This is a genomic window from Aliinostoc maniaoense, assembly GCF_058172895.1.
Map to the genome: position 1 here is coordinate 4,439,087 of NZ_CP187952.1, position 57,671 is coordinate 4,496,757.

The 57,671-nt window shown below is 40.3% G+C and carries 54 protein-coding genes (2 of these 54 running past the window's edge); 23 read left to right on the plus strand and 31 right to left on the minus strand.

Annotation, left to right across the window (positions count from 1 at the left end):
* A protein-coding gene (locus ACPZ3T_RS19165; protein ID WP_490277281.1) for a hybrid sensor histidine kinase/response regulator crosses the window boundary here: on the minus strand, window positions 1-1,911 show its 5' portion. The gene continues 525 nt to the left of window position 1, outside the view; 1,911 of the gene's 2,436 nt are visible here — the first part of the coding sequence; it begins with the start codon at window positions 1,909-1,911; its stop codon lies beyond the left edge, outside the window.
* Between the two features lie 247 nt (window positions 1,912-2,158).
* On the opposite strand from ACPZ3T_RS19165, the gene ACPZ3T_RS19170 reads away from it, so the two are divergent.
* Window positions 2,159-2,734, plus strand: a complete 576-nt coding sequence (locus ACPZ3T_RS19170; RefSeq protein WP_490271051.1) for a TIGR04376 family protein — start codon at window positions 2,159-2,161, stop codon at window positions 2,732-2,734.
* A 59-nt stretch (window positions 2,735-2,793) separates the two neighbouring features.
* Here ACPZ3T_RS19170 and hetL read toward each other — a convergent pair whose 3' ends face one another.
* The 3 genes from hetL to ACPZ3T_RS19185 form a co-directional block, all read right to left on the minus strand.
* Window positions 2,794-3,507, minus strand: a complete 714-nt coding sequence (gene hetL, locus ACPZ3T_RS19175; protein WP_490271052.1) for a heterocyst differentiation pentapeptide repeat protein HetL — start codon at window positions 3,505-3,507, stop codon at window positions 2,794-2,796.
* 326 nt (window positions 3,508-3,833) lie between these two features.
* Window positions 3,834-4,346, minus strand: a complete 513-nt coding sequence (locus ACPZ3T_RS19180) for a ferritin-like domain-containing protein (protein WP_490271053.1) — start codon at window positions 4,344-4,346, stop codon at window positions 3,834-3,836.
* 38 nt (window positions 4,347-4,384) lie between these two features.
* A complete protein-coding gene (locus ACPZ3T_RS19185) occupies window positions 4,385-5,698 on the minus strand; it encodes an NAD(P)/FAD-dependent oxidoreductase (protein ID WP_490271054.1) in 1,314 nt (437 codons plus the stop codon).
* Between the two features lie 309 nt (window positions 5,699-6,007).
* Between ACPZ3T_RS19185 and petC the strand changes: the two genes are divergently transcribed.
* Both petC and ACPZ3T_RS19195 read left to right on the plus strand, forming a co-directional pair.
* Window positions 6,008-6,544, plus strand: coding sequence for a cytochrome b6-f complex iron-sulfur subunit (gene petC / locus ACPZ3T_RS19190; protein ID WP_490271055.1), 537 nt, complete (start codon window positions 6,008-6,010; stop codon window positions 6,542-6,544).
* Between the two features lie 70 nt (window positions 6,545-6,614).
* Window positions 6,615-7,622 (plus strand): NAD(P)/FAD-dependent oxidoreductase, encoded by a 1,008-nt coding sequence (locus tag ACPZ3T_RS19195; protein WP_490271056.1) that lies wholly within the window; start codon window positions 6,615-6,617, stop codon window positions 7,620-7,622.
* Here ACPZ3T_RS19195 and ACPZ3T_RS19200 read toward each other — a convergent pair.
* Window positions 7,576-8,655, minus strand: a complete 1,080-nt coding sequence (locus ACPZ3T_RS19200; RefSeq protein WP_490271057.1) for an NAD(P)H-dependent flavin oxidoreductase — start codon at window positions 8,653-8,655, stop codon at window positions 7,576-7,578. The two genes, ACPZ3T_RS19195 and ACPZ3T_RS19200, sit on opposite strands and share 47 nt — an antisense overlap.
* Window positions 8,656-9,265: 610 nt before the next feature.
* Here ACPZ3T_RS19200 and psbA point away from each other — a divergent pair.
* Window positions 9,266-10,348, plus strand: a complete 1,083-nt coding sequence (gene psbA, locus ACPZ3T_RS19205) for a photosystem II q(b) protein (RefSeq protein WP_490271058.1) — start codon at window positions 9,266-9,268, stop codon at window positions 10,346-10,348.
* A 197-nt stretch (window positions 10,349-10,545) separates the two neighbouring features.
* Here the strand turns inward: psbA and ACPZ3T_RS19210 are convergent, their stop codons facing one another.
* The 7 genes from ACPZ3T_RS19210 to ACPZ3T_RS19240 all read right to left on the minus strand — a co-directional run bounded on the left by ACPZ3T_RS19210 (window position 10,546) and on the right by ACPZ3T_RS19240 (window position 14,810).
* Window positions 10,546-11,310, minus strand: coding sequence for a HEAT repeat domain-containing protein (locus tag ACPZ3T_RS19210; RefSeq protein WP_490271059.1), 765 nt, complete (start codon window positions 11,308-11,310; stop codon window positions 10,546-10,548).
* A 162-nt stretch (window positions 11,311-11,472) separates the two neighbouring features.
* On the minus strand, window positions 11,473-11,961 hold the full coding sequence (locus ACPZ3T_RS19215; RefSeq protein WP_490271060.1) for a GNAT family N-acetyltransferase: 489 nt from the start codon (window positions 11,959-11,961) through the stop codon (window positions 11,473-11,475).
* Complete coding sequence (locus ACPZ3T_RS19220; RefSeq protein WP_490271061.1) at window positions 11,951-12,184, minus strand: hypothetical protein; 234 nt, start codon at window positions 12,182-12,184, stop codon at window positions 11,951-11,953. Before ACPZ3T_RS19220 ends, ACPZ3T_RS19215 begins: the two co-directional genes overlap by 11 nt.
* Before the next feature lie 2 nt (window positions 12,185-12,186).
* Window positions 12,187-12,348, minus strand: coding sequence for a DUF8624 family small hydrophobic protein (locus tag ACPZ3T_RS19225; protein WP_490271062.1), 162 nt, complete (start codon window positions 12,346-12,348; stop codon window positions 12,187-12,189).
* A 213-nt stretch (window positions 12,349-12,561) separates the two neighbouring features.
* A complete protein-coding gene (locus tag ACPZ3T_RS19230; RefSeq protein WP_490271063.1) occupies window positions 12,562-12,981 on the minus strand; it encodes an ABC transporter permease in 420 nt (139 codons plus the stop codon).
* Window positions 12,966-14,258 (minus strand): AmpG family muropeptide MFS transporter, encoded by a 1,293-nt coding sequence (locus ACPZ3T_RS19235; protein WP_490271064.1) that lies wholly within the window; start codon window positions 14,256-14,258, stop codon window positions 12,966-12,968. Before ACPZ3T_RS19235 ends, ACPZ3T_RS19230 begins: the two co-directional genes overlap by 16 nt.
* 183 nt (window positions 14,259-14,441) lie before the next feature.
* A complete protein-coding gene (locus ACPZ3T_RS19240) occupies window positions 14,442-14,810 on the minus strand; it encodes a hypothetical protein (RefSeq protein ID WP_490271065.1) in 369 nt (122 codons plus the stop codon).
* Between the two features lie 1,009 nt (window positions 14,811-15,819).
* On the opposite strand from ACPZ3T_RS19240, the gene ACPZ3T_RS19245 reads away from it, so the two are divergent.
* A complete protein-coding gene (locus ACPZ3T_RS19245) occupies window positions 15,820-16,296 on the plus strand; it encodes a TspO/MBR family protein (protein WP_490271066.1) in 477 nt (158 codons plus the stop codon).
* 303 nt (window positions 16,297-16,599) lie between these two features.
* Complete coding sequence (locus ACPZ3T_RS19250) at window positions 16,600-17,727, plus strand: site-2 protease family protein (RefSeq protein ID WP_490271067.1); 1,128 nt, start codon at window positions 16,600-16,602, stop codon at window positions 17,725-17,727.
* A gap of 41 nt (window positions 17,728-17,768) precedes the next feature.
* Here ACPZ3T_RS19250 and ACPZ3T_RS19255 read toward each other — a convergent pair whose 3' ends face one another.
* Entirely contained in the window at window positions 17,769-18,161 is a 393-nt protein-coding gene (locus ACPZ3T_RS19255) for a hypothetical protein (protein ID WP_490271068.1), read from the minus strand.
* A 798-nt stretch (window positions 18,162-18,959) separates the two neighbouring features.
* Here ACPZ3T_RS19255 and ACPZ3T_RS19260 point away from each other — a divergent pair.
* The 4 genes from ACPZ3T_RS19260 to ACPZ3T_RS19275 all read left to right on the plus strand — a co-directional run bounded on the left by ACPZ3T_RS19260 (window position 18,960) and on the right by ACPZ3T_RS19275 (window position 23,268).
* Window positions 18,960-19,742 (plus strand): superoxide dismutase, encoded by a 783-nt coding sequence (locus tag ACPZ3T_RS19260; protein WP_490271069.1) that lies wholly within the window; start codon window positions 18,960-18,962, stop codon window positions 19,740-19,742.
* A gap of 324 nt (window positions 19,743-20,066) precedes the next feature.
* The gene (locus ACPZ3T_RS19265) at window positions 20,067-20,504 is read left to right on the plus strand and encodes a hypothetical protein (RefSeq protein ID WP_490271070.1); all 438 of its coding nucleotides are present in this window, start codon (window positions 20,067-20,069) and stop codon (window positions 20,502-20,504) included.
* A 718-nt stretch (window positions 20,505-21,222) separates the two neighbouring features.
* A complete protein-coding gene (locus ACPZ3T_RS19270; protein ID WP_490271071.1) occupies window positions 21,223-22,584 on the plus strand; it encodes an APC family permease in 1,362 nt (453 codons plus the stop codon).
* 36 nt (window positions 22,585-22,620) lie between these two features.
* Window positions 22,621-23,268, plus strand: coding sequence for a class I SAM-dependent methyltransferase (locus ACPZ3T_RS19275; protein WP_490271072.1), 648 nt, complete (start codon window positions 22,621-22,623; stop codon window positions 23,266-23,268).
* Window positions 23,269-23,491: 223 nt separating this feature from the next.
* Here the strand turns inward: ACPZ3T_RS19275 and ACPZ3T_RS19280 are convergent, their stop codons facing one another.
* Window positions 23,492-23,632, minus strand: a complete 141-nt coding sequence (locus ACPZ3T_RS19280; RefSeq protein ID WP_490271073.1) for a DUF6290 family protein — start codon at window positions 23,630-23,632, stop codon at window positions 23,492-23,494.
* Between the two features lie 70 nt (window positions 23,633-23,702).
* Here ACPZ3T_RS19280 and ACPZ3T_RS19285 point away from each other — a divergent pair, with 70 nt between their 5' ends.
* From ACPZ3T_RS19285 to ACPZ3T_RS19295, 3 genes are all read left to right on the plus strand, one after another.
* Window positions 23,703-25,028: an RNA-guided endonuclease InsQ/TnpB family protein gene (locus ACPZ3T_RS19285; protein WP_490271074.1), complete on the plus strand. Its 1,326-nt coding sequence runs from the start codon at window positions 23,703-23,705 to the stop codon at window positions 25,026-25,028.
* Between the two features lie 271 nt (window positions 25,029-25,299).
* Window positions 25,300-26,706 carry a glycoside hydrolase 100 family protein gene (locus ACPZ3T_RS19290; RefSeq protein ID WP_490271075.1) on the plus strand — a complete coding sequence of 469 codons (1,407 nt, stop codon included), beginning with the start codon at window positions 25,300-25,302 and terminating at the stop codon, window positions 26,704-26,706.
* The gene (locus ACPZ3T_RS19295) at window positions 26,694-26,951 is read left to right on the plus strand and encodes a hypothetical protein (RefSeq protein WP_490271076.1); all 258 of its coding nucleotides are present in this window, start codon (window positions 26,694-26,696) and stop codon (window positions 26,949-26,951) included. The genes ACPZ3T_RS19290 and ACPZ3T_RS19295 overlap by 13 nt, the downstream gene beginning before the upstream one ends.
* Here the strand turns inward: ACPZ3T_RS19295 and ACPZ3T_RS19300 are convergent.
* Window positions 26,901-28,073, minus strand: a complete 1,173-nt coding sequence (locus tag ACPZ3T_RS19300) for a phosphoserine transaminase (RefSeq protein WP_490271077.1) — start codon at window positions 28,071-28,073, stop codon at window positions 26,901-26,903. The two genes, ACPZ3T_RS19295 and ACPZ3T_RS19300, sit on opposite strands and share 51 nt — an antisense overlap.
* Before the next feature lie 154 nt (window positions 28,074-28,227).
* Here ACPZ3T_RS19300 and ACPZ3T_RS19305 point away from each other — a divergent pair, with 154 nt between their 5' ends.
* Window positions 28,228-28,527: an antibiotic biosynthesis monooxygenase gene (locus ACPZ3T_RS19305; protein WP_490271078.1), complete on the plus strand. Its 300-nt coding sequence runs from the start codon at window positions 28,228-28,230 to the stop codon at window positions 28,525-28,527.
* 58 nt (window positions 28,528-28,585) lie between these two features.
* On the opposite strand, the gene ACPZ3T_RS19310 is transcribed toward ACPZ3T_RS19305, so the two are convergent.
* The 4 genes from ACPZ3T_RS19310 to ACPZ3T_RS19325 form a co-directional block, all read right to left on the minus strand.
* Window positions 28,586-29,209, minus strand: a complete 624-nt coding sequence (locus ACPZ3T_RS19310; RefSeq protein WP_490277282.1) for a hypothetical protein — start codon at window positions 29,207-29,209, stop codon at window positions 28,586-28,588.
* Window positions 29,210-29,253: 44 nt separating this feature from the next.
* Entirely contained in the window at window positions 29,254-30,279 is a 1,026-nt protein-coding gene (locus ACPZ3T_RS19315; protein ID WP_490271079.1) for a glucokinase, read from the minus strand.
* Between the two features lie 128 nt (window positions 30,280-30,407).
* Complete coding sequence (locus tag ACPZ3T_RS19320; RefSeq protein ID WP_490271080.1) at window positions 30,408-31,055, minus strand: histidine phosphatase family protein; 648 nt, start codon at window positions 31,053-31,055, stop codon at window positions 30,408-30,410.
* A gap of 167 nt (window positions 31,056-31,222) precedes the next feature.
* On the minus strand, window positions 31,223-32,614 hold the full coding sequence (locus ACPZ3T_RS19325) for a protein kinase domain-containing protein (protein WP_490271081.1): 1,392 nt from the start codon (window positions 32,612-32,614) through the stop codon (window positions 31,223-31,225).
* A gap of 241 nt (window positions 32,615-32,855) precedes the next feature.
* Between ACPZ3T_RS19325 and ACPZ3T_RS19330 the strand changes: the two genes are divergently transcribed.
* A complete protein-coding gene (locus ACPZ3T_RS19330) occupies window positions 32,856-34,067 on the plus strand; it encodes a glycosyltransferase family 2 protein (RefSeq protein WP_490271082.1) in 1,212 nt (403 codons plus the stop codon).
* Between the two features lie 343 nt (window positions 34,068-34,410).
* On the opposite strand, the gene trmB is transcribed toward ACPZ3T_RS19330, so the two are convergent.
* Window positions 34,411-35,058: a tRNA (guanosine(46)-N7)-methyltransferase TrmB gene (gene trmB / locus ACPZ3T_RS19335; RefSeq protein ID WP_490271083.1), complete on the minus strand. Its 648-nt coding sequence runs from the start codon at window positions 35,056-35,058 to the stop codon at window positions 34,411-34,413.
* A 246-nt stretch (window positions 35,059-35,304) separates the two neighbouring features.
* Here trmB and ACPZ3T_RS19340 point away from each other — a divergent pair, with 246 nt between their 5' ends.
* Complete coding sequence (locus ACPZ3T_RS19340) at window positions 35,305-36,432, plus strand: metallophosphoesterase family protein (protein ID WP_490271084.1); 1,128 nt, start codon at window positions 35,305-35,307, stop codon at window positions 36,430-36,432.
* Between the two features lie 3 nt (window positions 36,433-36,435).
* Here ACPZ3T_RS19340 and ACPZ3T_RS19345 read toward each other — a convergent pair whose 3' ends face one another.
* Complete coding sequence (locus ACPZ3T_RS19345; protein ID WP_490271085.1) at window positions 36,436-37,671, minus strand: FIST signal transduction protein; 1,236 nt, start codon at window positions 37,669-37,671, stop codon at window positions 36,436-36,438.
* A gap of 475 nt (window positions 37,672-38,146) precedes the next feature.
* Between ACPZ3T_RS19345 and ACPZ3T_RS19350 the strand changes: the two genes are divergently transcribed.
* The 6 genes from ACPZ3T_RS19350 (at window position 38,147) to guaA (ending at window position 43,055) form a co-directional block, all read left to right on the plus strand.
* Window positions 38,147-38,383 (plus strand): Calvin cycle protein CP12, encoded by a 237-nt coding sequence (locus tag ACPZ3T_RS19350; RefSeq protein ID WP_490271086.1) that lies wholly within the window; start codon window positions 38,147-38,149, stop codon window positions 38,381-38,383.
* A gap of 430 nt (window positions 38,384-38,813) precedes the next feature.
* Window positions 38,814-39,410, plus strand: a complete 597-nt coding sequence (locus tag ACPZ3T_RS19355) for a DUF3177 family protein (RefSeq protein WP_490271087.1) — start codon at window positions 38,814-38,816, stop codon at window positions 39,408-39,410.
* A gap of 68 nt (window positions 39,411-39,478) precedes the next feature.
* A complete protein-coding gene (locus tag ACPZ3T_RS19360; protein WP_490271088.1) occupies window positions 39,479-39,775 on the plus strand; it encodes a DUF7734 family protein in 297 nt (98 codons plus the stop codon).
* Window positions 39,733-39,879: a hypothetical protein gene (locus ACPZ3T_RS19365; protein ID WP_490271089.1), complete on the plus strand. Its 147-nt coding sequence runs from the start codon at window positions 39,733-39,735 to the stop codon at window positions 39,877-39,879. Before ACPZ3T_RS19360 ends, ACPZ3T_RS19365 begins: the two co-directional genes overlap by 43 nt.
* A gap of 221 nt (window positions 39,880-40,100) precedes the next feature.
* A complete protein-coding gene (cbiD, locus tag ACPZ3T_RS19370; protein WP_490271090.1) occupies window positions 40,101-41,216 on the plus strand; it encodes a cobalt-precorrin-5B (C(1))-methyltransferase CbiD in 1,116 nt (371 codons plus the stop codon).
* 216 nt (window positions 41,217-41,432) lie between these two features.
* Window positions 41,433-43,055 (plus strand): glutamine-hydrolyzing GMP synthase, encoded by a 1,623-nt coding sequence (guaA, locus tag ACPZ3T_RS19375; RefSeq protein WP_490271091.1) that lies wholly within the window; start codon window positions 41,433-41,435, stop codon window positions 43,053-43,055.
* Between the two features lie 370 nt (window positions 43,056-43,425).
* Here the strand turns inward: guaA and ACPZ3T_RS19380 are convergent, their stop codons facing one another.
* The 9 genes from ACPZ3T_RS19380 to ACPZ3T_RS19420 all read right to left on the minus strand — a co-directional run bounded on the left by ACPZ3T_RS19380 (window position 43,426) and on the right by ACPZ3T_RS19420 (window position 56,415).
* Window positions 43,426-44,835: a sensor histidine kinase gene (locus ACPZ3T_RS19380; RefSeq protein WP_490271092.1), complete on the minus strand. Its 1,410-nt coding sequence runs from the start codon at window positions 44,833-44,835 to the stop codon at window positions 43,426-43,428.
* Between the two features lie 298 nt (window positions 44,836-45,133).
* Window positions 45,134-47,071: a sensor histidine kinase gene (locus ACPZ3T_RS19385; protein WP_490271093.1), complete on the minus strand. Its 1,938-nt coding sequence runs from the start codon at window positions 47,069-47,071 to the stop codon at window positions 45,134-45,136.
* A 2-nt stretch (window positions 47,072-47,073) separates the two neighbouring features.
* The gene (locus tag ACPZ3T_RS19390) at window positions 47,074-47,529 is read right to left on the minus strand and encodes a response regulator (RefSeq protein ID WP_490271094.1); all 456 of its coding nucleotides are present in this window, start codon (window positions 47,527-47,529) and stop codon (window positions 47,074-47,076) included.
* Between the two features lie 306 nt (window positions 47,530-47,835).
* Window positions 47,836-49,119, minus strand: a complete 1,284-nt coding sequence (gene iscB / locus ACPZ3T_RS19395) for an RNA-guided endonuclease IscB (RefSeq protein WP_490271095.1) — start codon at window positions 49,117-49,119, stop codon at window positions 47,836-47,838.
* Between the two features lie 280 nt (window positions 49,120-49,399).
* The gene (locus ACPZ3T_RS19400) at window positions 49,400-51,658 is read right to left on the minus strand and encodes an ATP-binding protein (RefSeq protein ID WP_490271096.1); all 2,259 of its coding nucleotides are present in this window, start codon (window positions 51,656-51,658) and stop codon (window positions 49,400-49,402) included.
* Between the two features lie 280 nt (window positions 51,659-51,938).
* Complete coding sequence (gene cdf31, locus ACPZ3T_RS19405) at window positions 51,939-52,841, minus strand: CDF family zinc efflux transporter Cdf31 (protein ID WP_490271097.1); 903 nt, start codon at window positions 52,839-52,841, stop codon at window positions 51,939-51,941.
* A gap of 541 nt (window positions 52,842-53,382) precedes the next feature.
* Window positions 53,383-53,913, minus strand: coding sequence for an adenylyl-sulfate kinase (gene cysC, locus ACPZ3T_RS19410; RefSeq protein ID WP_490271098.1), 531 nt, complete (start codon window positions 53,911-53,913; stop codon window positions 53,383-53,385).
* A gap of 18 nt (window positions 53,914-53,931) precedes the next feature.
* Window positions 53,932-56,184 (minus strand): tetratricopeptide repeat protein, encoded by a 2,253-nt coding sequence (locus ACPZ3T_RS19415; RefSeq protein ID WP_490271099.1) that lies wholly within the window; start codon window positions 56,182-56,184, stop codon window positions 53,932-53,934.
* A gap of 51 nt (window positions 56,185-56,235) precedes the next feature.
* Window positions 56,236-56,415 carry a hypothetical protein gene (locus ACPZ3T_RS19420; RefSeq protein WP_490271100.1) on the minus strand — a complete coding sequence of 60 codons (180 nt, stop codon included), beginning with the start codon at window positions 56,413-56,415 and terminating at the stop codon, window positions 56,236-56,238.
* A 139-nt stretch (window positions 56,416-56,554) separates the two neighbouring features.
* On the opposite strand from ACPZ3T_RS19420, the gene ACPZ3T_RS19425 reads away from it, so the two are divergent.
* On the plus strand, window positions 56,555-57,232 hold the full coding sequence (locus ACPZ3T_RS19425) for a class I SAM-dependent methyltransferase (RefSeq protein ID WP_490271101.1): 678 nt from the start codon (window positions 56,555-56,557) through the stop codon (window positions 57,230-57,232).
* Window positions 57,233-57,323: 91 nt separating this feature from the next.
* On the opposite strand, the gene ACPZ3T_RS19430 is transcribed toward ACPZ3T_RS19425, so the two are convergent.
* Window positions 57,324-57,671: the 3' portion of a RidA family protein gene (locus ACPZ3T_RS19430; RefSeq protein ID WP_490271102.1), read on the minus strand. Its footprint extends 105 nt past the window's final position; 348 of the gene's 453 nt are visible here — the last part of the coding sequence; its start codon lies beyond the right edge, outside the window; it ends in the stop codon at window positions 57,324-57,326.

Below are 57,671 nucleotides of genomic sequence, written 5' to 3' on the forward strand. Positions count from 1 at the left end.
AGCGATCGCTTGTTCTAAACCATCTTGACCATTGACAGCTGCCATGATTTCAAAACCCAATGGTTGCAATAAATCATTCAATACTGTACGATTTTCCCAGCGATCGTCTACTATCAGAATTGTGCGGGGATTTCCCTCAAAACCAATGATTTTTCTGGCTGAGGTAGTCATCATTGACTGTAACCATTCATTGGTAGCCACCATCTCCAATTCAAACCAAAAAGTGCTACCTTTTCCTACCTGACTTGTAACATTGATATCACTCCCCATCATCTGCACTAACTGACGAGTAATAGCTAAACCCAGCCCAGTCCCTTCCGTCTGACGATTTTTTTCACCTACCTGTTCAAAAGGTAAGAAAATTTTGCTTAATTCTGCGTCAGTGATGCCAATACCTGTATCTTGTATAGAGTAACGAATACGGTGTTTAACTTGTTTTTGACTAGATAATTTCTCAATTGTCTCAACTTTCAGCTTAACTTGACCATGATCAGTAAATTTAATCGCATTACCTAGTAAATTTAACAGCACTTGACGTAACCTTTTGGCATCAATATGCAACCCTGTAGGTAAATCTCTGGCAGGTTCATAGACAAACAAAATATCTTTTTGTGCAGCACGAATTTGGCAAATTTCGGCAATACCTTGCATAAAAGACGGAAAATGCACATCTTCATCATGCAGTTCTAGTTTCTTGGCTTCTATTTTGGCAAGATCCAAGATGTCATTAATTAAGGTCAAAAGGTGTGAACCACATTGTTCAATAATATTGATATGATGTTGTTCTTGCTCAGGTAACTTTGAGGAGCGTTGCAAGATTTGCGCGCAACCCAAAATGCCATTTAAAGGCGTTCTCAGTTCATGACTCATGTTAGCTAAAAATTCGCTTTTAGCATGGTTAGCTAAATCAGCCGCCTCTTTAGACTTTTTCAGTTGTGCCTGTTCAAAAGCTTGTACTCGCCACAAAACAGTAATCATCGTGATAGTTAATCCCCCAACAATCAACGCAATTAAATCTAGAAATTGCAGCCGAGACTCAATATTTTCGCGGGGAATCACCAAAGCCACAGACCAATTAGCAGCCTTTAATGGTATATAAGCAATATATTTTTGTTTACCGTCAATTGTCATTAACTCAATTCCCTGCTGTTTGTTAACCATGTGCTGGGCGATCGCTTGTAAACTATGGTCATTAATTTTCAGCAGACTGGGGGCAGGTTTTTCGATAGTTGACATTAAAGTCGAGTCAGGATGAACAATCGCCTCCCCTTGGGAATTGAGAGCAAAAGCGTAGCTATTTTTACCGTAGGTGAGAGAATTGATCACCTTTGTAATATGATCAACTTTGACGCTACCGTGAAACACTCCTATTGGTGAGTTAGAAGTTGATAAAATCGGAGTAGCGATCGCAATCAAAGGTATTCCTGTAGAACGGCTAATAAAAGGATCAGAAATACTACTTTTTCCTGCTATTCCTTTTTGAAAGTATTCTCTATCCTTCACATTTTTGTTTGAGCGTCCTGACTTTGTAGTGTAGTAAGAACCATCCGCAATCGACATTTGGAATAAGAAAAATTCTTTGATTCTCTCAACTTCAGTCTTTAAATAAGGTTCTGCTACAGCCCAATTTAAGGAGCGTACAGTTGAAGTATTGGCTAAAGTTTTTACCTCGACTTTGCGAACACTTAACCACGCCTCTATTTCATCAACTCCTGTTTGTACTTCCAGAAAAGCATTTCGTCGTATATCTGCTAGTGCCATATTACGGGCAGCTAAATAGCTACAATAAGCAGAAATACTGACAATCAGAGTTGTACCGCCAAGAATAAATCGAATGAGAAAATTCCGTGATGAGTGCTGCCTAGGATGAGATTTTAGTGAAATTGAGTCATTGCTTGCCAAAGGTTTCATACCTGTGAAAATCAGCATAAGTAGAAAGCTATACTTAGATTTCCCAATTAGCCTTTGATAATCACAGGGGGCAGGAGGGAGGAGGCAGGGGGCAGGGGAGGAAAACTTATGACTTAGCATTCAGCACCCACCAAAGCTTGCGGTGCGTTACGGCTTACGCCTAACACACCCTACTGGACTTAGCACTCAGCTGCTTGGATAATTACTACAATAAAATCATCACTTACCCAACTCTGGAGTTTTGACAGTGGGCTTATTTGACGATTTTAGTCGGTTTCTGGAAAACCGTTTAGAGGAGTTCTTGCGTAATAATCCGCATTTGGAATTAGAGGCGTTGTTAGAACAACTGCGACAGCAAGAGGAAGATACATTAAAATTAATTGCAGATTTACAATTACAAGAAAAGCGATCGCAAGAAGATATTCTCTCGACTGCCCAAGAAATTCAACGTTGGCATATCCGCGTACAGAAAGCCAAAAACGCTGGTAGACAAGATTTAGCGGCGGCGGCGCAAGACAGAGAAGCAGCTTTACTGCGTGAAGGAAATCAGCTTTGGGGACATATGCAAGGTGTGAAAGAACGCATCGCCCAATCTCAAGAACTTTTACATAAAATCCAAGTAAGGCGACAGGAAGTCAAAACCAAAGCCGCAGAAGCACAAAGTGAACGCGTTAAAGCCCAAACTCAACAACGTATAGAAACTAACGGTTGGTGGAATACCGCTAGCACCTCTAGCAGTGGATTTGATGATTTAGAGGAACAGTTTCGACGTTTGGAAACTCAAGACGAGTTAGAACAAATGAAACGGAATATGGGAAAATAATCGGCATCTCCATCAATTTTCTTAGGGTAGAGCGATCGCCTGGCTACAAAACAGAATCCTTACTCATGAATTGTACCATCCGGCATGATTGCTCCCTCTAAATCAGCATTGGTGAGAATTGCCCCTGTTAAATCTGCACCTTGCAAATTTGCTTTTCGCAGAATCGCATTCTCAAGATTGGCATAACTCAAATCTGCACCTTGTAAACTAACCTGAGTTAAATCTGTTGGTAAGTTACCCCACTGAATTGTTTTACCCAAATTAGCCCGACATAATTTGGCTTGATCTAAGTTGGCATGATGCAAGGAAGCTGCTCTCAAGTCAGCGTAACTCAAATCTGCCCCAGTCAAAACCGCATATCCCAAATCTGTACGCTGGTTAGAACTAGGGCGGAAATCTGCTTGAAATAGCAAAGAACGGGATAAGTTTGCACCATGCAAATTCGCACCACACAAACTTGATTTAATTAAGTTGGTTTCTTCTAAACGTGTTTTGACTAATTTCGCACCGGTTAAATCTGCTTCTCGGAGAACTGCACGAAATAAGTCAGCTTCACTCAAATCTATGCCCCAAAGAATCGATTCACTCAAGTCTGTTTCCCGTAAACAAGCTTGGCTGAGATTAGTTTTGCCAAGTCGTGTCTGACGTAAATCACCATAGCTAAAATCTACACCTGTCAGGTTAGCGTTTGTTAATTCTGCTTCTTGTAAGTTAACTCGCGGAAAATTCCGTTCTCCAGCAGCATATTTTTTGAGAATCTGATTCAAATCCATAATTAATTCAAAATTAAAAGTTCAAAAACAGACGTTAAGTAAAACAGGGTAAATAATTAAAGGTTTGTAGTGAGAACTTTAGTTCTCTCTACGTTCTCTACGTTCGCGGAGCGTGTCGTAGACAGAGGCTACGCCAACGCGTAGCGTCCCGCAGGGAACAGAAAAGGACTAAAGTCCTTACTACGAACTGAATCCTCGTTTTTTTACATTACTTAACAGTAAACCATTAGCAGTCAACAACCTTCAAGAATGACTATATAATTTCAAAGCGTAATAGCTTAATATTGTCGTTCTTTCCCAATTCCCAATTCCCAATTCCCCATTCCCTAATAACGACTAACGCAACGTTGAAAAGCAGGGAGATGGTGATTTTGCGAAACATGGCGAAGTTGAGTAAAAGCAATCCGTAGATCCGATTCTTGCACAAATTCTAAAAAACGGTCATACATTTCGACATTAGCGATTTCTGATTCTACTCCCGCTTGACAGGCAGCTTTGAGAGTGTCGGGGGTTTGGACATTGCCCATAAAATTATCAGCAGGAATGGGCAATCCGTATTTACTAAATAGATGATTCCATAAAGAAACGTGTCTATCTTCGGCGTGAACAATGTTGCTAAATGGACGCACTTCACCAAATTTCTTGATGACTGCGGTGTAAAAAGCACGGGCATGATATTCATCGTTGATGGCATCAATCATTGCCTGTTGGGTTTGGGTATTCAACTCCGTACTAGGATTGTAAGCCGCAGTTGGGTTAGTCGTAGTATTGGCGATCGCTACACCACACAAACCACGTTTAGCCATTTGATGATGTCGGCGGTGTCTTTGACAATTCATATTTCTTCCTCATTTTTTAGCCAGTCAAAATTGGCTATTCAATTTTTATTTAAAGAAATCTCTGGGCTAATTTCTCTACTACTCTGTACTGGGAGAGGCGCAACTAAGGATAATCCCAATAATTTCAACGCTAATCTTTCAAACCAAGGTACAGCAGCCCCGAAGCGCATTTTAGCCAGAAAATATCTCTCAAACGCAGCTTTTGCCCAACTTACCCAAGCACCACTCAACGCTACAGCCCGCCGACGTTTACCTGTGACTGCATCAGGTAGCACAGGGTTAGCGAGAAATAAAATTCCTGAATCACCAAAGTCAGCAAAGCAAATGGCATCCAGGGTTGGGGTGACTGGCTGGGCAGAATGTACTCCCAATTCAATAGCAATATTATGTGCCACTGCCATACCCATTGCTTCCGTCATCTGTCCAGTTTTGGGTACTCCCAAGGGGATAGGTGTTACTTCTGGTGGTTTAATTTGTACCACAACTCCCACGGCGTAAATTGAGGAATATTCAGGATGTCTGTATGTCGGTAATACAGGAATGAAGCCATCTTGATTACCTAAGCCTGGTACTTGACGCACAAAGCGTGGCCCTCTAAAGGGTGGCAGTAGCATTGAGTAAGCAAATGGCAATACTCTGCCATTTCTCAGATAAATCTCATTTGGCTCAATCGCTGTGATTGCTGCATTTTCAATAACTTCTACATTCCGTTCTGCCATGAATTTTTTCACTAACTCAGCAGAATTAGCCATCCCACCAATACCCAAGTGTCCGGCGTAGGGTTCTGGTGTCACAAAAGTAATTGATACCTGCTCCCGTAATCCCTGTTTCCTGAGAACGTAGTCTGCCAATAGGGTAAACTCGTAGGCAGGGCCTAAACAACTCGTTTTTGGTAATGCCCCTACTACTAATTGCCCTGGTGCAAGGAGAAACTTTTGCCAAGCTTTCTCGGCAATTAAAGCGTGATGCGGATTACATACTGATTGCGTATATCCATCGGGTCCTAAACCAGCGATCGCATCTAATGCCAGTTCTGCACCTGTGGCAATAATCAAGTAATCGTAAGTAATACTTTCCTCTCCAAACGTGATCTTTTGATCGTGAGGATTCAAGTGATCTACTCGTCCTTGTATCCAATTAATCCCCCTTTGCTTGAGCCGTTCTTGCAAGCTTACCTGAATGGACTCTAAAGAAGTTAAGCCCATTGCTACCCAAGGCAAGGAAGGAATAAATGTGAAGTAAGGGGTTTCTGAAATGACGGTAACTTGATGTTGTTTGGGGAGGATATGCCGTAATTCATAAGCGGTGGGTAAACCGCCCAACCCTGCACCGACGATGACGATATGAGCCATTGCAGGAAATCTCCGAAATATTGGATTGTGGATTTGGGGATGAATTGAGAGATAAGCAAGTTTGTAGTAAGGACTTTAGTCCTGATTTTTCTAAGGACTAAAGTCCTTACTACGAACCGTTAAAACTAACTTGATAGACCAATAGATTGATTCCTATTATTATTATTTTTCAAACATCAGAACTCTTGTATTACTTTTAATTAAGATACTGACTGCACAAAAGGGTGTAGAAAAAATAAATCTCCTTAAAAATTTATATAACTATATAGTAGTATAATAGATAAAGATTAGTAAAGAGTGAGAAAGTTTATGGATGATAGCTTAAGTCTCCCCAACCCTTCCATGTCTAGACGGCAACTGCTGAATTTCTTCACTGGAGCTATTGTTGCAGCTACCGCTAGTGCAGCTTTATATCCGGCGAGTAAGTTTTTCATACCTCCATCTGAAAGCACTGATGCAGGCGGTAGTATTCTCGCTAAAGATATACTTGGTCATCCCATCCCAGCCAGCCAAATTTTAGCCCAACCACCAGAAACACGGGCTTTAATCGCTGGATTGGCTGGTGAGCCTACCTATTTAACTGTTAGGGAAGATGGCACTCTTGAGCCTGTGGGTATTGTTAATAACTGTACTCATTTGGGTTGTACTTTCCCTTGGAATCCGGTTGATCAACAGTTCCAATGTCCTTGTCACGGTTCACGCTATGATGCCCAAGGTTCTGTAGAACGGGGGCCTGCTAACCGTCCTCTGAAGTTGGTTCATGTCCAAGTTAAGGATGATTATGTTTGGATTTCGCCTTGGCAAGAGACAGATCCTCGGACTGGTGAAAAACCTTGGTGGGTTTAAAAACGCGGAGGGGCGCGGAGGTAGGCGCGGAGGGGCGCGGAGAGTTTTTTTAAGAGGAATTGGTGAGAATATGCAGTTATCAAAAGGTAATGTTTCGGAACGTTTGGATCATGTTTATGATGCAATTATTGTTGGTGGTGGTGCTGGGGGGCTGTCGGCTGGGATTTATTTGCAGAGGTATCGGTTGTCTAGTCTAATTATTGACAAGGGTAAGGCTCGTTCTTTCTGGATGCAGGAGTTACATAATTATCTGGGTTTGCCTCCTGATACTCCTGGGCGTGTTTTGTTGCAGCAGGGTAAGAAGCATTATGATTCTCTGGATGGGGATTTTTTGAATGCTTATGTTGAGGAGGTGGTGGACGAGGGTGATACTTTTGCGGTGCGGGTGAAAGTTGGTCGTCAAAATAGTATTTACTCTGTTTTGCGTTCTAAGTATTTGATTGCGGCTAGTGGCATTATTGACCATCTGCCACCTTTGGAAAATATGCAGAATGTGTTTGAATACGCTGGCTATAATTTGCACGTTTGTATGGTCTGTGATGGCTATGAAATGGCTGATAAGCAATGCGGGTTTTTTGCGGGGAGTGAAGCCAGTATTGAGGAAATGGTGTTTAATCTCAGTTGGTTTACGCCCTACATTACTATCTTCACTCACGGGTTATTTACTGTGAGTGCAGAATTACGTTCTAAATTGCAACAGTATGGTTATCGCTTGGTGGAAACACCTATTAAGCAATTTTTGGGTAAAAACCATCACATGACAGGTGTGGAATTGGTTGATGGTACGGTGGTTGAGTTGGAAACTGGTTTAATTTCAATGGGTTCGCGCTATCACAATACTTATCTAGAAAAGTTTAATTTGGAGCGCAAAGGAGGATATTTAATTACAGATCAAATGGGTAGAACTTCTCACCCGCGCATTTTTGCGATTGGAGACTTGAAGGTAGGTTTAAATCAAGTGGTGATTGCGGCGGGTGATGGCGCATTGGCTGCAACGCAGATTTGGCGGGAAATTCGCCGTGCTGTCGGTGCTAGACCTTGGCTGTCAAATCTGCCATCAGCTCTGACACAGAAATGATACGCTGATTTTGAGTCACGTTTGCACCAGAAAAAATTAACCCATTTTCTACGTCGCCACGGGCTGCTTGAGAGAGGGCATTCAGTAGACAATAGGTTTTACCTTTGTCTCGAAATAGACAGACTTCTAAGCAATTGGCAATACATCGCCGCTCTTGTAATGATTCTGCCATGATTTCTTCTGCAAAGGAATTACGTAAAGCTCGACTGGGTTTACCTACGGGGCTGGGTACGGTGACTATGTCTTCTGGATGCGCTTGCAAATGGCGTTCTTTATAATTTTGATGGGCATCACATTCAATGGTGGTGATGAAGCGTGTACCCATTTGTACGCCGTCCGCTCCCATTGCTAACATTTGATCTATGTCGGTGCGATCGCTAACTCCACCGGTGACAATTAACGGTATCCTCACACCCATTTTCTCAGTTAAATATTCTCGCACTTGCGAAATCACCCACGCGATCGAAAACCCTGGAACATTAATTTGTTCACATTGGGTAAAATGTCCCCCTACCTTCTGGCAATTTTCTAAAATCAAGGCATCGGGTAAGCGATTATATCGACTTTTCCATGTCTGACAAAGATACTCTGCTGAGTCTGCATTGGCGACGGTCGGTACTAGTGCCACATCTGGATAATCGGCGGTATACTCTGGTAAAGCTAAGGGTAATGCTCCCCCTGTAACAATCAGATTTGCTCCCTCGGCGGCTGCGGTTTTCGCTAACCCTGGGTAATCTTTAGTACCTACCAGAATATTGACACCAATTACCCCATCGGGGCTAATACTCCTGGCTTTGGATAATTCATCACTTAAAGCTAGGCGATTGGCTGTAAAAAAACTACTCTTTTGACGGGGATTAAAGTACGGAGAATCTAAACCAATTCCCAAAGACGCAATCATCCCCACACCTCCAGCATTGGCAACTGCTCCCGCTAATTTCGCGCCAGATACCCGCACCGCCATTGCAGCTTGCACAATGGGATAGCGGGCAATATGTTTACCAATCCGCAAGGGATGGAGGATCTGGGTCATGACAGATTTACTCACTTATTAACTAAATAACCGAAAAGTAATTTTACCATTTCAGTGTGTCTTTTTAGGGGTGTAGGGGTGTGGGGGTGTGGGGTGTAGACTCTGAAGCCTAGATGAAGTCAAGATTTTCGTTACAGCAGTATTAATTTCAATTAACCACTTGACAACTTTACTACTATACAGTTATATAATATTCATATACGACGGATACACCGATTTGTTGAAAGATACAGATGCTCTCCTGAATAACTCGGACTGCATCTGACTTTCTTAAATTACGTAGACACTACTCTCTCTTAATACCAATTCTGCAAAATTCATTAACACATATCTTGCACCTCCGTTAAAAACCGGGTTTCTTGCAAATCCCTCAGCTTAAAACCTTAATCTTTCGTTCAGAAACCCGGTTTTTTAGGGCTTGTTGAGAATGGTGCAAGATATCAGATTAACAAAGCTCAACTTTGAAACCTTTGTTAAATCAGGATTTCTTAATTTTGAATTTTGAATTTTGAATTTGTATGACCCCTCTGGTCAAACCGCTACGTAATTACTAATTGGTGTTTCCCTGTCACTCAAAATTCATCATTACCATTCGCACTCATTACCAAATATGACAACACTACTCAAAGAGCGTAGTAGCTCTAATTTATGGGATAGATTCAGCAACTGGATTACCAGTACAGACAATCGGATGTATGTTGGCTGGTTTGGCGTAATCCTGATTCCCACTGCCTTAACTGCGGCAATTGTGTTTATTTTGGCGTTTATTGCTGCGCCTCCTGTGGATGTAGATGGTATCCGCGAACCTGTTTCTGGTTCACTGCTTTACGGCAATAACATCATGACTGCTACTGTAGTTCCGACTTCGGCGGCGATTGGTTTGCACCTTTACCCCATCTGGGAAGCTGCTTCTTTGGATGAGTGGCTATATAACGGTGGCCCTTATCAAATGATTGTGTTGCACTTCTTGTTGGCTATCTATGCTTATATGGGTCGTCAGTGGGAATTAAGCTACCGTTTAGGGATGCGTCCTTGGATTCCTGTAGCGTTTTCTGCTCCCGTTGCGGCTGCAACAGCTGTTTTGTTGATTTATCCCATTGGGCAAGGTAGTTTTTCCGATGGCATGATGTTGGGTGTTTCCGGTACATTCAACTTCATGATTGTGTTTTCACCAGAACACAACATCCTCATGCACCCCTTCCATATGATTGGTGTCGCTGGGGTGTTTGGTGGGGCTTTATTCTCGGCAATGCACGGTTCTTTGGTGACTTCTACCCTCGTTCGGGAAACTTCAGAAGCTGAATCAGCGAATATTGGTTATAAGTTTGGTCAAGAAGAAGAAACCTACAATATCGTAGCGGCACATGGTTACTTTGGACGGTTAATTTTCCAATATGCCAGCTTTAATAACTCACGTTCTTTGCACTTCTTCCTTGCTGCTTGGCCTGTAATTGGGATTTGGTTTGCGGCTTTGGGTATCAGCACCATGTCATTTAACTTGAATGGATTCAACTTCAATAACTCGATTTTGGATCATGAAGGACGGACAATTGATACCTGGGCAGATTTATTAAACAGAGCCAATTTAGGGATTGAAGTGATGCACGAGCGTAATGCTCATAACTTCCCTCTAGACTTAGCATCTGGTGAAGCTCAACCCATTGCCCTTGCTGCTCCTTCAATTGCAAGTTAGTTGCTGCGTTGGTACTGCTCATACATTAGCACCCTAGAATTAGGGTGCTTTTTTAACAGTTATCAGTTATCAGTCAAGAGTGATGTGTTTATCGTTGGGTTTAACAGTGAACAGTTATCAGTTTTTTTTTGATAACTGTTCACCCAACACCCAGCACTGATTTAAAGGGGGCGGGGGTTGTGTGACCTAGGCTGGAGCTAAAACCATCCTTCTTGTTCTAAGGTTTCAATTAGCTGTAAGCCACGGGGATCACCTACACCTAATAGTGAGGCTTTAGCATCTTCCCTTACTCCTAAGTCTTTGTCTTCGGCAAAGGACTGAATTAAGGCATCGATCGCAGCAGCATAAACTACATTAGAGGGTAGTTCTTTACACAGTTGCCCGATAGCCCAAGCACTGTTGCTTCTGACTGCTGCTACTGGATCTTGAAATAAGGATTCAATTAGGGGAGGTATTGCCCCAATAATGGCTTCATAACTGACATCTGCCATTTGTGCTAAGGCACTAGCCGACCACAATCGCACTGCCGAAATCTCGGTTTTTAGGGCATCTGCAAGGGGTGCTAAACAACGGCGATCGCGGCAATTCCCTAAAGCCCATACTACACCTTTACGTACATAGCCGTTCCAGTCTCGATTTAGCTGATTAATTAAGGGTTCAACTGCATCGGTACTCGGATTACGCCCAATCCCATAGGCTGCACTCACCCGAACTAAGGGACAGGTATCAGTCAACAAGTCTATTAACAGGGGAGTCGCTCTGGAGTCTTCTATATCACAAAAAGCGCGGGCTGCCAACATCTTTTGTTGAGGTTGGGAACTTTGCAGCAGTGCTAACATCTCGTCTGGGTCAGGTTTTGGCAATTCTGACTCAGCCGTGATGGGTTCTAGTTTATCTAAGGGACTTTCTAAATCCTCCTCGATATCGAGTTCGAGTATGCTTAGGTCTTCTTCGTCATACATATACTTTTATGCTTTGGGGTGATCTGTATATATCCCCCGGTTCTAATTTATTAAAACTTTATTTTTATCGGTTAAATCATTGTACACTGTCTGATCCATCTCATTGCAGGGAATTGGGAATTGGGCATGGGGCATGGGGCATTGGCAGGGAAAAAGTAATGATTATTGACTATCTAGTTGCTTGAGCATCCAGAGGGATTGGGTTTGATAACCTAGCTGATGATAGAGATTGAGGGCAGGTTGGTTGGTTTGAAATACTTGTAATCCAATTTGGCGATCGCCTCTTTGAATTGCCCAATTTTCTAGATAGCGCATTAAGGCTGTAGCAATGCCCCGCCGCCGATGTTCTGGGAGGACGTAAAGTAAAAAAATGTGGGGATGGCGTGTGCCAGTAACTTGATCTATGGCATTACCTACCCAAAGACAGGCGACGGGAGAGGGGGGAGTTTGGACGCTCTCACTTCCACAATCCACCCACCACAAGGGGGTATCTTTGGAGAAGTATTGCTCAACGGTTCGAGCTAAGTGGGCAAAATCCTGTTGTGGATATAGGTCTTGGTAAGTGCGCTGCATGAATTTGACTAGCAGCGATCGCTCTAAGGTAGAGCCACGACGAAGATAATAGCCGGGTATTAATAATTCAAAATTCAAAATTCAAAATTAAGGAATTTTGGGGCATGGGGCATGGGGCATTGGGCATTGGGCATGGGGCATGGGGCATGGGGCATTGGGCATTGGGCATTGGGCATTGGGGTATAGGGGTAAATATTTCTACCTTGTCTACCTTGTCTACCTTGTCTCCCTTGTCTACCTTGTCTACCTTGTCTACCTTGTCTCCCCCTGCCCCCTGCCCCCTCCAACCTACTTGTATCAAACTTAAAGTGAAACGGTATGACCTATAACCATGCCCACTTCTTCAATTGGTGCTGGGGCTGCCATGTCGGAGGGTAAAAATATGCGTGCGCTGACTGCTACTAGGGCGATGATGAATACTAATACTACTAGTAGGGGGGCAATGTATTGACGAAAGATAGCCATATTTTTGTGTGCGATCGCTTGCGGGTGGGAAATCTAATTAAAGATTTGTGAATTTTACTTGACTTAATTTTAGCGGGTTTTGGTTCTTGGGGAAAAGGAGGGGGAATTTTTTAACGCAGAGGAACGCGGTGAACCAGCGTTGTAGGAGGGTTTCCCTCCGTAGACGACTGGTGAACCCAAAGGGAGGTTTACGCAAAGGAACGCGGAGAGTTGTTAGCGGGTGTCTCGGTCTAGGTCGTCTAGGACTCTCTCGCAATACCAATTTTCTGGCATTCCGGGATAGTTTTCTTTGGCTTGGTCAATTAATCTGTCGGCGGCGGCGGCATCACCAGATAATTTAGAAATGAGTTTGTTTTTGAGATAGTTTTGGCTCTCAAATGTGGGTTCACTGATGCTCTGGTTGATTGGTTCGGAGGATCTTTGTGGTAATGTTTGGGTTTGTCCTCGTTTCAATTGCCAGAACAATACGTAATAGAGTGTGCCAAAAATTAAAATTAAGCTGATTGTTCCGAAAAAGGTGAGGATGTTAAATGTTAGATAACCTAAAACTAATTGTGAAAGCACATAGCCAAGTAATAACCCGGTTAGTAAAAGAATAAATGTGCCGATAATAATTACTATTTGGTTTCCCATAAGTCCTCGTCTTCTGGCTCAATTCCTGGTCTGTTTACTGCCACTGGTTTTTGGTTCCAGGGGGCAAAAAATGGTAATAAAAGCAATCCTGGGACTGCGGCTATAATACTAATCACGAAAAATAAAGGCCAACCCGTACTTTTTGCGAGGCTGCCGGCGGGTGCAACTAAAATATCACGGCTAACTGCCATAAAACTGGAAAGTAAAGCATACTGGGTAGCAGAAAAACGTTGGTTACATAAACTCATTAAAAAGCCAACAAAGGCCGCTGTTCCTAAACCAGCACAAAAGTTTTCAATGTTAATAGTTAACACTAGCATTTGGTAATTTCTACCGACTTGAGCTAGTAATAAGTAAGCTAAGTTACTAACAGCTTGTAGTCCACCAAATAGCCACAGTGAGCGATTGAGTCCGATTTTACTGAGAATGACTCCCCCTGTTAATGTGCCAACAATGGTAGCGATTAATCCCATTCCACCCTGAATTGCACCAATATCGGTTTGAGTGAATCCAGTTTGTAGCAGGAAAGGTGTAGACATATTGTTGACAAAGGAATCGCCTAGTTTATAGAGGACGATGAACAATAAAGTCAAAATGGCATAAACTACCCCTTGGCGTTGAAAAAATTCCCCAAAGGGTAAAATAACGGCGGCGGCTAGAGATTCTGGGGGTCGTGTTTCTTTGGGTTCTGGTGCAAATAATGTGCCGACGATGCCAATTGCCATAGCGGCAGCCATGAATAAGTAAACTGATGACCAGGGTATATTATCGGCTAGGATTAATGCTAGAGAGCCTGTGAGCAGTAAGGCGATGCGATAGCCTAGAACGAAAACGGCTGCACCCGCACCTAATTCTAATTCTTCTAAAACATCGGTGCGGTAAGCGTCGGCGGCAATGTCTTGGGTAGCACTGAAAAATGCGATCGCCACTGCATTAATCGCTAAAAGTTGTAGTGCTTGTTTGGGTTGTTGCAAGGCCATACAGGCGATCGCAATCAATAATCCTATTTGCAGGGTGATTAACCAGCCGCGCCTTCTACCTAAAAATGGGAGATTAAACCAGTCTAACAACGGCGACCAGAGAAATTTTAAGGAATAGGGTAAGCCGACTAAGCTAAATAAGCCAATAGCTGTTAAATCGACCTTTTCCACCGTCATCCAAGCTTGCAAGGTCTTACTAGTCAAGAATAATGGTAAACCCGATGAAAAACCAAGGAGTATTAACGCCGCCATTTTTCGGCTACCAAAAACTTGCAGCAGCGATCGCACTGGATTCATATATCTATTTTTATTTGTGAGTTGGAGTTATCTTGCCATAGTTGTTGTATGATTACACGCCATATATAAAAATTTGCCAAAAACCTTTATAGATAAACTTCTTTGTTATATTTAAATTGCCTAAATTTAAATCCCGACTGCTATAAAAAGTCGGGAATCTGGGTGATAAATTTTACTGTATTCTTAGCTTGAGGTAGTAGTCAAAACCACCTTTTGACGCATAGCACGTTTGCGATCGCTCTTTCGCGTACCTCCAGCCATTTGATACTCATGGCTATTGTTACCGAACTTATAAGCAACACCACGCAAAATGCTCTCAGAATAGTCTGCTAAATCTTGTTCATATTCAACTATCTGAGTTAATAAAACATCAATATTAGAAAGAGTGGTATTGTACGCTTCCAGAGATTTTCTGAGGCGTTCAATTTTTTTGGTATAATCTTGAACCGTTAACCCTTCTCCTACATCTAGAGTTGGACTAATAGATTTAATGCTTGCTAGACGTATCTCAGCTTTATCTAGCATACGTGAATTGCGTTTTTGTCTTGCCATAATTAATACTCAAACTTCTAGTTTGCCCTAACTCTATAGTGGACAATTGTTTAAGGCGTTGTCATACGTAAAATTGTTGATTTTTGTAAAAAAATTTAAAGATTCAGGAATTTACAGTAGTGATTATTTATCTGACTTTGCACGTTATGTGGAAAAGTTAACATGAAACCTAACCCCCAACCCCTTCTCTACAAGGGAAGGGGAGCAAGAATCAAAGTAGAGACGTTGCATGCAACGTCTCTACAGTTGCAGGCTACGGTGTACACACATCTTTGTACTGAGTGCAAAATGTGGCTTGATCCCCCCTAGCCCCCCTTAAAAAAGGGGGGAACTAGAATCAAAAGGGTCAAAGTCCACGCCACTTGCTACAAGTCGGCAGAGCCGCCCAACGCAGTGGCTCCCCTTTTTAAGGGGGATTTAGGGGGATCGAATGACTTGTGTGTACACGGTAGACAGTTGCAGGGGAGAGGTACTCTACGAGAAGAGCTTCGCTCTATGGAGAGGGGTTATCCCGATCCCGTGAAAAGTCAGATTATTGATAACTTGCACATCGAGTGAAGTTCTTAACGTTAAAGCGGAAGTTGCTACAGAGTGCGCGAAACACGGAAACGTGAAGACAAAAGTTACTTTCGGGAAAGCAAAAGTTACTTTCGGGAAAGCAGAAGTTACTTTCGGGAAAGCAGAAGTTACTTCCGGGAAAGCAGAAGTTACTTCCGGGAAGGCAAAAGTTACTTCCGGGAAAGCAAAATTTATACCATATCTAGCATAGAATCCTGATGCGCTTAGATTATCACAGGAACTATCAGTTATTAATTGTTTTAACTGTTTTGTAACTTTGCTAACTAAAAAACCGGGTTTCTGAACGAAAGATTATGGTTTATAAGCTGATTTGCAAGAAACCCCGTTTTTAACCTGAACGAAAGATTATGGTTTATAAGAAACCCGGTTTTTCAATCCGTCAAACCCACGTTAAACTACAAATATCAGCCCACTCTGACGGGAAACCATTGTGAAAGCTAGATGGATTATTACAGCAGTTTCAGCCGCATTGTTTTTTGGTGGTAGCCTGTTTACCTCACTGCGTGACCCTTGGTTTCAAAACTTACAACGCCCCAACTGGTTGACGTTTGAATTTATCATCCCGTTTGTTTGGACTTTGATTTGGGCTTGTCTCACCATTTCAGCCATTATTGTGTGGGAGAAAAAAACTAGACAAGGTTCTCGACCTTGGTTTTTAATGGTTGTTTATAGTGCGATCGCTCTCCTCACTTCCACCTACAGTCCCGTTGTCGTAGAACTGCGAAGCCTCACAGGCGGAATCATTCTCGGTGGACTAGCTACGCTCTTAGTTTATATTTTGGCTTTTGTTGTCAGGCCAATTTCTCAAACAGCATCTTGGCTATTTCTTCCCTACGCACTTTGGGGGCCATTCGGGACATATTTAACTTGGTTATTATTACAACTCAATCCCAGTGTAGGGTTATAAGTCGTAATTAAGATGGGGAATGGGGCATGGGGCTAATCAATTCAAAATTCAAAATTCAAAATACCCTGCGGGAAGGCTTGCGCCTACAAAATTCAAAATTCAAGAGTTTTTCTGCCCCTGCTCCCCTGCCCCTTGTCTCCCTTGTCTCCCTTGTCTCCCTTGTCTCCCCTTGCCCCCTACACCCCTACACAGCTTGCTCAATTGCTACAATTCTTTCCTGAGATACAAATCCCTCTATCGTTTGCTAGAGGCAGCAATCATCATGATTATCTAAGCTTTTGGTGATTTCAACAAAAGCAAGTTATGCAAGGTTTTCGCTTAGGTTCTATCTTCGGTTTTGAAATCCGAATAGATTTATCTTGGTTATTAATTTTCTTTCTTGTCCTGTGGACTTTAGGCGCAGGTTTATTTCCCACCAATTATCCCGGACTTGATAATGCTACTTATTTTGGCATGGGCATAGTAGCAACATTACTGTTCTTTGCATCATTACTAGCTCATGAGCTTTCCCATTCTTTTGTAGCTAGGTCAAAAGGCATTCCAGTGGAGGGTATTACGCTATTTATTTTTGGTGGCGTTTCCCGCACTCGTATGGATGCAGAACACCCAGGAGATGAATTTCAAATAGCTGTCATTGGCCCTGTTACCAGTTTAATACTATCCGCCGTATTTGGTTTGGTTTGGTATATCGGCCGCAATGCTGGCTGGAGTGTGGTAGTTAATGGTGTCACTTCTTACTTAGCATCTATTAATCTAGCCTTGGCTATTTTTAATATGTTACCGGGGTTTCCTTTAGATGGTGGTCGTGTCTTTCGTTCGCTGGTGTGGAAATATACTGGCAATCTGAAAAAAGCCACACAAATTGCTTCTACTGGCGGTAAATGGCTGGGTTATTTACTAATTGCCCTCGGTTTATTGCAGACATTTGGCGGTGCTGTTCTAGGTGGACTTTGGCTAGTTTTGATTGGTTGGTTTCTTTTTACTGCGGCTGAAGCTAGTTATGAGGAAATCTTGCTGCGTACCAGTTTACAAGGAGTGCGAGCGCGGGAAGTGATGACACCCTATCCCGAAACCGTAGACGCACAGTTAACACTCCAAGAACTAGTAGATAAATATTTTCTCAGTCGCCGTTATCAATCTTTTCCAGTTATGGAAGACAATAAACCAATCGGCATGATTACTTTAAATCAAGTTAAAGATATACCGCGAGAAGAATGGATGTATCGCACTGTTAAAGAAACCATGATTCCTACACAACAGGGTGTAACTACACGTCCAGAAGAACAAATGTCTGAGGTACTCGAAAAAATGCAAACTTCAGGAGTGCGACGAGTTCTAGTCACTCAAGATGGTTTACTCACAGGCATTATCACCGCCAATGATATCGCCAATTGGCTACAGCGACGACGAGAATTTGGTAAAGTCGCTTAATTTAACTAACATTTATCGGTTTATGCACTATAAATCAGCTATTAGTGAAACAGATTTTTAGCCGAAAACTTATTCTCTTTTTCAGGTGCATAATCTGAACAATCTTTAGCATCCTCTGTCATCACAACTGAAGGATTGACAGCACATTTTAAAAAATGGTTGCTAGCATAAAATTTGCATTTCTTACAAGGTAGTTGATGTGATGCTTTAACTGAGGTAATTATCTTATCTTCTAACACACTCCGAATTTTTCGCAGAATTATAAAGAAAATCACCCAGCTAAAAATTAAACCAATAGGGGTTAAAGATATAGCTATCTCAGGAATATCTATATTATTAGTGGGTGATTGCTTAGTTTTAAGTTCACTCCGAGTTGCTTGAGCAACATTCTGATGATGTCTTAATTCTTTTGAAAATAATTCATTAGTAAACATATTACATATCCTTGGCGATATATATCGAGTAATCTGATATTTTTACCAGTTTATTTATCATTTTCTGACAGATATACTTGATATTTCAGCTATGAATCAGGTTTAAAAATAAAATCTAAAAGTCTAAAAATCTAAAGTCAATATCTACCGAAATTGAAATAACTGCTTGAAGATCAATCACTCAATTATATGTTTAACAAAAGAAAATTTCTGCTGTCTCTGCCAATAGTTTTGCTTGGATTTTTTTTGTGGTATATCTAAAGGAATATATTAAAGACTTAATTTTTGTCAACATAGTTTTATGCTAAAATTTTGTAACACAAGCAAGCAAATATCATCTTCAAATAGCAATAAATATTTCCTTTATAAACAAAATTACCGATTTATATTATTAATAATTAGATGTTTTGAGAATTGATTGTTGACGTTATTTAAGTCAGCGTATAGAAAGCAGAAAACAAGGCATGAAGGAGATAATTATCGTCTTTGCTCTGAAAATTGGATAATTCAATTTTTGGAATTATCGAAATATATTTACTTGACTAAAACGCCAAAAAGCTTTAAGTAAAACGACTTGAAAAAAGCAGATTATGTGAAGTAATGTAAAAAGATTAGCATCTAGTTCGTAGTAAGGACTTTAGTCCTCTAATAAGGACTGAAGTCCTTACTACAAACCTTGAATTATTTACACCATTCTACTTATAGCTGTGGAAGTGATTAATTTCAGCTAGACAAAATACGGTAATTTATTGATTAGTCTTGATTTCATTTGCGAGATAAATTTTGAGGTAATAATTTATGTTTCGGTTTTTGCAAAAGACATTTGCTTTGTTGTTGACAGTAATTTTGCTCGTTGCTTGTGGAACAATGCCAATAGCTGAGTCACAGTCTCTCAATACAACCAAAGCTGTTACTAAGTCCTCTTTGCCTGTTGCTTACCCAGATAAAGAGTTAAGTGCTTCTCCTGCCAAATTACCTCCATTACCTTACGATTACACAGCTTTGAGTCAAGCCATTGACGGAGAAACTATGAAACTGCACCATGATGCTCATCATGCTAGCTATGTTAATAACCTCAATGATGCGCTCAAGAAGTACCCCGATTTGCAAAAGAAAAGTGTAGAAGCTTTACTAAGAGATTTGGACAGTGTACCGGAAGATATCCGCACCAAAGTGCGAAATAACGGCGGCGGACATTTAAATCACACTATTTTCTGGCAAATTATGAGTCCTGAGGGTGGTGGGCAACCAACAGGGAAACTAGCGGAAGAAATTAACCAAACTTTTGGCAGTTTCGATGCTTTTAAACAGCAATTTAACGCCGCCGGTGCTAGTCGTTTTGGTAGTGGTTGGGTTTGGTTAGTGCGTAACCCCCAAGGGCAACTGCAAATTACAACTACTCCTAATCAAGATAGTCCCATTATGGAAGGGTTATATCCAATTATGGGGAATGATGTTTGGGAACACGCCTATTATTTGAGATATCGCAACCGTCGTGGGGAGTATTTAAACAATTGGTGGAATGTAGTGAATTGGGAAGAAATTAACAAGCGCGCCGCAGTTAGGGAAAAGCAAAGCTAAATATTCAGTACTGGCGTGGCAAGGCTAAAATAGTGCATTAGAGGTAGGTTTGGTTGAGGAACGAAACCCAACATAAATATCAAAAACTTAACATAGATGCTGGTGTTGGGTTTCCTCGCGTCAACCCAACCTACAATTTTTTTGCAAAATTTTAGGCTTGTCAGTCCACTACAAATTTCAGGTTTGCACTGGTTTTTTATTTGGCTCAAAAGTATCAAAAATTAATATAAATATAATTAAGTTTTGCTTGATAAGTGCATATTTTTATGAAAAATTTGTTAAATCTAAGTTTGTATCTTCAAACTTATATAAACTGATAAATTTATGCAAAAAATCAATTTAGCATCTAATCCTAAGACTCCCTTTTTGGCTCTAATATTGCTGTGGCTAGCTTATGCCTTTTTAGGATGGTATCTGGCGGCGCATCATATTATCTGGTTAGTGGGAGGTTTTGTAGCTTTAATGGCGATCGCAGTAGTCCGTAAAAGTATATCTTGGTTAGAGGGCTTAGTCTCCTTCGGTTCTCAACTGTTAGTTGTGATCTTAGTCTTAAGTATGTCAATTGCCTTAGTTGCTACTTGGTCATTATTGTTTAGTCTTTTTCTCATCCCTGTAGCTAGCACACTTTTAGCTGATTTAGAAATGCGGTTTGCGGGATTTAATAAGATAGATTCTTTTTGGATTTTAACTATGTTAGCTACTGCTGGGCTAGTAGTTGGTGAAGTTGTAGATATTTTATTTTTACCTAGTATGAGATTGTGAACAACTCCAACTAACGAAACTGTTATATAGCACGCGTATTTTATTTTTGAAATATAGGTAGGGGAGGCAAATTCTAGTGTGGCTTTTCCTCCTGCAATATTACCGTTGTTTTAGCAGAGAGAGTACGGCACTTTTTGTTAAAGCTTTGGGTGCGTTACGGCTTACGCCTAAAACACCCTACATATACTACTAAATATACTACATATACTGACAGGGCTTGTATTAAAGTCGCGTTTTTGTCTCTTACTTAGATTGCCTGTTTTGTCAATCATTCTCTAAGTTGTGATCAATCTTACCAGTGATAGAAGCTTTTTTGAGCCGGTTTTTATACGCTTGAAACGACGGAAACTGATGTAAATATAAAAAATGGAAAAGATTTGCTTAGAGGATGATCCAAAATAATTAGAACTACTCCTCACAACTTTATTTTGTCTTTGTCATTTTTAAGTCATATTTTTGACTCAAAATTTAATATATGGGACAGATAAATCATCTATTTTTTGCCGACACAAAATAGATGAGTTCTTTGTCTTACTTACTTACGAGTCACTCAAAAAACTTGTAGTGTAACGTCGTGATTAATTGAAAAATTACCAATTTAGTAATTGAATACTCATGTTTGTAAATCCCTAAAGATTAACCAAAAAGACTTTTAACTAAAACAGAGTCAGAAATTTTTTACTGATACTCTGAAGCCTGAAGTGAGTAAGGAGCAAATGTGAGTAAACCTACAGAAAACATTGTCCTCAACCAAGGACAGGTGAGAAATGTAGCAACACCGAGGCAGTTGTTAAAATTACCAGATGCCGTGGCTTTAATTGTAGGCATTGTCATTGGTGCAGGCATTTTTCAAACTCCAGCTTTAGTGGCGAGTCAAGCCGGAAATGATATTACTGTACTGATGTTGTGGCTAGCTGGTGGTTTGGTATCTGTAATTGGTGCATTGTGCTATGCAGAGTTGGCAACAACCTATCCTGATATTGGTGGGGTGTACTTTTATCTTAAACGTGCATTTGGGGGAGCGATCGCCTTTTTATTTGCCTGGGCGCGGCTAACAGTCATTCAAACTGGTTCTATTACTCTATTAGCCTTCGTATTTGGTGATTATGCCTCGCAATTATGGCGATTAGGTTCATTTTCTACTTCTGTGTATGCCGCCGGGGTAATTACTCTCTTAACAGCCTTGAATCTTTTTGGTTTAAGACAAGGTAAGTGGACACAAAACTTACTATCTCTAGCAAAAGTTTTAGGTTTGTTACTAGTAGTGATGTTTGGGTTGCGTGCCACAGGTAATTCTGTAGTCACACCAGAGCCTACTTCATCAGGTAATTGGGGACTAGCAATGGTATTTGTGTTGCTGTCTTATGGCGGTTGGAACGAAGCCGCTTACATTGCCGCAGAAATTCAAAATCGACAGCGTAATATATTGCGATCGCTACTGTGGAGTATTAGCATTATCACCGCCATTTACTTATTAATCAACTGGGCTTATCTCCAAGGATTAGGATTAGCCAACATGGCGCAATCACAAGCAGTAGCCGCAGATTTAATGCGCTCTGTTGCCGGCGAACCTGGAGCATTATTTATTAGCTTTTTAATTGCAATTTCTACTTTAGGGGCAATTAATGCCACAATTTTTACAGGCGCGCGGACTAATTACGCCCTTGGTAAAGATTTTGCTTTGTTTGGTTTTATGGGACGTTGGCAACCAAACCCCAGCACACCTAGTTCTGCATTGTTGGTACAAGCAGCAATGGCATTAGGACTCGTTATCTTAGGCACATTCACCCGCAAAGGGTTTGAAACAATGGTGGATTATACTGCCCCTGTATTTTGGTTCTTTTTCTTACTTTCTGGCATATCTTTGATTGTCCTCAGAACTAAAGACTCAAACATTACACGCCCATTTCCTGTGCCATTGTATCCACTCACACCCATACTCTTTTGTATGGTTTGTGGCTACTTGCTCTACTCCAGCTTAGTTTACACCAACATCGGCGCAATGGCTGGTGTAGGAGTAGTAGCGACAGGTATTCCCTTTTTGCTTTGGAATCGCTATCAGCAATCAGTTAACAGTTAACTGTTAACAATCAACAATTTAATTGGAGGATATGTAATGAAGTTGCCAAAAATTCTACTGCTCTTAGTCACAGGATTTGGTATTACTAATTTAAGTCTTGCGGGATGCACAAATCAATCATCCAATTTAGAAGCACAAACACAGCCTTCTGTCTCAACATTAACAGGTCAAACTGAAACACTAGCTCCCACAAAACCCCAAGAACGCCCTGCGGATGTTCCCTATGTACCAACACCACAACCTGTAGTAGACGCTATGTTAGAAGTAGCAAAAGTCAATAAAGATGATGTGCTTTATGACTTGGGTAGTGGTGACGGTAGAATTGTGAATACAGCAGCGCAAAAGTACGGTACGAGAGGCATTGGTATAGATATTAGTCCAGAACGCATTCAAGAAGCTAACGTCAATGCTCAACAAGCTGGCGTTACTGAGCGGGTCAAATTTATTCAGCAAGACTTATTTAACACTGATTTAAGTGATGCTACAGTAGTTACACTGTACCTGTTACCTGACATCAATCTAAAGCTACGTCCTAAGCTCTTTAAAGAACTCAAGCCTGGTACTAGAGTGGTATCCCATGCCTTTGATATGGGTGACTGGCAGCCTGAAAAAACATTACAAGTAGATGGTAGAACTATTTACTATTGGGTGATTCCACAACAAATACCAGCTAATTTGCGTTGATTTAGAAGGGTGTAGGGGGTGGGGTGTAGGGTGTAGTGACCCACCTTTAACGACACGCGAAAGTCCCCACCTTCTGGTGCGGACGCTACGCGAACAGCGTACTCGCAAGGTGGGGATGAATAGCGGTTGATGACGATTGCATCTATGACCAAAATCAATCCTCTTGGTTGATAAGGGAATGGATGTATGATAGCGAAGCGTTAGCGAGGCACGAGCGTCGGAATCAACAATCTTTTGCCGGTAGAGATTTGATGTAGTCCTGAATTATTTCTGACATTGATACACCCATATACTTGGCATATTTTTCTATTTTTTCTTTCTCTTTTTTAGTCAATCTTACAATAACTTTTTCTGTTCTAGCCATATTTACCCGATTGTGTGTTACTCTTATTGTATACACAATTAGGTAAACATAAAAGGAGGGAATAAAATCAGTGGCTACAAGACGGATGACTTTCCGGTTATACCCAAATAAGCGAATAGAGCAGTCCTTGCGGTATCACCGAAAGCTTCACAAGGACTTGTACAACTGTGCTATATACAATAGATTTACTCAATATCAAAAATTCAATCACTCTGTTAGTTATTTCGAGCAACAGAATTGTTTACCTGCTTTCAAGGAAGTTTGGACAGAGTACAAACAAATCAATTCCCAAGCTTTACAAGCAACCTTGAAGCGTGTTGATTTTGCCTTTGAACGCTGGTTTAAAGGATTAGGTAAACGTCCTAGATACAAGTCAATTCGACATTATTCAGGTTGGACTTATCCAGCAAAAAGCGGATATTCAGTAGAATCAAATGGTGAAAATGGTTATATTACCTTAGCTAAAATTGGTCGTATTCAGATGCGTGGGTTCGCTAAGTATTGGGGAACTCCAACTACTTGCACAATTGTTTATCGTAATGGTAAATGGTACGCATCTATTACGGTTGATGTTTTAGACCAAGTTCTTAAACCAGATGTTTTACCAACTGGTGCTGTTGGGATAGATTTAGGATGTAAGTCAGCTTTATCAATTACTGATGGTGAGAATCATCAACATATTGAAGCACCAAAATTTTTGAGAAATGCTGAACATCTAATAAAAAAAGCTTCTAAAGATAAAAGGCGAAAACAAGCACCAAATAGAAAGAAAAAAGTTCAAGCTTCTAGAAGATGGAAGAAAGCCCAAAGTAAGGTTAGTAAACTAACTTGTAAAGTTGCTAACCAACGTCAAAATTGGGTTCATCAGGTGACAGCAGAAATAATCAGCAGTAATAGCTTCGTTGCCACTGAAAAACTAGAAGTCAAGAATATGTCTAGTAATGCAAAGAAAGGCAAGCGCAAAAAGCAAAAAGCAGGTTTGAACAAGTCAATACTTGACGTGGGTTTTGGAATGCTACGTAGTACCATCAAGTACAAAGTAGAACAAATTGGTGGTGTGTTTGTTGAAGTTCCAACCAAGAAAGTAAAGCCTAGTCAAACCTGCCCCAAATGCGGACATCAGCACAAAAAGACTCTTGATATTAGAGTGCATAATTGTGCTGTTTGCGGATATCAGCAAGATCGTGATATTGCTGCTGCTGAGGTTATGCTTTACTATGCTCAAGGTAATCTACCGGGGTTTGGAACGAACCTCGCAGTCGCAGAGTCGCCTAGCTCTACCGCATCCCCCAGTCAGCGCAAGCAAGCTGGAAGTATGCGGCAACTGGGGGCAAAGAAGCGACAAAAATTCAACTCTACTGGGGTGGATGTAGAAACTCACCCCTCAACGAAGTAGGGGTGAGTAGTTCATAAGCATAACTTTTGGCAAAATCCCAAATTGGTATGATAGGGTAAAAAGAGGGAAACTCCTAACTAAAAGCGTAAATTCAGAGATTAGTCAGGCAAAAAGTCCTAGAAGCCATCTTTTTACCCCCTGTTAGTACTTTGGAAGAAATAGCAGCAGTTTCTTGAGCTTCATCTGATTTGCTTTCATCTTTGCTCAATTGGAGAGTTGATTTGCTGTGCTTTCCACGATGGATTCGAGAGTAGTAACAGAATTAAGTCCTATGAAAACTCGCACAATCAATCACAAATATCTCCAGCAAATAGAAGCTTGGCAACTCCTCGAAAAATCAATCATTTATTACCAAGGGAAACCCATTGGTACTGTAGCAGCTCAAGATCCTCAATCCCATGCACTTAACTATGACCAATGTTTCCTGAGAGATTTTATTCCCTCGGCTTTGGTATTTCTCATGGAGGGTAAAGCAGAAATCGTCCGTAACTTTTTAGTGGAAACACTAAAATTACAAAGCCATGAGAAGCAAATGGATTGCTTTCAACCTGGTTCGGGGTTGATGCCTGCCAGTTTTAAAGTAGAATGCAATGGCAGTGAGGAATATTTAGTTGCTGACTTTGGAGAACAAGCGATCGCACGCGTTCCTCCGGTAGACTCTTGTTTGTGGTGGATTCTGCTCCTACGTGCCTATGAAAAAGCCACAGGAGACATAGAATTAGCCCGTCAGCCACAATTTCAAGCTGGAATCAAGTTAATTTTGGATCTTTGTCTGGTACATCGCTTTGCCATGTACCCCACCATGTTAGTTCCCGACGGCGCATTTATGATTGACCGCCGGATGGGAGTTTACGAACACCCCTTAGAAATTCAGGTGTTATTCTACGCAGCCATGCGAGCATCTCGTGAATTACTCTTACCAGATGGAGATGGCGGACGCTATCTCGATAAAATTAATACCAGATTGGGGGCTTTGCACTATCACATCTGCAATTATTACTGGTTAGACCTGAAAAGGTTAAGAGAAATTTACCGTTACAAAGGAGATGAATTTGGCAAAGAAGTCGCTAATAAGTTCAATATTTACTCAGAATCAATTCCTAATTGGGTCATTGAGTGGCTACCACAAAATAGCGGCTATTTAGCTGGGAATTTGGGGCCGGGAAGGATGGATTTTCGCTTCTTCGCCCTCGGTAATTTGATGGCAATTTTAACGTCCTTATCCAGCGAAAAAGAATCTCAAAGCATCATGAATTTATTTGTGCATCGCTGGCAAGACTTGATTGGCTATATGCCTGTAAAAATTTGCTATCCAGCCATAGAAGGGTTAGAGTGGCGCATTGTTACAGGGTGTGACCCTAAAAATATTCCTTGGTCTTATCATAACGGTGGTCATTGGCCGGTGTTATTGTGGATATTTACAGCTGCGGCGATCAAAACCGGTAGAATAGAACTTGCCCAAGAAGCAATTGCGATCGCCGAAACTCGTTTAACCCAGGATCAATACCCCGAATACTACGACGGTAACAACGGTCGTTTAATCGGCAAAGAAGCCAGAATCAATCAAACCTGGACTATGGCCGGACTATTAGCCGCAAAGCAGTTTTTAGCTAACCCAGACTTTTTACAACTAGTTAGTTTTGCTGAAAGTTTTGAAGGCTTTGGTTGCAACCTTTAGGGGGGCAGGGGTGCAGGGGGCAGGGGGCAGGGTGCAGGGGGAGACAAGGGAGACAAGAGAGACAAGGGGGACAAGGAGAGAAGTCTGAGCGGAGGTTTCCTCCGATCAGAACTTCGGGGAGACAAGGGAGAAATATTTACCTCAATGCCCGATGCCCGATGCCCGATGCCCCATGCCCAATGCCCCATGCCCCATTATGCTACCGCCGCAAACTCGCTTTTGACACTAGCATATGCCCAATCTAACCAAGGAAGTAAAAGTTCAATATCTGTAGTTTCTACCGTAGCTCCTCCCCAAATTCTTAATCCGGGAGGGGCAGCGCGATAGGGGGCAATATCGTAAGCTACTTGTTCTTTTTCTAAAAGTTTCGCCATTTTTTTGGCGAATTTGGCTTGGTCTTCTGGGCTGAGGCTAGCAAACCCAGCATCGACGATTTTTAAGCAAATGGAAGTACAAGAACGAGTTTCTGGCTTTTCTGCTAGGAAATCAGCCCAATTGCTTTGCTCAACCCATTTGCTGATAGCTGCTAAGTTGGCTTCACTACGATTAATTAAACCAGACAGTCCGCCGATACTTTCTGCCCAAATTAAAGCATCTAGGGCATCTTCTACACACAACATTGATGGTGTATTGATGGTATCTCCTTTAAAAATGCCTTCAATCAACTTACCTTTTTGTGATAGGCGGAAAATTTTTGGTATAGGCCAAGTTGGTTGATAAGTTTCCAGTCTTTCTACAGCACGGGGTGAGAGAACAATTACACCATGTTGTGCTTCCCCTCCTAAAACTTTCTGCCAAGAATAAGTCAGCACATCGATTTTTTCCCAAGGTATATCCATCGCAAATACCGCAGATGTGGCATCACAAATGGTTAATCCTTCCCGGTCATCTTTAATCCAATCACCATTGGGAACTCTCACCCCGGATGTTGTGCCATTCCACAAAAACACAACATCATGGCTAAAATCAACTTCTTCTAAATTGGGTAAGCTGCCATAGGGTGCTTTCATTAAGCGGACATCGGGCAGTTTCAACTCATCTACGACATCTTTGACCCATTCTTGACCAAAACTTTCCCAGGCCAGAATGTCAAGGGGTCTTTGTCCGAGTAATGACCATAACGCCATCTCTACTGCACCAGTATCGGAAGCGGGAACAATACCCAAGCGATAATCAGCAGGAAGACCGAGAATTTGTTTGGAACGTTCAATTACTTCTGCTAATTTGGCTTTGCCATCTTCCGACCTGTGGGAACGACCTAAACAAGCATTTTGCAAATTAGTCACAGACCAGCCGGGATGCTTGGCACAGGGGCCGGAGGAAAAATTAGGATTTTGGGGTTTGATTAGAGTAGGTTGCTCTGACATGGTTGCAGTAGGTGGTATTCAGTAGCTAATAATCATGTAGATACTACATTACCGGATATCTGGGGTGTTGTTGCAAACTTGGTGTTGAGTGTTGACTTTTGTTAGGTTTCTACCAACAGACAAATAGTTAATATTAAAAGTTAACAATAAAAGTATGGTGGCTGAGATGATTAGCGTACTCGCCAAAGTGTCTGTCGAAAACCTAGAAAAATTTGTGGGTGTGTTCTCTACTCGTGGGGCTGATATCCGCAAACAGTACGGCAGTCTGAGTGCAGAAGTATTTAAATCTGTGGAAGCAGAAAATACTGTCTGGGTCTTATTTCAATGGATGAGTCAGGAGAATTTTCAACAGTTCTTAAATGATCCTGTAGTCCAGGAAACAATGAAATCCAGTGGCACAATAGGTCAGCCGGAGTTTATTTTTCTGAATCAAATTGGTCTATTTTCCGCTTAATAGCAATCAGCCCAAAATTTAACTTTTGGGCTGATATTGTCAGATATTATTGATCGTTTCACTTTTTGAGAACTATCTGGAAGGAATTTAAATATCCTGTAATCGTTCTAGCTAAGTTTTGCTGCTGTTTTTTAGTAGTTATTGCTGTTACTTGATACAAACGTCCTTCAGCGACATAGATTCTGGTTCTGGTGATTTTGCCGCCCATGTTAATGTAAGCAAATTCTTTGCCTGGATGACCATTGGAACTGCGAATATTGCGCTGACTAATTAAGTTACTTTTAGTTGTTTTTAACGCCATTGCCTGGGCGTTATTTAATATTACTTGGGGGTTGGTCATTTTGGCGTAACTATGGGGAAATTCGTTATAAACCACGAGATAAACTACTTCTTGCTTGGGTGGCTGGGCAGAAAATATCTCTAGTTCAATTTCTCCCATGTAGGTTTTTTGAATTTGGGATTCCCTTTTAGGTATCCCTGGCATTAATACGGTAAAACCTCCGTCTGGGGCTGTGAATAACTTCCATTGGGGTTGTACTGGCTGATCAACGGGTGGTTTTTTTGGCGACACGGAAGTTTTAGCGGGGACATTCCGAGGTTTGGGTTGACTTGCTTGCACAATCAACCCTCCGCTAGAAATTAAGGTGGCGGCGATTAAGGGGAACAAAACTTTAGGTGTCATAGTTTTGGCATCCGTAGATGCTGATAACACTGATGATGCTGCTGTTATAACCTAGCAGCACACAAAGCCGCACCAATTAATCCGACTTGTTGATTGAGAATAATATGCACCGGGATTTCTTCTAGTAAGGGGCGCATTCTGCCTTTTTGGGTGAAGTTCAACAAAAAGTTACTCTTTTGGATCAAACTCAAGATTTTGGGGGCAATGCCACCAGCAATATATAAGCCGCCGTAGGGTAAGAGTTTGAGGGCAAGATTTCCAGCTTCTGCACCGTAAGCATCGATAAACATTTGTAAAGTTTGTTGAGAGAGGCGATCGCTTCCTGCTACTCCAGCTTTACCAATAGCTGCCCCTGGATCAACGCTTTTTTCTGATTGTCCGGCTTCTTGTTCCCAAGTGCGGACAATTTGGGCGATTTCTGGAGATTCGCTGGCGTGTGTGCGATCGCGCAAAAATTGGTAAATGGCCACAATCCCTTGGCCAGAAACTACCCGTTCTACAGACACACGCTGAATATCATGTTTATCTAGGAGATATTTCAATAATTGAAACTCTAACTCGTTGCGGGGAGCAAAATCAGCGTGTCCTCCTTCCGAGGGAAAAACTTGATAGTAATTACCCTGTTTAATTAAAAATCCTTGTCCTAAGCCAGTACCAGCCCCAATAATCGCAATCGGTGCTTCATTTTGGTGTTTACCGACTTGCAACGTCAACAAGTCTTGTTTCGTTAAACCAAAAATGCCATAACCAACCGCCGCAAAGTCATTAATCAAGGAAATTAGGGGAATACCCAATTCTTGCGCTAGGCGATCGCTTGCTAAAAACCAAGTTAAATTCGTGAGTTTGGCTGTATTATTGACCACTGGGCCAGCGATCGCAAAACACGCTTTTTCCGGTGTCCCTGCGTTGGCTTTGAGTAAAAATTGCTGCACCATCGGCACTAAATCAGGAAAATCTCCACTCTGGTAACTTTCCTCATCAATAGTCTGTAATACCGATGATTCCCCTATTTCCACCAACCGCAAAATAGTCTTTGTACCACCAATATCTCCTGCTAGTAACAACGTCATAAAAATTATCTGTAAGTGAGTTTTGAATTGTGAGTGCTGAGTAATGAGTAATGAGTAATGAGTAATAGTCATTCTCCCTTCCAATGCCCAATGCCCCATGCCCAATGCCCAATCCCCAATGCCCAATTTCAAGCAAAACGAATAACTTCCTCTACCTGAGTTAAATGGGTGGTGTCTCCCTTGAGTTCTAGTAACCATTCTGCTTCTGTGCGGACGACTTTTACTAAAGAACATAAGGAAGCTTTAACTTCGGTTTTGGCAATGTCTCCGACTAAACCCATTGCGCCCCCTAGTACAGAAGCCCCATGTGCTACTAGCAAAATATCATGGGGGAAGTATTCTGATGCCAAACATCTAGCAGTTTGTCCTGAGCGTGCGCGTACCTGTTCATGAGTTTCAGGATATTTGGCAGCAATTTGGGCTGTATAGCTGGTATCAATCCTGGGAAATAATTCTGCTAGGGCTGGTGTTGAGAGTCTTTCGGGTTCTTCTGTCATCCAGGCAGGGTTGAGCCATTCGCTTAGTCCTGTCTCTAGTTTAATGGACAAATCTAAAGCTTCTGCGATCGCATTGGCTGTTTGTACTGTTCGCAGAAATGGGGAAGCAAAAATATGGCTGATTTTTTCTTGTTTTAACCGCCTAGCTAGCTGCTTGGCTTGAACAAAACCATCTTCAGACAGGGGTGGATCATAACGTCGTTCTGCGGTGAGAAACCAATCAGGGTTTACGAAGTCGAGACGGTTGGCGTGTCTAGCGATCCAAACTATTTGAGTCATGGCTTATATTCAGGCAAATCTATTAGCATCCACACAAGGATAGACACCGAAAAAAATAGGTGCAAACCCAATATATGACAAATTTTGTAACTTTTTGTAATAATTAAATATTATTTTTTTAGATAAAAATCACTGTTCGAGTCAGGATGGTTAATTGAGTTTGTGAGTTATTGAATTTCAAATGATTGAATCATTTTTTTAGCTATAGGCAGAAACTTTTCATAATCTTCTATTGTTGCCGTATAAGTAATGACGTATACCTGATCATTTTTCAAAGTCCAAATTTGCAGATTTTTTAACTTAGTTTCTCCAGTTTTACCAGTAAAAACTAATTGATTTGCTCTTTTATTTGCTAGGGTAGCTGTACTTGTCTCTAGAATATTAGCCTCTGATACAGTATTTTTGATTTCTTGAATGAATAAATCTTGAGATTCATCCAATGTTACGGCATATTTACCAACATTAACTGTTAGCTTCTCTTGGAATTGATCACCATCGTTTTCTTTGGGAGCTAAAAATGTCACTAATTCTTGTGTGAGAATATTTTGAATATCTTGTCTTTCCCAACCTTGGGGGTATTTTATCTTTACTCCTGCCTGCTTATCTTGATAAATCAAGAAATTTTTTTGAGAAAAAATTGCTTGCCATAGGAATACAAGCAAGGGAATCATAAGTGTGATTGTTCCTACTCCCAGCCAGATTTTGCGGGTTGGAGATTTGGGAATTATTTTTTCAATAGCTTGTAAAGCTGCATCTGCTGTCTGGTAGCGTTGGCGAAAATCATAACGCACCATTTTGTCTAAAACATTTGCTAATTTAGGGCTGACTTTAACTTGTTTACGCCAATCAATTTCTCCAGTTTTGGGGTGTGTTGGTAATCCTTGAATACCGGAGTTAGAAACATCAAGACCTGTCAAAGCTTGGATACCAATAATTCCCACTGCGTAGATATCACTGCTTAATTTTGGTAATTGATTAGCTTGTTCACTAGGCATATAACCAGGAGTACCAATAGCAACGGTAACACTTGTTTCTCCGTGACTATTAGTTTTTTGAACGCTGATTTGTTTAACTGCTCCAAAGTCAATCAATACTATTTTGCCATCTGCATCTCTGCGTCGAATATTCGCAGGTTTAATATCTCGGTGAATCACCTTTTGCTGATGTACAAATGCTAAAACTTCTAGAATATCTTTTAAAAGTTTGATGACTTCTATCTCAGTCAATGGCTGTTTTAAAGGGGGTAATTCTTGGATAAGATCATGACCGGCAATGAGTTCCTGAACTAAATAAAATTGTTGATTTTCTTCAAAATGAGCCAATAATTGCGGAATTTGGTCATGCTTGCCTAACTTCTCTAAAGTGTCTGCTTCGAGATCAAACAGTCGTTTAGCTTCCTGTAAGGTGTAGGGATCGTTGGAAAGTGGTTTAAAATGCTTAACAACGCATTTTGGTTTGCCTGGTCGTTGTATATCTTGAGCTATGAAGGTTGTACTAAAACCCCCTCCACCTAACTGAGTGAGAATTTGGTAGCGTCCACCGACCGTCTGCCCTAGCATTAAATTTACCATTTTCCCTAAAAGTAATTACTTACTGACTCGTTAATTTTGATTTTTACACATAATCTAATTGGCAATGTTGAACCAAATCAAAAAAAATGACTGTGTTTGCTGGCTCAAATGTAAAATACATTTTTGAATCTCAGTTAACATCCCAAATGATTTGAACGCGAAGGAAAGCTGAGGTTGAGGCTGAGGGGTGCGGAGGTTCAATTAACGTAAATAATATAACGATTATTTTATGAGTCTTAGTCTGTGTATGATTGTGAAAAACGAAGCTCAAGCTTTGCCTAAGTGTTTGAGCAGCGTTAAAAATATTGTAGATGAAATGGTAGTGGTGGATACGGGTTCTATTGATCGTACCCCGGAAATCGCTGAGGAATTTGGGGCAAAAGTCCGTTATTTTCCCTGGTGTAATGATTTTAGTGCGGCTCGGAATGCGGCGTTAAAATATGTGACTAGTGATTGGGTGTTAGTTTTGGATGCAGATGAGACTTTAACACCAGAAATTGTCCCACAGATGCAGAATGCGATCGCACAAGATGAATATTTGTTAATTAATTTGGTGCGGTGTGAAGTCGATGCGGAACAATCTCCCTATTCTCTAGTATCTCGGTTATTTCGCAATCATCCAGATATCCGTTTTGACCGTCCCTATCACGCCTTAATTGATGATAGTGTGGCGGCTATCGTGGAAAAAGAGCCAAGTTGGGAAATCGGTTATTTACCAGGGGTAGCGATTCTGCACACAGGTTATCAAAAAAGTGCGATCGCTCAAAATGATAAACACGCCAAAGCTCAAGCAACAATGGAAGGGTTTTTGGCAACTCACCCCCATGATCCTTACGTTTGCAGTAAGTTGGGGGCTTTATATGTGGAAACTGGCAAAATTAACCAAGGGATTGAGTTATTGCAACGGGGAATTAACTCAACCCAGAAAATTCACAATAGTAAGTATGAGGATAATTACGAAGTTTTATACGAACTCTATTATCATTTAGGCATTGCTTTCAGTCGCTTGAATAATCCTGAAAAAGCCATTTCTCATTACCAAACTGCAATTAAGTTACCTATTTATCCCATACTCAAGTTAGGCGCATACAATAATCTTGGTAACTTACTCAAAGCAGCCGGAGATGTTAACGGTGCAAAAAAGGCTTATGAAACAGCATTAAAAATTGACCCTCAATTTGCTATTGGTTACTACAATTTAGGGATGATATTCAAAGCCTTGGGAATGTTTACAGATGCGATCGCAGCTTATCAAAAAGCGATTCGTTTTAAACCCAAATATGCTGAAGCTTATCAAAATTTAGGGGTTGTACAGCTAAAAGTCGGCAATGTTCCAGCCAGTGTCACCGCTTTTAAAAATGCCATTCTCCTCCATGAGCAAAACAACCCCTCGGAAGCTAATAGACTGCGGCAGGGGTTGCGAGAAATGGGGCTGATTTGATTAAGACGGCAAGGGGGCAGGGGGCAGGGTGTTGGCTTTGATGAGATTTACCTATTCTTTATTCATACAGTTTTGGTGTCATCTAATGAGTAATGAGTAATGAGTAATGAGTAATGAGTAATGAGTAATGAGTAATGAGTAATGAGTAATGAGTAATGAGTAATGAGTAAATACCCATGACTTAGACTTATTACTTGTTACTTCCAAGAACGCGAAAAATAACTTTTCCCACTGCAAATTTTAGTCAGCCAGGAGAAGAAAGGATTGTGTATGAATTTTTAACCCCTGAAAAGGTACAAACTCAACACCCTACTCAACAACTGCCTCAACGGGGTTTTATGACTCAGAAATTAGGGGTAACTTTGGTAAATAAGACGCGATATACTGGTTCACCTTTGTTTTGCGTGGCAATTTCTCGTTCTGTCGGGACTGATAGGGGGTTATCTTCTAGCCATTCTCCTGTACCGACTTTTTGAAAATGGGGATTTTCTGTAAAGCGATCGCGCATTTCTTCTGCTATAAATTGCATATCTGATTGCAAGAATACTACTCCTCCCACTGCTAAGTATTCGGCTAAATCTGCCACTAATTCTGGTTGTACTACACGCCGTTTAGCATGACGAGTTTTGAACCAAGGATCGGGAAATTGAATAGTAACTCGCTGTAAAATCCCTGCGGGTAGAGAAGATAACAGCACTTTTAATGAGTTATTCGCATTACAAAATAAATAATGGAGATTTGTTAAACCTAGTTCAGAACGCAATCTATTCGCTTCTATGACTAAGGGTTCTCGAATTTCTAAACCAAGAAAATTCCAATTTGGTTCTGTCTGCGCCATTTGTAACACAAATCTTCCTCTAGCACAGCCAATATCTAAATGTAGTGGCTGGTGTAAATTAGCATAAATTTTTTCCCACTCGACTGGTTTGACTGGTTGTTGATACTTCTGCGCTAGGGGATTAACGTGCTGACGGACGCGGATAAATGCCAAAATTGTACTCCTTATGTTTTCGTTATTAGGGAACACCTCCGGGGCGGGGTGTGGGGTGTAGGGGAAAGAATTGGAGATTTTAGATTTAAATCCAAAATCCAAAATCCAAAATTGAATTATCCGATCCCCGATCCCTATGTATAAAAATATTAAGATAAGCAATCCTACGCAGCTTGACAAAGGAAAGGTTATACTTTTTAAAAAAGTGTGCTTTAAACTACCGTTTTTTATAATTTTTGCAAATCAATGGTGCTAAATTTTCGCTTTGCAGTAGTTAGTGATTTACACATCGCGCTGCCTCACACCATCTGGGATCATCCTAGTCGCTTTCATTTAGTGGAAGTGAGTATTCCAGCCTTTGAAAGTGCCATACAACATTTAACACAACTTGATTTAGATTTTATTTTACTGCCAGGAGATTTAACACAACACGGTGAACCAGAAAATCACATTTGGTTACAAAAAAGGTTATCTAAATTGCCTTTTCCTGCCTATGTTGTGCCTGGTAATCATGATGTTCCGGTGTTGATGGCGAATCAGCAATCAATTGCCTGTGCTGATTTTCCCAGTTATTACCGCAAGTTTGGTTATGAAAATACCAATCAACTTTATTACACACAAGAGTTATTACCAGGAGTGCGGTTAATTGGTTTAAATTCTAACTGTTTTAATGACCAGGGTGAACAGGTAGGACGTTTAGATCCTCAACAGATGAGATGGTTAGAACAGGTACTAGCAGCCGCTCAGGATGAACTAGTATTAGTCATGGTGCATCATAATGTCGTTGAGCATTTACCTCATCAATCCCGCCATCCTATGGCCAATCGTTATATGTTGGCAAATGCCCCAGAAGTATTACAGCTACTCCGACGCTATGGAGTGAGACTAGTATTTACAGGTCATTTACACGTCCAGGATGTTGCCTGTGACCAAGGTGTATATGATATTACTACTGGTTCTTTAGTCAGTTATCCCCATCCTTATCGGGTTTTAGAGTTCCATCGAGATCAACAAGGAAAAGAATGGCTGCAAATCTTATCTCATCGTGTAGAGTCAGTACCTGATTTTCCTAATTTGCAGCATTTATCAAAACAATGGATGGGCGATCGCTCTTTTCCTTTCTTAGTAAAATTACTGAGTTTACCACCATTAAATTTACCAGTGACCCAAGCTCAAGAACTAGCTCCCAGTTTGCGTGATTTTTGGGCAACAATTGCCGATGGCGATGCCTTGTTAGATTATCCCCATTTTCCCCAAAAAGTGCGCCATTACATTCAAACTTATAGCGCGATCGCTCACACTGGCACACCTAGTTTTATTGACAATAACAGCACCTTACTATTAGAAAAAACTCCTGACTCATACAAGCTGTAAACCTCACCACTCCTGCTGTCGGCAGATCCCAAACACAGAGGTATAGCCGTGTAAAAAAGTCCTACCGCCGATAGGGCCGATTTCTCCCCCACAAAAAAAGCCACCGATGGGGATATCAGAGAGATAACGGCGAAATAACTCAGAATCAAAATTGGGTTTGCCGTACAATCCTTCACCACGGCCTACACAGGAGAACATTAAAGCACCAACAGCAGGATAATTTAATCTTGATTGTTGTTGATACCGTTCTAGGAGGAATGCTAAATCATCGGCGGAGGCTTGAGCATCCCGCAGGTGAAATTGCAGACGTTGACCAGGACGGACAAGATCACCAATAGCGATCGCGCCTCCAGATGGATCTACTCCTAAAATCGTGCGAATTAAAAAATCACCAGGCTGTAAAGACAGTTTAAATTCATCCATTGCCACCCCCACAAACAATGAATGCTGTGCCAAGGTGCGTTCCTCATCACTCAGGCTAGAAATCAAATCTCGCAGCACCATCAAAGGGACTTGCTCATCTATTTCCAAAATAATATTGCGTTCAGCCTTGGTAACTTGCACCGGCTGACCAATCGGTTTACATCCTTGTGCCACAATCGTCTCTAACACAATATTGCCACTCAAGGCTAAACCCAACGTCCCTTCACGATATAAACTCTGGTTGATGCCACTGCGACTATCATGGGCAAACAATGCCAAACGACCAGCAAAACCCCCAGCCGTTGCTTGTCCCCCCACAATCACTGAACCAGGATAAGCAAAATCTAACCCCTGTAATAAGTCGTTAATTCCTGAAGAAAAGGCACTAGAAAGCACAATAAACTGGGGTGTTGGCGATGGTGATACACCAATTAAGTCTACCCAAGCATCTGGAGAACTATCTAAATCAGGTAAATCGTCAGCCACAACATGAAAGACTTGCAAATTTACCCCTGGTAAGTGAGCCAAAGTTAAGCTCAAAGCTGCTTCTGCTTCCAGTTCTTCCGTTTCTCCACCGAGGCTAGTACCAATTACACCGCCACCGCTACAACCAATTAATACAGGTACAGATAATTTTTCTGCTAACAAAGGTAAAACTCTAGAATACTCACTCGCAAACGCAGATGAAATAAACACTAACCCTAAATCCGCAGGTGCTGTTAACGATGAGACAGTCCGTTCTACTACATCTGCTATAGCTGCTTCTAAGGAAGGACGGGTTGATAGGGCATTTGCCCACTGCATTTGATCTGCCATGTTTTTGGGGCTGGGGTTTGTTTTGTCGCTGATTAAGTTTTTTATACTAGGTTGAGGATGGGAAAGGAGCAAGTTTGTTGAGAATTGCAAATACTGACTCTAGAAATGTGTCTGTGGTATGGTAACAGAGTGCGACCTGTTAGGATATTCTTGGTTTGTGTCAACTTTACCATGTTGAGGTAACTTTGGCGTTTGCGCTACATATACGCTTTGAAAATACCGAGTGTTTGGGTTCTGCTTCTCATCGAGAATACTGTATTGTTAAGTTTTTGCACTCCTGATCTATAAAATCTTAAAAGATAAATAGCAATTTGGTATAGAGTCTACAGATTGTTGTAATTGTTATCGATACATCAAACTACAAAATTAGCTGTATCAGTTAATTAGGTACAATGGTGATTGATAGAACACAAGAATAGCAATTTTTGTCACTTTTCTATACTAGGACTAAAGATCACACAACGAGAAGAAAACAATGACTGATACTCAAGCCAACAACATTCAAGATCAAATTCAACAAGAAGTAGAACAAGCCCGCGCTGTCTGTGATATTAACGGCAGCAACTCCGCAGAGTGTGCTGCTGCTTGGGATGCGGTAGAAGAACTACAAGCTGAAGCTTCCCACCAACGCCAAGATAAAAAGAAAAATTCTCTAGAACAGTACTGCGACGATAACCCAGAAGCAGCTGAGTGCCGAGTTTACGATGAATAACAGTTATTCAGTTAAATCTTGATGAAACGGCACATCAGTTGGTAGTAGGCTAAATATAAGCGGACATCTATCCGCCAATATCAGCTTTCTCCACTGTTCACATACAAGCAACCAGAAGCTGTGGACAAATATTTCTCACCCGTGAGGAGACTACATCTCTACATTGATAATCATAAAGAGTCATTGGTTGCTAATGCCACTAACTCTTGAAAGATGAAGAATGTTTGAGACTTATTCCCCTCGTAGCAATATTGTGAATTGTCCTGAAACTCTCTCTAAATTTGCTACAGTAGGTGCGAAATATTCATGCTCACACTCTGCGAGTTGCTTGTTTTTTTCTCTGGTGTGAACGGATGAGTGTTAATGCTTAATTGCAAATTATGAATATAGTTAATGCAATATATTGATTATTGAGCCTTTGACGGGAACTATGCAAAATGACGTTTGGTTTCGCCAGTTTGTCTGGATTGACTACAGACTGGCCGTACTATTCCTAGTGATTATTCCTTTAATTATTTTGACTTGGGCTTATGTCCAAAAAGTAGAAGGAATACAGAGACTATTAATAATTTACTGGCGAGTCTCTAGTTTGTTGGCTATCACGGTTTACTTGATGATTGCTCAGTACCCAGTTAGTTTTATTTCTGGTTTGATAGGCTTGATTCTGATTCCCACGTCGCTCTGGTTCTGGGTTGATCTTAACGATGAAATTGAGTATTTACCCAGTACACCTTTAAAGCTGACTTTTAACTCTTGGAGATGGGCTATAACTCTTTATTGCTTGTTAGGAGCAATAGCATTCGTACCTTTTTTGGGTTGTGCTTTTTCTAGCACTGCGATAAAAACCCCTGAGTGTTTAGTTTGGTTTGAAGCTCCATTACTGTTTAAAGAGTATTTCCATCACAACAGTAAACACACCTTTTTAGGTTTTCTAGGCATAGTTGGTTTAATAATGTATGTGCTTTACTTAAGCTACTTTGTCCTGGTGAAGTTGGGCAAGCAGGGACGCTCGGCTACACAACAGTAAACAGCACTGAGTAACAACTGCTGAGTGCTGACTGTTGACCATTAACTGTTTACTGTTTAGTGTTAAAAATGAGTTCCATTGGCAAGCGATTAGAACAATACACCATCAAACGTCCGCAAGAAGTCTTACTAGTGACAGTAGAAATTGCTGATGAGCAAGATAAAGTAGCAATTTTCAAAGGGTTTTCCAGTTCTTTAATGCGTTCGACTGCATTTGATCCTGAAATTCCAGTCATTCCCGATGATGCAAAAATCCTTACCATTGACCGTATAGCTAGCCCTTATAATCCTGAAGCTCCCCGTTATATTGAACGACAAATTTCTTGGGAAGCTATGCAGGGTATTTTGGCGGAGGTAGGGGTGTAGGGGAGGTAGGGAGCAGGGGGCAGGGAGATGAGGGAGACAAGGGAGACAAGGGAGACAAGGGAGTTAAATTAGTCAACAGTTATCAAGTGACTGTTTACTGTTGACTCATAACTGTTAAATGAGTAATGATTAATACCCATTACTCATTACTCATTACTCATTACTCATTACTCATTACTCATTACTCATTACTCATTACTCATTACTCATTACTCATTACTCATTACTCATTACTCATTACTTATTACTTATTACTCATTACTCATTACTCATTACTCATTACTTATTACTCATTACTCATTACTCCAAAAATAACTCATAACTGATGACTGCTTCTGGATACACTTTACCTGTTTTTGCTTGTGCGGCGGCTGTGGCGGCTTTAGGTTGGTTGCGTGAGCGTCAATCTTTAGAGGTGGTAGGAGTTGATTTGATTACACCTGCACAAATAGCACAAATCCCGATAGAACAGGTAGCAGGGTTATCTGAAAATATGGCTTTGGCAATTACTCGCTCTGATCCTGGTGATAATCTGGATTTGACTAAAAATACCCCTGTTTGGGCGTTGGTGTCTTGGGGAGGGGTTGGTGATGAGCAAGTAACTATTCAAGGTGGGGAGGGTATTGGTAAACAAGTCAATGCCAATAATCATCCAGCGATTTATGGTTATGCACGGCAGTTGATGCAAGCAAACTTGTCTCGATTACTCGCACCTACAGAAAAAATCACGGTGACAGTGATCTTACCAGAGGGGCGATCGCTTGCTGGTCGTACTTCTAATGCTGCTTTTGGTGTAGTTGAGGGATTGTCTTTATTGGGAACATCGGGTATTTCTCAACCCTTGAGTACTCCTGAACAGTTAAATACTTTTCGGACTGAATTACAACGAAAAGCTAGTGTTTTTGAAAGTCTAGTATTTTGCATTGGGGAGAATGGTTTAGATTTAGCCCCAAAAGTCGGTATTAACCCTGAGAAATTGGTAAAAACTGCTAATTGGTTGGGGCCGATGTTAGTAGAAGCGGAACTTTTGGGTGTTAAAGAAATCTTATTGTTCGGCTATCACGGTAAGTTGATGAAATTAGCGGGGGGGATTTTTCACACCCACCATCATTTAGCCGATGGGCGACGAGAGATTTTAACGGCTCACTGTGCTTTAGCAGGTTTAGATCAAGAAAATATAGACATAGTGTTTCATAGCCCGACTGCTGAAGCTGCCCTTAAACACTTAAGAGCCTTAGATAGTTCTAGGGGTAGTGATTGGGTAAATCAAGTTTATGGCGCGATCGCTGATACGATTGATCTACGCTGCCAAGAATATCTCCACAGCCATAGCACCAAAGAGAAGATGATTACAGTCTGTGGCTCGATTTTGTTTGACCGCGATCGCCAAATTATCGTTAAAAGCAAAACTGCTTGTAACTTAATGGGAAATCTATGTTAACTTATTATGAATAATCATAAATAAATTCAATAAATAACTTTTTCAGTAAGCACCCTAGGGTAATTTATACCTTTTAATACCTTGGATATTGCCTCGACAGACGTTAGTTATATAGCGTTTGTGACAGTTCACTCTACTCTTTGCTGACTAACCAGGCAGCAAAACCGTACATCTGACAAGAGTAATCATCTACATCTAAACTGCACTTCCCTAATTATGAATACAGTGGTGACTCTACCAACCGAACAAGCCCCTCAAGCAGTAGAAGAGTTTGGGAAGCTTGAGCGTCAAATCATCATCATTTTAGACTTTGGTTCTCAATATTCAGAACTAATTGCCCGACGCATCCGCGAGACTCAAGTATACTCTGAAGTTTTGTCTTATCGCACGCCAGCTGAACAGTTACGAAAACTCGACCCCAAGGGAATCATTCTTTCTGGCGGCCCCAACTCAGTATATAGTCCTGGCGCACCCCATTGCGACCCGGAAATCTGGAAATTGGGAGTTCCCATCTTGGGTGTTTGCTATGGTATGCAGTTGATGGTAAATCAACTGGGAGGAGAAGTAGCCCAAGCTGACCGGGGTGAATATGGCAAAGCATCACTGTATATTGATGACCCTACAGACTTATTAACGAATGTCGAAGACGGCACTACTATGTGGATGAGTCACGGTGACTCAGTCACAAAAATGCCCCCAGGGTTTGAAGTTTTAGCCCATACAGAAAATACTCCCTGTGCTGCTGTTGCTGACCACGAGAAAAAACTCTATGGTGTCCAGTTTCATCCTGAAGTTGTGCATTCCGTCGGCGGTTTAGCCTTAATTCGCAACTTTGTCTATCACATTTGTGAGTGTGAACCCACCTGGACAACAGCAGCTTTTGTAGAAGAAGCAATTCGAGAAATTCGCGCCAAAGTTGGTGATAAGCGGGTACTGTTGGCTTTATCTGGGGGTGTAGACTCTTCTACCTTGGCTTTTTTACTACATAAAGCCATTGGAGATCAACTCACTTGTGTATTTATCGACCAAGGCTTTATGCGGAAGTATGAGCCGGAAAGGTTGGTGAAATTATTCCAAGAACAATTTCATATTCCTGTAGAGTATGTTAACGCGCGCGATCGCTTCCTGAAAATGATGGAGGGAGTGACAGACCCAGAAGAAAAACGCCGCCGCATCGGTCACGAATTTATTCAGGTCTTTGAAGAAACATCTAAACGTCTTGGCCCCTTTGACTATCTAGCACAAGGAACTCTCTACCCAGACGTAATTGAATCTGCTGATACCAACGTTGACCCCCAAACCGGGGAACGGGTAGCAGTAAAAATTAAGAGCCATCATAACGTCGGTGGTTTACCCAAAGATTTACGTTTCAAGTTAGTCGAACCTCTGCGGAAACTTTTTAAAGATGAAGTCCGCAAAGTCGGACGTTCTATCGGTCTGCCGGAAGAAATTGTCCAACGTCAACCCTTCCCCGGCCCCGGTTTAGCAATTCGTATCTTAGGTGAAGTTACATCTGAACGGTTAAATATTTTACGTGATGCTGATTTGATTGTCCGCCAAGAAATCAACCAGCGTGGTTTGTATCATGAATACTGGCAAGCATTTGCTGTTTTATTACCAATTCGTAGTGTTGGTGTCATGGGTGATCAACGCACCTATGCTTACCCGATTGTATTACGGATTGTCAAGAGTGAAGATGGCATGACAGCAGATTGGGCGCGTGTCCCTTACGATGTGCTGGAAGTGATTTCTAACCGCATTGTGAATGAGGTAAAAGGGGTGAATCGCGTGGTGTTTGATATTACCTCTAAGCCACCTGGAACTATTGAGTGGGAATAGTGTAATTCGTAATACTCGCAAAGCGAGAAGCAAGCTACGTAATTCGTAATTCGTAATTTCACTTTCAATACGGTGGGTTTAATACCGTTTCTTGATGTAGCTTGCCTGGCGTAGCCATAGATGCACTTTATTCTGCACTGTAGAGACGTTGCATGCAACGTCTCTACATTATTTATTTGGCGCAACTTCATAGAGAATTGGTATAACCTTCTATGGAGATGTTGCATTGCAAAGTCTCTACATTTTTTTAGAATAAAAGGCTTTCAATTCTGATGTAGGAATCATATTTGATTTCTGAACAAAACCTCAGTAGTTCCCTGCCCTCACAAGTTGTTCATGAATCAAGTCGCATTCCTATAACTAATAACTGTTAAATCGGTATTTCAATTTCAAATTTTGCACCTTCTCCTGGCGCAGAAATACAATTTAACTTGCCACTGTGCTGTTCAACTACGATTTGATAGCTGATAGAAAGTCCTAAACCAGTACCTGAACCAACGGGTTTTGTGGTGAAAAAAGGATCAAATATTTGGGATAAGGTTGCTTCATCTATACCAATTCCATTATCAATAATGGAAATTTTCACGGCATTTTCTGAACTAATTACCTCTGTTTTTATGGTAATAGTTGGTTGAAAAATATGACTTGAAGTCACTCTCAAGGCATCAATGGCATTATTTAAAATGTTCATAAACACCTGATTAAGTTGACTGGCGTAACAGTTGACTTGGGGTAATGGTTGATATTCTCTAATCAATTTGATTTCAGGTAAAGTCTCAGTTGCTTGTAAGCGATGTTGCAGAATTAATAAGGTGTTTTCTATTCCTTCTTGCAAGTCTACTGATTTTTTACTTGATTCATCCAGACGAGAGAAATTCCGTAAACTCAGGACAATGTTCCTAATACGCTCACTTCCCACTTTCATAGAATTGAGCATTTTGGCAGTATCTTTTTCTAAAAAATTTAGGTCAGCTTCAGCAATTTTTTCTTGCAAGAAACTGGAGGGATGGGGATATTCTGATTGATATGCTGCAATCAACTCTAAAAGAATATTAATAGATTCTTGGGTATGGTTAATATTGCTATAAATGAATCCTATGGGATTATTGATTTCATGAGCAATACCTGCGACAAGATTGCCTAAACTAGACATTCTTTCCGATTGAATGAGTTGTGCTTGGGTGATTTGTAGTTGTTTAATGGTTTGTTCTAAGTAAATATTTTGTTGTTTGAGTTTTTTTTCGGCTAGAAGACGCTCAATTTCTGCTGCTGAACGAGCGGCAAATATTTTTAAGATGGATTCTTGTTCTTCGTAATTGCTTTCTAATGGTTTAGTATCTAAGCCTGCAATATGTCCTAGAGGTTTACCTTCAGGATCTAAAATTGGAATACCTAGATAACTTTCGGCATTTAACATTACTAAATCTAGGTCTTCAGGAAACTCTTTTTGAATACACTTAGAGTAAATTTGCAGCCCTTCTTCATAGACAATGCCACAAGGAGTTCCCATTAAATCATATTCAAAATTGGGGCCAAAGCCTTCCCCTGTCCAAAATGCTAAAACTCTAGCTCGTGGTGAGTCTTGAGCATCAATAAACTCTGCAATCAAAGCATACTGAATGTGCAGTACTTCAGCCAAGTAATGAGCGCAAGCTTGGAAAAAGGCTTCACCAACTTGAGCGGCAATCCCTTCTACAATTAGTTTAAGGTTGATATTTTCTTGGTGGAATTTTTGTTCTGTTAAGGTAATTTTATTTTCTTGTTGATAGGGAGTCAGCATGATAATGAGTTAAATCTTAAAGATGTTTGAAAAAAACACGTTTAGCTTAAGATTTAGTATTCCCATCTCCCAGAGATAAATTTTTATTTCAAGAAAAATTCATCATAGATAGTCTGAAATTAAACAATCTTTCATGATCTTATTAACAGGACTTATGCAAGTCTTACATTAATTTTTGGTGCGTGACGCTATTAGTCTGATGACTACGTTCAAGTACTTTGGCAGCGTCACAGACGCTACATCAAAAATATGTCAGTTGGGTAACTTCTAAACACAAAATGTCACAATGAAATTTGTATTAACTGGTTTTGAAAGGTAATTGAATTGTGAAAGTAGTACCTTGGCCTAAACCTGGGCTAGTAACGTCAATTGTGCCACCGTGTAATTCTACTAGATGACGAGCGATCGCTAAACCTAGTCCTAAGCCTCCTTGTGTATAATTACGATCTGCTTGATGATAACGTTCAAAAACATGGGGTAAAAACTCTGAGTTAATACCTATCCCTGTGTCAGTTACCCTAATTTGAGCTTGAGAATCTTGTTCTAATAGCTCTACCAATACTTTGCCGCCAGGATTTGTAAATTTGATGGCGTTGGAGAGCAAGTTACCTAATACTTGCAGTAAACGGTTAATATCACCAGTAATGGTGGGAACGGATGAATCTATGACAGATTCAAGGGTAATATTCTTGGCTTTAGCTGAGGGGTATGCTGTCTCTATAGCTACGCCAATAATTGCAGCTAGATTGACTTGGGTTAGTTCTAATTTTAATTTGCTCCGTAGAATCCGGGACATATCTAGCAAATCTTCTAGAAGTTTGGCTTGGAATTTCGCATTGTGTTCAATAGTTTCTACAGCACGGTTAAAATGAGTCTGATCAAGTTGGCGAGTTTTGAGCAGTTGCGCCCAGCCGAGGATAGCATTAAGTGGCGATCGCAAATCATGAGATACCATTGCTACAAACTCATCTTTAGCTTGGTTGGCGGCTTCGGCTTCTGTGCGAGCGGCTTTTTCTAGTTCTAGAAGTCGGTTACGTTCGGCTTCTAGTTGTTTGTAATCGTCAATATCTGTACTTGCGCCAAACCACTTGACAATCTCTCCTTGCTCATTGTGGATGGGTACGGCTCTAGTTAAATGCCACCGATACCTCCCATCAAATTTTCGATATCTAATTTCTTGTTCGTAAGCTTTTCCTGTTTCCATAGCTTTGAGCCATTTTGGCATCACTATGGAAATGTCATCTGGATGAATAACCTGTTTCCAACCAAACCCCAATGATTCCTCAATAGTTTGACCTGTGAACTCGTACCAGCGTTGATTAAGATGTTCACATTCTCCCTCGGTATTACTAATCCAAACTAAATGAGGTACAGCATTTGATAAATAGCGGTAGCGTTGTTCACTATCACGCAATTGTTGCTCTGTTTGCTTACGATCTGTAATATCAAAGGCAGTACCAACTATTTGACTTGGTGAACCGTCAGGATTCCTAGCAAATATACAATTGCGACTACAAAACCATCGCCATGTACCGTTGGCGTGTCGCATCCGATACTCATGTTCTAAAACTTCACCATCCCTGGCGGTATTAAATTTCTGAAAGACAGTAGGAAGTTGCACAAAATCATCAGGGTGCATGAGTCTTACTAAAAATTCCGATCCCAAAACTTGAATTGTTTCAGGAGAATGACCAAGTAGGATTTTTACTTGGCCATTGAGATAAATATTTTTGCTTGTTAACAAGTCATAAACATACAAAATTCCTGGTGTAGTTTCCGCGATGCGTTCAATGAGTTTTTGTGATTCGCGTAACTTTTCTTCACTCCGGCGCAACTCCTGACTTAACTGTGCTTTTTTGATAGCTGAGTAGACAGTGAAACGCAACCGTTCACCAGTAGTTTCTCCTTTGACTAGATAGTCATGGACACCACTTTTCATGGCTTCGACAGCGATCGCTTCATTGCCATAGCCTGTTAACATGACTACAGCCGGCATATGAGCTTGAGTGATTTTTTTGAGTTCTGCCAGAAATTCCAGTCCATCCAAATCTGGTAATAAAAAGTCTAATAAAATTCCATCAGGTTGGAGTTTTTGACATAATGCTAATGCCTCTTCTCCTGATTCTTGTTCTAGAATTTCATAGCTATGCTCTTGATTTTGCTGGAGATAACGACGATACGCCTGACGATCTTCAGGACAATCGTCAATAATTAAAATAGTTAGCGGTTGTCCCATGACTATTTATTAACAGCATCAGGAAGAATCACAATATCTAACCAATAAGTTAAAAAGCTGTGAATTGTTGTTGCGAGTCGATTAATATCAATTGGCTTGAGGATATAGCTAGAGACGGAGTATTGATAACATATTGCAATATCCTTGGGATTAGAAGAAGTGGTGAACACAACTATAGGTATAGATTTCATCTCTGGATCTTGTTTTATTTGGGCTATAATTTCTCGCCCATCAGTACCTGGTAAATTCAGATCAAGTAAAATGATTGATGGTTTTGGGGCAGTTTGAGGATCATAATAAGCTCCATTATGGTAGAGAAAATCTAAGGCTTCATCACCATCTACACACCGAAAAATCGGATTTAATATCTTTTCTTTTTGAATTAATCGCCGCAAAGCTTCAAAATCTTCATCGCTATCTTCAATTACTAATAAAGGTTGTGTAATATTGCCAATCATGAGAAAGGGGTGTAGGGGAGACGAGGGGCAGGGGGTAGGGGGCAAGGGGAGACAAGGGAGACAAGGGAGCAGGGGGAGTAAAACTCTTGAATTTTGAATTGATTAGCCCAATTTCCAATGCCCAAAATTCCTTAATTTTGAATTTTGAATTGATTCATCTAAAACCTCCAGGAGACTCCCACTGTACCTGTACTCAGGTCAGTGGTGAGAGGAATGGAGAGGGAATTACGAAACATCTTTTGATTAATTTTGTGCGTCAGCACAAACAAATCAAGAGATAGTTGAGTAATTCCCAACTTCTTGGATTTAATATACATATGAGTAACCATCTTTTGCGTGAATGAGTTTACAAAACTTGTACGATATTCCTTGGACTAATCCATTCTTAGTAGAAATATTGAAACTACCTGACGAACGAATAGCCACTTTTCCGACATAAATACCAACTTTTTTTCCAGTAGTAACAACTGCTTTTACGATGTCTCCAGTTTGAAAATTAAAATGTATTTTTTCTCTTGGGACATGACGATTAGGAAATCCAAATTTGTCCGTTCTGCATGATTGTCTTGAACCATGTCCGTTAGATATAATTAATAGAGGCTTGACGCATTTAATAATTAGTTTGGGTGTTGACTTACCAACACAAGCTGCATCTAACCAGTGAGTCTTTTGCAGTTTTTGTTGACTACGGTTGAACTTGGTCAAGCCACCAGAACCCGTTTCTACTGGTAATCCTGTTTCCCTTAAAGCCTTAAATAAGCAAAAACGAGTTGTATTTACTGCTGCTGCATCAGCTAATGGTCTCTTAGCTTGTGCCAATATTTTGGTTAATTTTGATCGGTCTTTTTTGAGAAATTCTTTAATGTCTTTTGTCCCTTTTTTTGTGTTGCACTTTTCGCAACTTAAAGTGAGATTTGTAATAGAGTTACTTCCCCCCTTAGCTCGTGGGTGAATGTGTTCAACCTGAAAAGGAACGTCTTTAACACCACAATAAGCGCATTGTCTATTCCATTTTTCAAGTAAGTATTCTCTGGTTTCGTAGCCAGCAAGAGTACCTTGTTGATACTCTTCCCCTTGAATTTCTGGATTACGCATTAACTGCATATCAAAGCGTACTAACTCTTGACTAATAGCCTCAGTAGGCGCGAGTTTACACAGTTTTTTAACCCAGGTTTTTATATTCTCAACCCTACTTTGTAGACTTGGTGCTAACCAACCCTCTGGTCGTGTTCTGTTTAAAAATCTTGGTTGACGATATCTAGTTTTACGGTTTCTTCTGCTGCGTCTTAATTGTCGCCTAGATGTTAAAGCATCTCTAATTGCAAAGCCTCTATGCTTTAGTTCGGCTGCAAATACAACTTCCCCAGTAGCATCGTTGATCAATGCAATTCCTGTGTTTTTAGCACCTGGATCAAGTTTTAATCGAAGTGTTTGAACTGTTGAATCTGAATGTGATTCTTTTAAGATAATTGTGAACGGAAACCGGCGAAATATTGCTGCTTTTTTGTTTCGCAATAGCTGCCTTGCCTGTGCTGAATGAATAGGGTCAAGCGGTCTTTTTTGAGTATCTATAACAAATATTTTGGACATAAGTCCCTCCATTTCTGGGTAAAGTTAGCCTGGACAATGATTTAAAGGCTTTTTACGTCAACGACACTAGCTTCAAACCCAATATGCTTGTTTAATCGTTAACCTCAGAAGCCACTGCGTTGCTTTGGTTTCCAAAGTTGTAGCAAGTGGCGTAGCTACAAACTGGCTGCGTATTTGTAGGTGAGATGACCTAAAAATCGTAGTGATTTAACACTTAGTCGGGTAAACTCTGGGCTTAAAAGCCCCCACTGTAAAGGTACTCCGTTCAGTGGTGGGTAGTTTACTCTGGTTCTTGTAATGTGAAATAAAAGGTGCTGCCTTCACCATAGGTTGATTCTAGCCAAATTGTACCGCCATGTCGTTCCACAATTTTTTTAGCGATCGTGAGTCCTGCGCCTGTACCACCACCGTATTTACTGGGGCCGTGTAGTCGCTTGAAAATGCGAAAGATGGAGTCAAAATGTTTTTCTCGAATGCCTATACCATTATCTTGGATGTAGAATGTGATTGGTCGTGGTAAATTATCGAAGTAGCCAATTTCAATCCATTTGTTGGGTTTATCGTTGTATTTAATGGCGTTGGCGATGAGGTTGCTAAAGACTTCACCTAATTGGACGCGATCGCAATACACTGTTGGTAGTGGTCTAGGAATGCGAATTTCTACCCCTGATTCTTCAATGCGAACCCTTAACATATCCAAAATCCGATGTACCACATCATTTAAGTTTGTAGGCTGCATGATCAAATCCACTCTTCCCAACCGAGAAAAATGCAAGAGTGAATCAATTAAATCTTCCATCCTTTGGGTGAGACGAATCAAGGTCATTAACTTTTCTTTACCATCGGCGTTGATAATTTCACCGTAGTCTTCCATTAAAAAGTTAGAGTAATTGTGAATCCCTCGTAGTGGTTCTTTTAAATCGTGAGATGCAATATAAGCAAAAGCATCTAATTCTTTATTGCTGCGTTCTAGTTCTATATTTAATTGAGCTAATTCATCAGCCTTTCTTAGCACCACACCAATAATTGCACTTCGTAATTCTAAGGCTGCATTAACTTGGTAAGATTTCCAAGGTAAAGATTTCAGCAAAACTATTTCTTTCCATGATTCAAAAGACTTACGAGGTGATAGGCGCGTATCTCCGTTAGCTGTTACTTCTACAGGTTTATGAGGATTCCCTCCCCAATTGACAGTCTGCACTACCTCTGGACGAAACCACAAAATATAGTTTTTCTGACTTTTAGAAATGGAAAGTGCCATTAACCCACTAGCAACGTTTCGCAGGTTTTCGGCTTCTGGATAAACGCTTGCTAAAGAATCAGTGTAGAAAATATCTTCATGCAGATTTTGATTTATCCACTCTACTAAATCATCAATATCTGGGTTTGTGGGAGTATTACCGACAAGATAACATTGACCATTAAAACAAACAGCAGCACCCTCTGCATTTACTAGGTCTAGTATATTCGGCTGATGATGAATTAAAGCATCAATAAAATTATTCTCTATGGAGATATATTCTATTAATTTGCTATGCACAGATTTTACTTTAATTTTTTCTGCTACATCTTCACTATCTTCTTTAGCACTCATTTCTAGTGAAGTCATTTGTCCTAAAAATTCACACGCACTACGAATTTCATAGGGAACATATTTAGGTGACTGATGGTGGCAGGAAATTAATCCCCATAGTTGTTGATTTTTGATAATAGAAATAGACATAGAAGCACTCACACCCATATTTTGCATATATTCAATATGTAAAGGTGAGACACTCCGCAACACTGAACGACTTAAATCTAGGGGTTGATTGTTTATAGGATTATTTGTAGGAATAATTTGTGCTGGTTGATAGTTAACATTTGGTATTAGTCTCAGCCAGTTTTGAGTGTAGAGCTTTCTGGCTTGCTGGGGAATATCAGAGGCAGGATAGTATAAGCCTAAATAAGGTGTCAAATATTCCGGCTTGGCTTCAGCAATCACAGAACCATGCCAGTTTTCATCAAAACGATAAACCATCACCCGATCAAAGCCTGTAATCTTTTGTACTTCTTTGACTAAAATTTGACTAAGTTCAGAGATGTTTTTTGCCGCTTGTAATTTTATCATGGCGAGTTTTACCAAGTGATAAAATTTAAAGAAAGCATGATTTTTTTCTGATGTGTTTGGTTCTATTTCTAAAATTATCAAACCATCACTACGATGAATGATGCCGTCAAAGTTGATAATTTTATTATTTGATTCGATAGAAAATTCTATAGGATTGACAATTGGTAAATCTTCATTTTCTAGGCAATCTTTTAATAAACTTATTTGTTCTGAACCCAATAAAATATCTAAGTTTTGATTAATTAATTCTTCTGGAGGGATACCAAAATAATTAAATGTATTATCGCTAACTTGTAAAATAGTTAATTCTACTGAATGCAATACTAGAATAACTCCATGAGGTTGAATATACCCAGGAATATGAATTGGCTCTTTGTCACAATTAGTGAGGTCAACTGGAAAATTTGTACCCGTATTGTCAATGTTCACTGTTCAGTCCTCATGGTCAGATACATATGAGACTGACTCTAATATACTGTTGATTTATTTAATAGATAGATTTAAAGAGAGTAGAATAGAGCGATATCATGCCTAACTCTCTACAAATACACCATAAAAATTACTATAGATGGGATTAATTTCACTTATGCTTCTAGCTCATGACTAACTAGATAAATAAGTGAAAAACGGTTATTTTTATCATAAAAAATCGATTTTTGGTCAATTGGAAAAAATTAAGTTTTGTAAAATAGTCATCAATCAACATTTCCTAACTTCCTCCGGTATCAAAGCTAATTTGTTCCGATTCATATCTTGGTGGCTCGACGTGAATGATAATTCTGACTGGGGCAAAGCGTGTTTCTAGCTGACGTTCTACTTCTTCAGTGATGCGATGAGCAGTTTCGACATCTGGCGCATCTACGATTAAGTGCATTTCTATGAAGACTTGGCGACCTAAAACACCCCGTGAGGCGATATCATGACAATTAATCACCCCAGGAACAGAAGTAGCAATGGCGTGTATTGCTTCTGGTGCGATCGCCATTTGATCTACTAACCAAGGTAAATTTTCCTTTAAAACTGACCAACCACTCCAAAAAACTAGCAATGCTACAGGGAAGGCTAAGACGATATCTAACCATTGATAACCCAGCCAAACCCCAATTAAACCAGCAATCACGGAGATTGTCACCCAAACATCACTCATGGTATGGGTAGCATCAGCAATTAAAATTTGGCTACCAACGCGCTTACCCACATTACGCTCATAAAACGCCACAAAGATATTTATACCTAAAACAATCAGCAATAACCACAATTCAGGCGCAGAGATTCTTACAGGCTTGCCACCTTGAAGAATCCGCTCAATAGCACCTTGCAGAATTTCAAAGCAAGCAATTCCCAGAAATGCAGCGATTCCTAATGCTCCCACAGCTTCAAATTTGTGGTGTCCATAGGGATGCTCACGATCAGGGTACGGAGAAGAAAATTTACTGGCAACTAGTCCTAAAATGTTGTTGGCACTATCTGTCACACTATGGAGAGCATCAGCCATTAAACTCAAAGAACCTGTGAAATATCCCACAAATGCCTTTAATCCCATCACTAACAAGTTAAGGACTAGGGTAATAATTAAAACTTTTCTTACTTCAGCACGGTTATCGTAAGTCATAGATATTTTTTGATAGAGACTTCTATGACTTATTAGTGTACGCCTAATGTCAATATTTAAATACCTTAAATTGTTTCAAAGTCTTACACAGTAAGAGTTATCTTTAGCCATAATCGGCAAATATTTATGAGCTTTATTGAGATTAATTTTAAGTAAATTTAGCTAAAAAGTAGATAAATATTAACTGATGCCCTTGGATATAAAAGCATATGTCTAGCATTAATTATTGTTGGCTTCCAGGCTATTGATAAATTAAATACATCACTTTTGGAGTAAGTGAGGTACACCATGAGTAATGAGTAATGAGTAATGAGTAGTGAGTAATGAGTAATGAGTAATGAGTAATGAGTAATGAGTAATGAGTAATGAGTAATGAGTAATGAGTAATGAGTAATGAGTAATGAGTAATGAGTAATGAGTAATGAGTAATGAGTAATGAGTAATGAGTAATGAGTAATGAGTAATGAGTAATAATTAACAGTGTACCCACGGCTAAAGTTTTTTCTTTTCCTGTTCCCTGTTCCCTGTTCCCCGTTCCCTTTCACTGAATATAACCAAAATCTTCTAGCTTCTGTAAAACTTTGGTAGCACTTTCTAGGATATCTTCTAAATCAGTGCGACACTCAATATCTGGATTTAACGGTGGTTCGTAAGGAGCATCAATTCCTGTAAATTCTTTGATTAAACCGCTTCTCGCTTGTTTATATAAACCTTTAACGTCTCGTTGTTCACATACGGCTAAAGGTGCATTGACATACACTTCAATAAAATTACCAATTTTTTGCCGCATTTGTGTTCTAATTTCTCGGTAAGGAGAAATAGCAGATACTAACACAATTACACGGTTTCTAGTTAAAAGATTGGCAACAAACCCAATTCGACGAATGTTTTCTTCCCTATCTTGTTTGCTAAAGCCTAAATCTGGTGTTAAGTGCTGACGAATAATGTCACCATCTAGCAATTCTACAAGATAATGACGAGACAACAATTCTTTTTCTATGGTTTTAGCTAATGTAGTTTTACCAGCACCACTCAGTCCTGTAAACCAGACTGTAACACCTTTTTGGAGCATAATTAAAGTTGTGATTTATTAATTATTCTGCTTGGGAGTGTTGATTGATGTTTGCTGATTAATTAACTTTCTAAAGTTTTCATCCTCGGAAATATCATCAAAATCTATATCACTAGCAGCATCTTCTTGATATCTAGGATTAAGATTAATTGCTTGTTGCAGATTTTCTAAAGCTAAGTCAACTTCTGTTTGCAGTGCATAACAGGCGGCTTTATTATAAAAGGCACTGGCGTAATTTGGTTTGATAGCTAAGGCTTTGTCAAAAGAGATGATTGCTTGATCATCCTTGCCTAATCTTACTAGGGTGTAACCTCGTTTATCCCAAGCCTTAGCAGATTCAGGCTGGAATTTCAAAGCTTCATCAAAAGAAGTAATTGCTGCTTCATATTGTTCTAATTCTATTAATGCCAAACCACGATTCATCCAGGCTACAGCATCTTGTGGATTAATTTGTGTGGCTTGATCAAAAGATTCAAAAGCGTCTTGATGTCGTTTTAAATAACCAAAAGCCACACCGCGATCGCACCATGCTTGATGATAATCTGGTTGGAGTTTAATTGCACGATTATAGGAAGATATCGCTTGTTTGTAGCGTTTTAATCTAGCGAAGGTCAAACCGCATTTAAACCAGAGTATAGCATCATCTGGTTTGATTTTCACGGCTTGCTCATAAGCTGCGATCGCTTCATAAAATTGCTTTTGTGAAAAGAAGTTATCTCCCTGTTCTATATAATCCTCAGCCGTAACTTTTGGCTGTTCTGCTTCTCTAGGTGGCTGGGGTTCTGGTGATGGTGCTGCTGTGGGAATTACTGCGGGTTTCGTCTCAGCTAACTCTTGCAAAATCACATTTTTACGCTGTTGTGCATCTAGTTGTAATTCAGATAGTTGTGTTACAAACTCTGTTTCTAGTTTCTCTAATTTTCCTAAAATCAATAATTTTTGTTGTTGAGCATTAAATTGTAACTCTGAAAATTGGGTTACAAACTCTGAACCTGATTTTTCTAAATTTTCTAGAATTTGTTCTTGGCGATTTTGAGCATCTACCTGTAATTCACCTAACTGAGATGCAAACTCTGATTTTAATTTTCGCAATTCCTCTTGAATTTGTAACTGGGATTGGGATATTTGGGCTTTGAATAAATTTTCTAATTCTTGGATATTTTGTAAAATTCTATCTTTTTGGGTGTTAACTTCTGACTGAGATTGAGATAATTGCTGTGTAAACTCAGCTTGTATGTTTGTTAAATTCTCCCACAGACTATCTTTAGATTTTTGAGTATCTTCTGTTAACTTTAATACTTGAGATTGAAACTGACTTTCTATTTCTTGGATACTTGTTAATTTAATATTCTTTTGCTGCTGTACATCTGCTTCCAATGCAGATAGCTGCACACCAAACTCTGATTGTAGGTTATTTAAACCTGCCAGAATCTGATTTTGTTGCTGCTGAGTATCACTATATAAATTTCCGACTTGAGTGTTAAATTGTAACTGGGATTTTTCTAAATCTGCTAAAGCTAAGTTTTGCTGACTGACAGCATGATTTTGTAATTCAGCCAATTCATTAAAAAATGCTGATTCTGTCTTTTGAATATTTGCCAGAGTGATATCTTTATTTTGTTGTGTATCTAACTCTAATTGAGATAGTCTGCTAGCAAACTCAGATACTAAATGCTCAATTTTTGTGTGAAAGTTAGCTAGTTCTGTGGATATTTGCGTTAAATTATCTGCCTTGGTTTGTAAGATTTCCGATGTTACCAAAGATAAATTATCTTGTTCATTTTTAATTTTTTGTTGTAAGTTCTCTGCTTCTCGTTCTAAAGCTCGAGTAATTCCCTTCGCTTCTTGAATGAGATTTTCCGCATCTTGTTTAACTAAAGTTAATTGTCCTTCCAGTTTTTCCACGCCTTGTAACTGCGACATAGCTCTATTGACAATTTCTCGAATAGCTACTCGTCGCAGTAGCCAAAATAAAGTAATAATTGCTACTGGAAATAAACTCAAGATCACTAACCAAATGTTGAGCAACATACTTGTACGACTAAAGGCTTGTTCAACATCAGCTTGTATTTGTTCTAAAACTCGCCTTTCTGTTTGTGGTTGGGTTAATGTTTCCCCTGGTTGATTAGGTGCAGCTTGAGCAGTAATCTGTTGATGAGAGGTAGATGGTGTAGTTTGTCCAGTGCTGATCTCACTAGACAGCAGCAATGGAGAAAAGACTAGGACGCTTTTCAAGAATAGGGATAAGACCAATTGGTTTTTGCTCTTCATCAACAACCATCCTGATGTGTGGCCAGTTTTGCGGCGTGCTTATTTCCTAATCTATAACAGAATTTTAGTTCTTTGATACTGGCGACTGGGAGGAAAAGTATCGTTTTGGTAAGAGGTGTGGGGGAGGAACGGTGTAGAAAGCTTTATTTTGTAGTCGAGAAGTTGCAAAGTGCGATCGCACAATATGATGGTTAATACCGTTTCTTGATGTAGCTTGCCTGGCGTAGCCATAGATGCACTTTATTCTGTACTGTGGAGACGTTGCATGCAACGTCTCTACATCATTTATTTGGCGCAACTTCATAGAGAATTGGTATAAGGGTGATGAAAACCTGATCAATTTCACGATTTTGTCAATATACTGCTTTTTATGTTTGAACAACAACCTGAAAATTTACGCCAGAAAGTGCAAGAATTAGCCACAGAAGCTATTAATAAATCAGAACCATCAGCCTGGTTTGAAGTGTTATATGCTTCAGCTAATGGTAACGCTGAACAAATTCCCTGGGCAAAATTAACACCTCACCCCTATCTACAAGATTGGTTAGATCATCATCAATTATCAACTAAAGGTAAAAAAGCTTTAGTAATTGGTTGTGGTTTAGGAGATGATGCAGAAGCTTTAGCTAAATTGGGATTTGATGTAACAGCTTTTGATATTTCTCCTACTGCTATTAGTTGGTGTCAGCAACGATTTCCTCATTCTCAAGTTAATTATCAAATTGCTGATTTATTGGCTATTCCTTCCCAATGGTATGGAGGTTTTGATTTTGTTTTTGAATGTCGCAATATTCAAGCATTACCATTAAGTGTGCGTAATTCAGTAATCTCTAGTGTGGCTGCTGTGGTCGCTGTTGGTGGTACTTTGTTGTTAATTACTCGTGTACGTGATACAGAAGACGAACCATCAGGCCCACCCTGGCCATTATCTCATTCAGAACTATCACAGTTGGAAACTTTCGGATTACAAAAAATAGCGGATATGCTGTTTTTAGAATCTCAGGAAACTCAAGTACAACAAATGCGAATTGAATATCAAAAAGTTTAGTAGGGTGTGTTAGGCGTAAGCCGTAACGCACCGAAAGCCTTGGAAGGTGCGTTACGCTGTCGCTAACACACCCTACATTTTTTCAACATTTTTAATTTTCTAAGATGGCTGTACACTTAATTTCAACAATTAATCCTGGTGTAGATAAAGCAGTGATACCAAACCCTGTCCAAGTAGGAAATTGATTAGTAAAATAACGATCTTTTACTTGCATAAATAATGGCAGATGGGGAATAGTAAACTGTTGTTGTGAAGGCTCACCCAGGGAAACTGGCGTAGTGAGATTTACCCCGGTGACATGGTAAGTAATCATCTCTACTACATCGTCAAAAGTTGCTCCGGCGGCAGAAAGCACTTTTTTGACATTCTCAAAAGTCTGGACAAATTGCGCTTCTACTCCCTCTACTACCTGTAAATTTTCATCCCGTCCTACTTGTCC

Coding starts and splice junctions, on each gene's coding strand:
- ACPZ3T_RS19315 (WP_490271079.1), bottom strand. CDS start 30,279: ATGACGTTGTTACTAGCAGGAGATATTGGTGGTACAAAGACTATTTTG.
- ACPZ3T_RS19385 (WP_490271093.1), bottom strand. CDS start 47,071: ATGGGACAACCGCTAACTATTTTAATTATTGACGATTGTCCTGAAGAT.
- psbA (WP_490271058.1), top strand. CDS start 9,266: ATGACAACACTACTCAAAGAGCGTAGTAGCTCTAATTTATGGGATAGA.
- ACPZ3T_RS19280 (WP_490271073.1), bottom strand. CDS start 23,632: ATGGCTAGAACAGAAAAAGTTATTGTAAGATTGACTAAAAAAGAGAAA.
- ACPZ3T_RS19185 (WP_490271054.1), bottom strand. CDS start 5,698: ATGGCTCATATCGTCATCGTCGGTGCAGGGTTGGGCGGTTTACCCACC.
- ACPZ3T_RS19380 (WP_490271092.1), bottom strand. CDS start 44,835: ATGCTGACTCCCTATCAACAAGAAAATAAAATTACCTTAACAGAACAA.
- ACPZ3T_RS19255 (WP_490271068.1), bottom strand. CDS start 18,161: ATGTTTACTAATGAATTATTTTCAAAAGAATTAAGACATCATCAGAAT.
- ACPZ3T_RS19340 (WP_490271084.1), top strand. CDS start 35,305: ATGGTGCTAAATTTTCGCTTTGCAGTAGTTAGTGATTTACACATCGCG.
- petC (WP_490271055.1), top strand. CDS start 6,008: ATGGATGATAGCTTAAGTCTCCCCAACCCTTCCATGTCTAGACGGCAA.
- ACPZ3T_RS19390 (WP_490271094.1), bottom strand. CDS start 47,529: ATGATTGGCAATATTACACAACCTTTATTAGTAATTGAAGATAGCGAT.
- ACPZ3T_RS19320 (WP_490271080.1), bottom strand. CDS start 31,055: ATGACTCAAATAGTTTGGATCGCTAGACACGCCAACCGTCTCGACTTC.
- ACPZ3T_RS19230 (WP_490271063.1), bottom strand. CDS start 12,981: ATGGGAAACCAAATAGTAATTATTATCGGCACATTTATTCTTTTACTA.
- ACPZ3T_RS19330 (WP_490271082.1), top strand. CDS start 32,856: ATGAGTCTTAGTCTGTGTATGATTGTGAAAAACGAAGCTCAAGCTTTG.
- cbiD (WP_490271090.1), top strand. CDS start 40,101: ATGACTGCTTCTGGATACACTTTACCTGTTTTTGCTTGTGCGGCGGCT.
- ACPZ3T_RS19425 (WP_490271101.1), top strand. CDS start 56,555: ATGTTTGAACAACAACCTGAAAATTTACGCCAGAAAGTGCAAGAATTA.
- ACPZ3T_RS19225 (WP_490271062.1), bottom strand. CDS start 12,348: ATGGCTATCTTTCGTCAATACATTGCCCCCCTACTAGTAGTATTAGTA.
- ACPZ3T_RS19350 (WP_490271086.1), top strand. CDS start 38,147: ATGACTGATACTCAAGCCAACAACATTCAAGATCAAATTCAACAAGAA.
- ACPZ3T_RS19265 (WP_490271070.1), top strand. CDS start 20,067: ATGCAAAAAATCAATTTAGCATCTAATCCTAAGACTCCCTTTTTGGCT.
- ACPZ3T_RS19275 (WP_490271072.1), top strand. CDS start 22,621: ATGAAGTTGCCAAAAATTCTACTGCTCTTAGTCACAGGATTTGGTATT.
- ACPZ3T_RS19200 (WP_490271057.1), bottom strand. CDS start 8,655: ATGACCCAGATCCTCCATCCCTTGCGGATTGGTAAACATATTGCCCGC.
- ACPZ3T_RS19420 (WP_490271100.1), bottom strand. CDS start 56,415: ATGGCTACGCCAGGCAAGCTACATCAAGAAACGGTATTAACCATCATA.
- ACPZ3T_RS19355 (WP_490271087.1), top strand. CDS start 38,814: ATGCAAAATGACGTTTGGTTTCGCCAGTTTGTCTGGATTGACTACAGA.
- hetL (WP_490271052.1), bottom strand. CDS start 3,507: ATGGATTTGAATCAGATTCTCAAAAAATATGCTGCTGGAGAACGGAAT.
- guaA (WP_490271091.1), top strand. CDS start 41,433: ATGAATACAGTGGTGACTCTACCAACCGAACAAGCCCCTCAAGCAGTA.
- ACPZ3T_RS19290 (WP_490271075.1), top strand. CDS start 25,300: ATGAAAACTCGCACAATCAATCACAAATATCTCCAGCAAATAGAAGCT.
- ACPZ3T_RS19415 (WP_490271099.1), bottom strand. CDS start 56,184: ATGAAGAGCAAAAACCAATTGGTCTTATCCCTATTCTTGAAAAGCGTC.
- cysC (WP_490271098.1), bottom strand. CDS start 53,913: ATGCTCCAAAAAGGTGTTACAGTCTGGTTTACAGGACTGAGTGGTGCT.
- cdf31 (WP_490271097.1), bottom strand. CDS start 52,841: ATGACTTACGATAACCGTGCTGAAGTAAGAAAAGTTTTAATTATTACC.
- ACPZ3T_RS19310 (WP_490277282.1), bottom strand. CDS start 29,209: ATGACACCTAAAGTTTTGTTCCCCTTAATCGCCGCCACCTTAATTTCT.
- ACPZ3T_RS19210 (WP_490271059.1), bottom strand. CDS start 11,310: ATGTATGACGAAGAAGACCTAAGCATACTCGAACTCGATATCGAGGAG.
- ACPZ3T_RS19180 (WP_490271053.1), bottom strand. CDS start 4,346: ATGAATTGTCAAAGACACCGCCGACATCATCAAATGGCTAAACGTGGT.
- ACPZ3T_RS19345 (WP_490271085.1), bottom strand. CDS start 37,671: ATGGCAGATCAAATGCAGTGGGCAAATGCCCTATCAACCCGTCCTTCC.
- ACPZ3T_RS19260 (WP_490271069.1), top strand. CDS start 18,960: ATGTTTCGGTTTTTGCAAAAGACATTTGCTTTGTTGTTGACAGTAATT.
- iscB (WP_490271095.1), bottom strand. CDS start 49,119: ATGTCCAAAATATTTGTTATAGATACTCAAAAAAGACCGCTTGACCCT.
- ACPZ3T_RS19300 (WP_490271077.1), bottom strand. CDS start 28,073: ATGTCAGAGCAACCTACTCTAATCAAACCCCAAAATCCTAATTTTTCC.
- ACPZ3T_RS19250 (WP_490271067.1), top strand. CDS start 16,600: ATGCAAGGTTTTCGCTTAGGTTCTATCTTCGGTTTTGAAATCCGAATA.
- ACPZ3T_RS19305 (WP_490271078.1), top strand. CDS start 28,228: ATGGTGGCTGAGATGATTAGCGTACTCGCCAAAGTGTCTGTCGAAAAC.
- ACPZ3T_RS19195 (WP_490271056.1), top strand. CDS start 6,615: ATGCAGTTATCAAAAGGTAATGTTTCGGAACGTTTGGATCATGTTTAT.
- ACPZ3T_RS19240 (WP_490271065.1), bottom strand. CDS start 14,810: ATGGCAAGACAAAAACGCAATTCACGTATGCTAGATAAAGCTGAGATA.
- ACPZ3T_RS19360 (WP_490271088.1), top strand. CDS start 39,479: ATGAGTTCCATTGGCAAGCGATTAGAACAATACACCATCAAACGTCCG.
- ACPZ3T_RS19235 (WP_490271064.1), bottom strand. CDS start 14,258: ATGAATCCAGTGCGATCGCTGCTGCAAGTTTTTGGTAGCCGAAAAATG.
- ACPZ3T_RS19325 (WP_490271081.1), bottom strand. CDS start 32,614: ATGCTAGGGCAGACGGTCGGTGGACGCTACCAAATTCTCACTCAGTTA.